This is a genomic window from Allobranchiibius sp. CTAmp26, assembly GCF_017565405.1.
Taxonomy (GTDB): Bacteria; Actinomycetota; Actinomycetes; order Actinomycetales; family Dermatophilaceae; genus Allobranchiibius.
On the sequence record NZ_JAGEKR010000017.1, the window covers coordinates 113,417 to 169,922 of the forward strand.

The 56,506-nt window shown below is 70.7% G+C and carries 54 protein-coding genes and 1 pseudogene (1 of these 55 only partly in view); 21 read left to right on the plus strand and 34 right to left on the minus strand.

What is annotated here, in order from left to right:
* Positions 1 to 1,095, minus strand: the 5' portion of a protein-coding gene (locus J4030_RS13505; RefSeq protein WP_208049750.1) for an adenylyl cyclase. The gene continues 798 nt to the left of window position 1, outside the view; the window shows 1,095 of its 1,893 coding nt (coding positions 1–1,095); its start codon is at positions 1,093 to 1,095; its stop codon lies beyond the left edge, outside the window.
* A 134-nt stretch (positions 1,096 to 1,229) separates the two neighbouring features.
* Between J4030_RS13505 and J4030_RS18050 the strand changes: the two are divergent.
* Positions 1,230 to 1,355, plus strand: a pseudogene (locus tag J4030_RS18050) (VOC family protein); the annotation flags it as partial.
* A 34-nt stretch (positions 1,356 to 1,389) separates the two neighbouring features.
* Here J4030_RS18050 and J4030_RS13510 read toward each other — a convergent pair.
* From J4030_RS13510 to J4030_RS13525, 4 genes are all read right to left on the minus strand, one after another.
* Positions 1,390 to 3,747, minus strand: a complete 2,358-nt coding sequence (locus J4030_RS13510) for a [protein-PII] uridylyltransferase (protein WP_208049751.1) — start codon at positions 3,745 to 3,747, stop codon at positions 1,390 to 1,392.
* A 133-nt stretch (positions 3,748 to 3,880) separates the two neighbouring features.
* Entirely contained in the window at positions 3,881 to 4,219 is a 339-nt protein-coding gene (locus tag J4030_RS13515) for a P-II family nitrogen regulator (RefSeq protein WP_179479744.1), read from the minus strand.
* Positions 4,216 to 5,652, minus strand: coding sequence for an ammonium transporter (locus J4030_RS13520; RefSeq protein WP_208049752.1), 1,437 nt, complete (start codon positions 5,650 to 5,652; stop codon positions 4,216 to 4,218). The genes J4030_RS13515 and J4030_RS13520 overlap by 4 nt, the downstream gene beginning before the upstream one ends.
* Positions 5,653 to 5,796: 144 nt before the next feature.
* A complete protein-coding gene (locus tag J4030_RS13525) occupies positions 5,797 to 6,159 on the minus strand; it encodes a DUF4267 domain-containing protein (RefSeq protein ID WP_208049753.1) in 363 nt (120 codons plus the stop codon).
* Positions 6,160 to 6,262: 103 nt separating this feature from the next.
* Between J4030_RS13525 and J4030_RS13530 the strand changes: the two genes are divergently transcribed.
* On the plus strand, positions 6,263 to 6,799 hold the full coding sequence (locus tag J4030_RS13530; RefSeq protein ID WP_208049754.1) for a TetR/AcrR family transcriptional regulator: 537 nt from the start codon (positions 6,263 to 6,265) through the stop codon (positions 6,797 to 6,799).
* 15 nt (positions 6,800 to 6,814) lie between these two features.
* On the opposite strand, the gene J4030_RS13535 is transcribed toward J4030_RS13530, so the two are convergent.
* From J4030_RS13535 to J4030_RS13555, 5 genes are all read right to left on the minus strand, one after another.
* On the minus strand, positions 6,815 to 7,570 hold the full coding sequence (locus tag J4030_RS13535) for an SDR family oxidoreductase (RefSeq protein WP_208049755.1): 756 nt from the start codon (positions 7,568 to 7,570) through the stop codon (positions 6,815 to 6,817).
* A gap of 54 nt (positions 7,571 to 7,624) precedes the next feature.
* The gene (locus J4030_RS13540; RefSeq protein ID WP_208049756.1) at positions 7,625 to 7,945 is read right to left on the minus strand and encodes a multidrug efflux SMR transporter; all 321 of its coding nucleotides are present in this window, start codon (positions 7,943 to 7,945) and stop codon (positions 7,625 to 7,627) included.
* Positions 7,942 to 8,292 (minus strand): multidrug efflux SMR transporter, encoded by a 351-nt coding sequence (locus J4030_RS13545; protein WP_208049757.1) that lies wholly within the window; start codon positions 8,290 to 8,292, stop codon positions 7,942 to 7,944. Before J4030_RS13545 ends, J4030_RS13540 begins: the two co-directional genes overlap by 4 nt.
* 378 nt (positions 8,293 to 8,670) lie before the next feature.
* Positions 8,671 to 10,497 carry a glycoside hydrolase family 15 protein gene (locus J4030_RS13550; protein ID WP_208049758.1) on the minus strand — a complete coding sequence of 609 codons (1,827 nt, stop codon included), beginning with the start codon at positions 10,495 to 10,497 and terminating at the stop codon, positions 8,671 to 8,673.
* Positions 10,498 to 10,553: 56 nt separating this feature from the next.
* Positions 10,554 to 11,447, minus strand: a complete 894-nt coding sequence (locus J4030_RS13555; protein WP_208049759.1) for an SDR family oxidoreductase — start codon at positions 11,445 to 11,447, stop codon at positions 10,554 to 10,556.
* A 176-nt stretch (positions 11,448 to 11,623) separates the two neighbouring features.
* Between J4030_RS13555 and J4030_RS13560 the strand changes: the two genes are divergently transcribed.
* The 8 genes from J4030_RS13560 (at position 11,624) to J4030_RS13595 (ending at position 18,171) form a co-directional block, all read left to right on the plus strand.
* Positions 11,624 to 12,391 (plus strand): hypothetical protein, encoded by a 768-nt coding sequence (locus J4030_RS13560; protein WP_208049760.1) that lies wholly within the window; start codon positions 11,624 to 11,626, stop codon positions 12,389 to 12,391.
* A 68-nt stretch (positions 12,392 to 12,459) separates the two neighbouring features.
* Positions 12,460 to 14,157 (plus strand): NlpC/P60 family protein, encoded by a 1,698-nt coding sequence (locus J4030_RS13565; protein WP_208049761.1) that lies wholly within the window; start codon positions 12,460 to 12,462, stop codon positions 14,155 to 14,157.
* A 50-nt stretch (positions 14,158 to 14,207) separates the two neighbouring features.
* Positions 14,208 to 14,597: a hypothetical protein gene (locus J4030_RS13570; RefSeq protein WP_208049762.1), complete on the plus strand. Its 390-nt coding sequence runs from the start codon at positions 14,208 to 14,210 to the stop codon at positions 14,595 to 14,597.
* Between the two features lie 56 nt (positions 14,598 to 14,653).
* Positions 14,654 to 14,986, plus strand: a complete 333-nt coding sequence (locus tag J4030_RS13575) for an SH3 domain-containing protein (RefSeq protein WP_208049763.1) — start codon at positions 14,654 to 14,656, stop codon at positions 14,984 to 14,986.
* A 104-nt stretch (positions 14,987 to 15,090) separates the two neighbouring features.
* Positions 15,091 to 16,260, plus strand: a complete 1,170-nt coding sequence (locus J4030_RS13580) for an HNH endonuclease signature motif containing protein (protein ID WP_208049764.1) — start codon at positions 15,091 to 15,093, stop codon at positions 16,258 to 16,260.
* A gap of 63 nt (positions 16,261 to 16,323) precedes the next feature.
* Complete coding sequence (locus J4030_RS13585) at positions 16,324 to 16,524, plus strand: DUF1737 domain-containing protein (RefSeq protein ID WP_208049765.1); 201 nt, start codon at positions 16,324 to 16,326, stop codon at positions 16,522 to 16,524.
* On the plus strand, positions 16,521 to 16,946 hold the full coding sequence (locus tag J4030_RS13590; RefSeq protein ID WP_208049766.1) for a rhodanese-like domain-containing protein: 426 nt from the start codon (positions 16,521 to 16,523) through the stop codon (positions 16,944 to 16,946). Before J4030_RS13585 ends, J4030_RS13590 begins: the two co-directional genes overlap by 4 nt.
* Before the next feature lie 4 nt (positions 16,947 to 16,950).
* Positions 16,951 to 18,171 (plus strand): O-succinylhomoserine sulfhydrylase, encoded by a 1,221-nt coding sequence (locus J4030_RS13595; protein ID WP_307864696.1) that lies wholly within the window; start codon positions 16,951 to 16,953, stop codon positions 18,169 to 18,171.
* 18 nt (positions 18,172 to 18,189) lie between these two features.
* Here the strand turns inward: J4030_RS13595 and J4030_RS13600 are convergent, their stop codons facing one another.
* The 3 genes from J4030_RS13600 to J4030_RS13610 form a co-directional block, all read right to left on the minus strand.
* Positions 18,190 to 20,370, minus strand: coding sequence for a hypothetical protein (locus J4030_RS13600; protein WP_208049768.1), 2,181 nt, complete (start codon positions 20,368 to 20,370; stop codon positions 18,190 to 18,192).
* Entirely contained in the window at positions 20,370 to 21,611 is a 1,242-nt protein-coding gene (gene ftsY / locus J4030_RS13605; protein WP_208049769.1) for a signal recognition particle-docking protein FtsY, read from the minus strand. Before ftsY ends, J4030_RS13600 begins: the two co-directional genes overlap by 1 nt.
* 61 nt (positions 21,612 to 21,672) lie before the next feature.
* Complete coding sequence (locus J4030_RS13610) at positions 21,673 to 21,903, minus strand: hypothetical protein (RefSeq protein ID WP_208049770.1); 231 nt, start codon at positions 21,901 to 21,903, stop codon at positions 21,673 to 21,675.
* Between the two features lie 116 nt (positions 21,904 to 22,019).
* Between J4030_RS13610 and J4030_RS13615 the strand changes: the two genes are divergently transcribed.
* Entirely contained in the window at positions 22,020 to 23,243 is a 1,224-nt protein-coding gene (locus tag J4030_RS13615) for a serine hydrolase (protein ID WP_208049771.1), read from the plus strand.
* Between the two features lie 18 nt (positions 23,244 to 23,261).
* Here J4030_RS13615 and smc read toward each other — a convergent pair whose 3' ends face one another.
* Entirely contained in the window at positions 23,262 to 26,876 is a 3,615-nt protein-coding gene (gene smc / locus J4030_RS13620) for a chromosome segregation protein SMC (RefSeq protein ID WP_208049772.1), read from the minus strand.
* Between the two features lie 186 nt (positions 26,877 to 27,062).
* Here smc and J4030_RS13625 point away from each other — a divergent pair, with 186 nt between their 5' ends.
* The 3 genes from J4030_RS13625 (at position 27,063) to J4030_RS13635 (ending at position 31,899) form a co-directional block, all read left to right on the plus strand.
* Positions 27,063 to 27,245: a hypothetical protein gene (locus tag J4030_RS13625; protein ID WP_208049773.1), complete on the plus strand. Its 183-nt coding sequence runs from the start codon at positions 27,063 to 27,065 to the stop codon at positions 27,243 to 27,245.
* Positions 27,246 to 27,265: 20 nt separating this feature from the next.
* Positions 27,266 to 30,112: an AAA family ATPase gene (locus J4030_RS13630; protein ID WP_208049774.1), complete on the plus strand. Its 2,847-nt coding sequence runs from the start codon at positions 27,266 to 27,268 to the stop codon at positions 30,110 to 30,112.
* A gap of 116 nt (positions 30,113 to 30,228) precedes the next feature.
* Positions 30,229 to 31,899 (plus strand): peptide-N4-asparagine amidase, encoded by a 1,671-nt coding sequence (locus J4030_RS13635; RefSeq protein ID WP_208049775.1) that lies wholly within the window; start codon positions 30,229 to 30,231, stop codon positions 31,897 to 31,899.
* Positions 31,900 to 31,998: 99 nt separating this feature from the next.
* On the opposite strand, the gene map is transcribed toward J4030_RS13635, so the two are convergent.
* The 10 genes from map to J4030_RS13685 form a co-directional block, all read right to left on the minus strand.
* Positions 31,999 to 32,766: a type I methionyl aminopeptidase gene (gene map / locus J4030_RS13640; RefSeq protein ID WP_208049776.1), complete on the minus strand. Its 768-nt coding sequence runs from the start codon at positions 32,764 to 32,766 to the stop codon at positions 31,999 to 32,001.
* 21 nt (positions 32,767 to 32,787) lie between these two features.
* Positions 32,788 to 34,722 (minus strand): M3 family metallopeptidase, encoded by a 1,935-nt coding sequence (locus tag J4030_RS13645; protein WP_307864697.1) that lies wholly within the window; start codon positions 34,720 to 34,722, stop codon positions 32,788 to 32,790.
* 4 nt (positions 34,723 to 34,726) lie between these two features.
* Entirely contained in the window at positions 34,727 to 35,617 is an 891-nt protein-coding gene (gene mutM, locus J4030_RS13650; protein ID WP_208049777.1) for a bifunctional DNA-formamidopyrimidine glycosylase/DNA-(apurinic or apyrimidinic site) lyase, read from the minus strand.
* A complete protein-coding gene (gene rnc, locus J4030_RS13655) occupies positions 35,610 to 36,359 on the minus strand; it encodes a ribonuclease III (protein WP_208049826.1) in 750 nt (249 codons plus the stop codon). Before rnc ends, mutM begins: the two co-directional genes overlap by 8 nt.
* Before the next feature lie 11 nt (positions 36,360 to 36,370).
* Complete coding sequence (rpmF, locus tag J4030_RS13660) at positions 36,371 to 36,565, minus strand: 50S ribosomal protein L32 (RefSeq protein ID WP_208049778.1); 195 nt, start codon at positions 36,563 to 36,565, stop codon at positions 36,371 to 36,373.
* 1 nt (position 36,566) lies between these two features.
* Complete coding sequence (locus J4030_RS13665; protein WP_208049779.1) at positions 36,567 to 37,139, minus strand: DUF177 domain-containing protein; 573 nt, start codon at positions 37,137 to 37,139, stop codon at positions 36,567 to 36,569.
* 102 nt (positions 37,140 to 37,241) lie between these two features.
* Positions 37,242 to 37,742, minus strand: a complete 501-nt coding sequence (coaD, locus tag J4030_RS13670; protein WP_208049780.1) for a pantetheine-phosphate adenylyltransferase — start codon at positions 37,740 to 37,742, stop codon at positions 37,242 to 37,244.
* 9 nt (positions 37,743 to 37,751) lie between these two features.
* On the minus strand, positions 37,752 to 38,333 hold the full coding sequence (gene rsmD, locus J4030_RS13675) for a 16S rRNA (guanine(966)-N(2))-methyltransferase RsmD (RefSeq protein WP_208049781.1): 582 nt from the start codon (positions 38,331 to 38,333) through the stop codon (positions 37,752 to 37,754).
* Complete coding sequence (locus J4030_RS13680; RefSeq protein WP_208049827.1) at positions 38,333 to 40,546, minus strand: ATP-dependent DNA helicase RecG; 2,214 nt, start codon at positions 40,544 to 40,546, stop codon at positions 38,333 to 38,335. The genes rsmD and J4030_RS13680 overlap by 1 nt, the downstream gene beginning before the upstream one ends.
* Positions 40,543 to 42,069, minus strand: a complete 1,527-nt coding sequence (locus J4030_RS13685; protein ID WP_208049782.1) for a DAK2 domain-containing protein — start codon at positions 42,067 to 42,069, stop codon at positions 40,543 to 40,545. Before J4030_RS13685 ends, J4030_RS13680 begins: the two co-directional genes overlap by 4 nt.
* 193 nt (positions 42,070 to 42,262) lie before the next feature.
* On the opposite strand from J4030_RS13685, the gene rpmB reads away from it, so the two are divergent.
* On the plus strand, positions 42,263 to 42,457 hold the full coding sequence (gene rpmB / locus J4030_RS13690) for a 50S ribosomal protein L28 (RefSeq protein WP_179479684.1): 195 nt from the start codon (positions 42,263 to 42,265) through the stop codon (positions 42,455 to 42,457).
* A gap of 81 nt (positions 42,458 to 42,538) precedes the next feature.
* Here rpmB and J4030_RS13695 read toward each other — a convergent pair whose 3' ends face one another.
* Genes J4030_RS13695 through J4030_RS13705 form a run of 3 tightly spaced genes read right to left on the minus strand, consistent with a single transcriptional unit; the run spans position 42,539 to position 45,462 of the window.
* Positions 42,539 to 43,534, minus strand: coding sequence for an NAD-dependent epimerase/dehydratase family protein (locus J4030_RS13695; RefSeq protein ID WP_208049783.1), 996 nt, complete (start codon positions 43,532 to 43,534; stop codon positions 42,539 to 42,541).
* Positions 43,531 to 44,895 carry a bifunctional pirin family protein/GNAT family N-acetyltransferase gene (locus J4030_RS13700; protein WP_208049784.1) on the minus strand — a complete coding sequence of 455 codons (1,365 nt, stop codon included), beginning with the start codon at positions 44,893 to 44,895 and terminating at the stop codon, positions 43,531 to 43,533. The genes J4030_RS13695 and J4030_RS13700 overlap by 4 nt, the downstream gene beginning before the upstream one ends.
* Before the next feature lie 48 nt (positions 44,896 to 44,943).
* Positions 44,944 to 45,462: a maleylpyruvate isomerase family mycothiol-dependent enzyme gene (locus tag J4030_RS13705; protein ID WP_208049785.1), complete on the minus strand. Its 519-nt coding sequence runs from the start codon at positions 45,460 to 45,462 to the stop codon at positions 44,944 to 44,946.
* Positions 45,463 to 45,596: 134 nt separating this feature from the next.
* Here J4030_RS13705 and J4030_RS13710 point away from each other — a divergent pair, with 134 nt between their 5' ends.
* Positions 45,597 to 46,892, plus strand: a complete 1,296-nt coding sequence (locus J4030_RS13710; protein WP_208049786.1) for an HNH endonuclease signature motif containing protein — start codon at positions 45,597 to 45,599, stop codon at positions 46,890 to 46,892.
* Positions 46,893 to 46,908: 16 nt separating this feature from the next.
* Here J4030_RS13710 and thiL read toward each other — a convergent pair whose 3' ends face one another.
* The gene (thiL, locus tag J4030_RS13715) at positions 46,909 to 47,886 is read right to left on the minus strand and encodes a thiamine-phosphate kinase (RefSeq protein WP_208049787.1); all 978 of its coding nucleotides are present in this window, start codon (positions 47,884 to 47,886) and stop codon (positions 46,909 to 46,911) included.
* 87 nt (positions 47,887 to 47,973) lie between these two features.
* Here thiL and J4030_RS13720 point away from each other — a divergent pair, with 87 nt between their 5' ends.
* Both J4030_RS13720 and J4030_RS13725 read left to right on the plus strand, forming a co-directional pair.
* Complete coding sequence (locus J4030_RS13720) at positions 47,974 to 48,204, plus strand: Lrp/AsnC family transcriptional regulator (RefSeq protein ID WP_208049788.1); 231 nt, start codon at positions 47,974 to 47,976, stop codon at positions 48,202 to 48,204.
* Positions 48,186 to 48,638, plus strand: a complete 453-nt coding sequence (locus tag J4030_RS13725) for a DUF3515 family protein (RefSeq protein ID WP_307864699.1) — start codon at positions 48,186 to 48,188, stop codon at positions 48,636 to 48,638. Before J4030_RS13720 ends, J4030_RS13725 begins: the two co-directional genes overlap by 19 nt.
* A gap of 12 nt (positions 48,639 to 48,650) precedes the next feature.
* Here the strand turns inward: J4030_RS13725 and J4030_RS13730 are convergent, their stop codons facing one another.
* Positions 48,651 to 49,784 (minus strand): D-alanine--D-alanine ligase family protein, encoded by a 1,134-nt coding sequence (locus J4030_RS13730; RefSeq protein WP_307864700.1) that lies wholly within the window; start codon positions 49,782 to 49,784, stop codon positions 48,651 to 48,653.
* Between the two features lie 67 nt (positions 49,785 to 49,851).
* Between J4030_RS13730 and J4030_RS13735 the strand changes: the two genes are divergently transcribed.
* The gene (locus J4030_RS13735; RefSeq protein ID WP_208049790.1) at positions 49,852 to 50,919 is read left to right on the plus strand and encodes a PLP-dependent aspartate aminotransferase family protein; all 1,068 of its coding nucleotides are present in this window, start codon (positions 49,852 to 49,854) and stop codon (positions 50,917 to 50,919) included.
* On the opposite strand, the gene J4030_RS13740 is transcribed toward J4030_RS13735, so the two are convergent.
* Both J4030_RS13740 and J4030_RS13745 read right to left on the minus strand, forming a co-directional pair.
* Positions 50,916 to 51,917 carry an NAD(P)H-dependent glycerol-3-phosphate dehydrogenase gene (locus tag J4030_RS13740; RefSeq protein WP_208049791.1) on the minus strand — a complete coding sequence of 334 codons (1,002 nt, stop codon included), beginning with the start codon at positions 51,915 to 51,917 and terminating at the stop codon, positions 50,916 to 50,918. The genes J4030_RS13735 and J4030_RS13740 overlap by 4 nt on opposite strands.
* Positions 51,914 to 52,654 (minus strand): 1-acyl-sn-glycerol-3-phosphate acyltransferase, encoded by a 741-nt coding sequence (locus J4030_RS13745; RefSeq protein ID WP_208049792.1) that lies wholly within the window; start codon positions 52,652 to 52,654, stop codon positions 51,914 to 51,916. Before J4030_RS13745 ends, J4030_RS13740 begins: the two co-directional genes overlap by 4 nt.
* 94 nt (positions 52,655 to 52,748) lie before the next feature.
* Between J4030_RS13745 and cofC the strand changes: the two genes are divergently transcribed.
* A complete protein-coding gene (gene cofC, locus J4030_RS13750; protein ID WP_208049793.1) occupies positions 52,749 to 53,414 on the plus strand; it encodes a 2-phospho-L-lactate guanylyltransferase in 666 nt (221 codons plus the stop codon).
* A gap of 5 nt (positions 53,415 to 53,419) precedes the next feature.
* Positions 53,420 to 53,632 carry a hypothetical protein gene (locus J4030_RS13755; RefSeq protein WP_208049794.1) on the plus strand — a complete coding sequence of 71 codons (213 nt, stop codon included), beginning with the start codon at positions 53,420 to 53,422 and terminating at the stop codon, positions 53,630 to 53,632.
* A 27-nt stretch (positions 53,633 to 53,659) separates the two neighbouring features.
* Here J4030_RS13755 and J4030_RS13760 read toward each other — a convergent pair whose 3' ends face one another.
* The 3 genes from J4030_RS13760 to leuC form a co-directional block, all read right to left on the minus strand.
* Positions 53,660 to 54,163 carry an HU family DNA-binding protein gene (locus J4030_RS13760; protein ID WP_208049795.1) on the minus strand — a complete coding sequence of 168 codons (504 nt, stop codon included), beginning with the start codon at positions 54,161 to 54,163 and terminating at the stop codon, positions 53,660 to 53,662.
* A 274-nt stretch (positions 54,164 to 54,437) separates the two neighbouring features.
* Complete coding sequence (leuD, locus tag J4030_RS13765) at positions 54,438 to 55,034, minus strand: 3-isopropylmalate dehydratase small subunit (protein WP_208049796.1); 597 nt, start codon at positions 55,032 to 55,034, stop codon at positions 54,438 to 54,440.
* Positions 55,035 to 55,047: 13 nt separating this feature from the next.
* Positions 55,048 to 56,454, minus strand: a complete 1,407-nt coding sequence (leuC, locus tag J4030_RS13770) for a 3-isopropylmalate dehydratase large subunit (protein ID WP_208049797.1) — start codon at positions 56,452 to 56,454, stop codon at positions 55,048 to 55,050.
* Positions 56,455 to 56,506 lie beyond the last annotated feature (52 nt).

Below are 56,506 nucleotides of genomic sequence, written 5' to 3' on the forward strand. Positions count from 1 at the left end.
GCCGAGACCGAGCACCACGGTATTGGCGCGCTTGACGTCGATCGACCGGGTTGTGTTGTAGACACCCGGCGTGAGCAGCAGGTTCCTGCCCTGCGCCAGTGCCGAGTTGATCTTGCCGATCGAGTCGCTGGGCTTCGCGACGTAGAAACTGCTGAGCGGCAGGGAGCGGCCGGGGGTCTGGCCGCCCTGCCAGGTGGTGCCCTTGGAGTTGCTCTGCGCCGACGGGACGAACACGCGGTACGTGCCGCGCGCGTCGACGTACAGGTACGGCTTCTCCCGGGAGACCGGTGTCGTGTCCAGGGTGGTGTACGGCGCCGCGGCCGTGCCGTCCGGGTTCTTGGTGCCGAAGCTCTGGGGCGGGGCGCCGACGTCGCCGGAGAACACCTGGTTCCAGACGCCGTTGCTCCAGCCGCCCATCGAGCTGTTGCGCACGTAGAACTGCTGCTGGCTGCCGTTGATCGGCGTGGCGGCTCCGAAGGACGTATCGGCCACGAAACCACCGCTGGCGAACGACGGCCCGGTGCAGTAGTCCATGAACGTCGTGTTTCCGGTGATGTCGATCCGGCGCATCGGGGCCGCCTGCGACACCGCCCAGAACTCGGTGTTGGCGTAGCAGCCGTTGGTGCTCCCGTTCCCGCCCGACCCGGTGACCGCGATGTGCAGGTTGGACACCGAGCGCCAGAAGTTGTCGAGGGCGGTGCCGTCGCTCTGGTTGTAGACGTCGACCGACCCGTTGATCGTGACGTCGTCGGGGTTCTGGCCCAGCCCCGCGACCTCGGTGTAGAAGCCGACCTGGAACTTCAGCGGGTCGGCGACGCTGCCGTAGGTGCCCGGCTTGAAGAGCAGCGCGTACCGCTGGGTGCCGAACTGGTTGGTGACCTGCTGGTTGGCGATCGCGTCGACCTTCGCCTGGATCTCCGCAGTCGACATGCTCGGGTCGAAGACGACGACGTTCGGGCCCAGGAGGCTCGCGCTGGCGGGCGGTCCGGCGTGGCCGAAGTGAACGGGCGCGGCAGCCGCGGCACCGACGGCACCGGCGGTCGCGACCGCCGCGGAGGCGGCGATGGCGGCGGCACGCGTCAGGGTGCGTCGCATGGAACGGGAGTGGACGGTGGTCGACGTACGGCCGGCAGCACTGGAAATCACGTTGGTCCCCTATCTAGGCCTGGAATTCGGACTGTACATCCGGGGTTCGGCCCGCGCGGCGATCTGAGCGCATCGGGATGTTCGGCCCCGCCGGTAATCACGCGAGGATCGCCATGCTGCAGACGCCGGACGGGACCGGTCGCCTCGAGCTCTTCGAATACCTGCACCCCGCAGCGATCGAATCCGAGCCCACGATGCCGAACGAGATCGCTGGCACAGGAACTGCCGCGGAGCTGACCGCGGTCAGTTGTCGCAGGCGTCGATCAGGGCCGCGATCACCTGCGCGACGCCCGGCGGCTCCACGGGGCGACCGCCGGCAGCGGTGACGTAGAAGGTGTCCAGGCTCTGCCCGGCGTAGGTCGCGACGTGCGCCGAGCGGACGGCGAGCCCACACTTGGCGAACGTCATGCCGATGTCGCGCAGCAGCCCGGGTCGGTCCGCGGAACGCACCTCGATCACGGTGGCGTCCGCCGAACCTCCCGGGATGACCGTGGCGCGGGTGCCCGGCGCGTCCGGCACCGGCGTACGGCGTCGGCGCTCGAGAGCGCGCAGCGGCCCCCGGTCCCCGGCCGCGAGCAGGCCCAGCCCGCGGGAGACGTCCTGGGGGTTCGGCAGGTCGCCGATCGGGCATTCCACCTCCCAGGTATTGACGGCGACACCGTCGGCGGTGCGCACCCGCGCGGTGCGCACCACCACACCCGTGGCCGCCAGGAGGCCTACGGTGTCTGCGAACAGGCCCAGCCGGTCGCGGTCGGCGATCTGGATGGACGCGCCTCGCGCGGTCGGGACCACATGGACGTACGCGATGCCCATGGCCACGTCGTCGACCGCGTCCGGGCCGAGCAGCGCTGTGGCATCGGCCGGTTCGGCCGGCACGATGTGGTGTTCGCCGAGCTGCGCCCGGGTGTGCCGCACCAGTTCGGCGACGAGGCCGGCCCGCCACGTCGTCCAGGCCTTGGGGCCGGCGGCGATGGCGTCGGCCTCGGTGAGCACGGCGAGCTGGTCGAGGATGTCGCGACGTCCCTCGACCGCGTCGACGAGCGCCCGGACCGTCGCCGGGTCCTGGGCGTCGCGCCGGGTGGCCAGGTCGACGAGCGTGAGGTGCTCGCGCACGAGCAACTCGATCACGTCGACGTCGTCGCCGACGAAACCCATCCGCCGCGCGATGTTGGCCGCGACGGGCGCTCCTTCGACCGCGTGGTCGTGCACGCCGGCGATCTTGCCGATGTCGTGCAGCAGAGCGACCACGAGCAGCAGGTCGGGCCGATCGACCTCCGCGCGGGACTGCGAGGCCTCCACCACCGTCTCGATGAGGTGCCGGTCCACGGTGTGCCGGTGCACCGCGTTGCGCTGCGGGCGGCTGCGGACGGCCTTCCACTCCGGCACCCACAGCGCGACGGCGCCGGCGAGGTCCAGGCTCTCCCAGACCTGACGCAGACCCGGCCCGGCTGCGAGCAGGTCGACGAAGGCGTCCCGGATCTCCGGGGTCCACGGGCGGGTGGGCTCGACCAGATCGCGGGTCAGGTTGGCGACAGTGGCCGGTGCGAGCGGCAGCCGTCGCCGCGCGGACACCGCGGCGGCGCGCAGCGTCAACAGCGAGTCGCCACGAGGTGAGAGACCGGGTCCGAGCACGACCTCGCCGTCGTGCTCGTAGAGGCCGTACCCGAGCGGGTAGAGCACGGGTCGACGAGGTCCGACGCGCAGGGTGCGGGCCCGCTGACTCTGCGCGGCCCGGCGGAAGGTGCCGTCGAGAGCGAAGTTGATCGACCGCGCGCACTCGACCACCTCGGTGAGCAGCGCGTCCTGGTCCAGGTGGCCGAGCAGCGCCGCCACACCGTCCTGATCCTCGCGGCCCAGTCGGTCCCGGCCGCGCCCGGTGACCACGTGCAGCGCGTCCCGGATGTCGAGCAGCCGTCCGTACGCGGCATCCACGTCGCCGTGTGGCCGATCCGCCAGCCAGGCCGCGGTCAGCGACCGCAGGATGGTCATGTCCCGCAGCCCGCCGCGCGCCTCCTTCAGGTCCGGTTCGACCGAGGTGGTGAGATCGCCGTGCCGCTGGTGGCGCGCCTCGAGACTCTCGCGCAGCTCGGGCAGCCGCTTGCGGGCGTTGCCGCGCCAGTCGTGCGCGATGCTCGCGCGGATCCCCGAGACGACCACCGGATCGCCCGCGACCCAGTTCAGATCGAGCATCCCGACCGCCGCCGACAGGTCCGCCGACGCGACCGTGCGGCACTCCCCCAACGTCCGCACGCTGTGGTCCAGCCGCACCCCGGCGTCCCAGACCGGGTACCAGATGCGGTCCGCGAGCGCCGTCACGTCCGACGAGCTCATCGACCGCCCGTCATGCACCAGCACCAGGTCGTAGTCGCTCAGCGGACCACCGTCCCCGCGGGCCAGGCTCCCGACGGCCGCGAGCGCGACCCCCTGGTCGTGAACGCCGCGCATCGATGCGACCGCCTCGTCCCACAGATCGCCGAGCCAGCTGCGGCCGTACGCCGCGAGGCGGGCACGCCGCTGCTCGCCGGCTCCGGGCCGGGTGAAGTCGCGGGTGCCCGCGAGGTCCAGTCGCTTGCCCGTGTGGTCCACCGGGACGGTTCCCATGGTCGTCTCCCCTTCGTCGACGTACGGCGTTGCCCGCGAGGCGCGTTCACGCCGGACACGGACGGTGGCCGACGTCCCGTCAGCGGACGGGACGTCGGCCACCTCGTGCGTGATGCTGCTGCCGGCTGCAGGTCTAGAGCGCCGTGGCGCCCTTCTCACCGGTGCGCACCCGGACCACGTCCTCGACCGGCACGGTCCACACCTTGCCGTCACCGATCCGGCCGGTCTGCGCCGCCTTCACGATCACGTCGACGACGCTGCCCGCGTCCATGTCCTCCACGATGACCTCGACCCGCACCTTCGGCACGAAGTCGACGGTGTACTCCGCGCCGCGGTAGACCTCGCTGTGCCCGCGCTGACGCCCGTACCCGCTGGACTCGCTGACCGTCATACCGGCGATGCCGTAGGCCTCCAGGGCCTCCTTGACCTCGTCCAGCTTGAACGGCTTGATGATGGCGGTGACCAGCTTCATGCCTTCACTTCCTCTTCGTCATGGTGGCGGGCGTCCTGCAGGGAGCCGTGAGCGCCCATCCGGCCGCTGAACAGGTTGCCGAGGTCGTATCCGGTCTCGGCGTGCTCGGCGGAGTCGATGCCCGCGTCCTCGTCATCCTCGTGCAACCGGAAGCCCATGGTCTTCTCCAGGGCGAACCCGATGATGTAGGTGACCACGAACGAGAAGATCATCACGGTGAACGCCGCGGCGGCCTGGACACCCAGCTGCAGGAACCCGCCGCCGTAGAAGAGACCCTCCTGCATCTTCAGTCCCGCAAGACCGGTCGGGCTGTTGACGCTGGCGAGCAGGCCGATCAGCAGGGTGCCCACCAGACCGCCGACCAGGTGCACGCCCACGACGTCGAGGCTGTCGTCGAAGCCGAGCTTGAACTTCAGACCCACGGCGAAGGCGCAGATCGAACCGGCGGCGAGTCCGACGATCAGGGCACCGATCGGGGTGACCGTGGCGCAGGCCGGGGTGATGGCGACCAGTCCGGCGACCACGCCGGAGGCGGCACCCAGGGAGGTGAAGTGGCCGTCGCGCAGCTTCTCCACGATCAGCCAGCCGAGCATCGCCGTGCAGGTCGCGGCGAGCGTGTTGACCCAGACGCCGGCGGCCTGGGTGCCGGCGGCGAGAGCGGACCCGGCGTTGAATCCGAACCAGCCGAACCACAGGATGCCCGCGCCGAGCATCACGAGCGTGAGGTTGTGCGGACGCATGGGGTCCTTGCCGAAGCCGATCCGCTTCCCCAGCACCAGGGCGAGCGCGAGGCCTGCTGCGCCGGCGTTGATGTGGATCGCGGTGCCGCCGGCGAAGTCGTACGCGCCGTGACCGTGCAGGAAACCTCCGCCGTTGGCGATCCAGCCACCGGTCTTGGCGGCGTACCCGCTGAACGCGAACACCCAGTGAGCGGCCGGGAAGTAGACCAGCGTGGCCCACAGCACGGTGAAGACCGTCCAGGTCGTGAACTTGGCGCGGTCGGCGATGGCGCCGGAGATCAGGGCCACCGCGATGATCGCGAAGACCACCTGGAACGCCACGAACGCGCTGCCCGGGATGCCGCCGGCCGCCGGTGTGCCTCCGCTCGCCGGCGTGTAGCCGTAGATGGCAGAGAGGACGCCGTGCAGGCCGAACTCCTTGAAGGGATTGCCGAGCAGGCCCTTGTCGCCGAGGTCGGGTCCGAAGGCCTCGCTGTAGCCCCAGAGAACCCACACGGTGCCAACCGTGCCCATGCTGATGAAGCTCATCATCATCATGTTGAGGACGCTCTTGGTGCGGACCATGCCGCCGTAGAAGAACGCCAGTCCTGGGGTCATGAACAGCACGAGGGCGGCCGCAGCCAGCACCCACGCGGTGTTCCCGCTGTCGGTGAACGGCGTATCGGCCGTCGCGAGTGTTGAAAGGGTCGTCATGGGCGATCACTGTCCGCGAACGGCGTTTCGCCCAGCCGCACAACGTGTTACGGCCATGTTGCAAGTCGATGCGCGGTGTTAAGGAACCGTTGCGCGAGACGCTTGTCTCAACCGTTGAGATCGCCCGACGGGAGGTGGGTTCGGCTACGCGAGAGCGAGGACGAGTCCGGCGATGACGAGTACCAGAGCCGTGACCGCGTGGACGCTCACGGCGTGACGCAGGGTCCCGCCGTTGGTGATCACGATGACGGCGTCCCCGATCGGCGTGAGGGCCGCGGCGACCAACGCCCATCCGAAGGCGTGGTGGCCGGCCGCGGTGAGGACCACGAGGGGCACCACCCCCGAGGTGATGTCGCGGACGCCCTTGATGCTGGTGAGTGCGCGGACACTGTCCTGCGGGACACCGAATCCGGCCATGGCAACGCGCGGCGCCATGAGGAAACGGGCGCCGATGAACAGGATGAAGATGCAGCCGACGACGGCGACGATCAGAGCTACGACGGTCATGGGAATTCCTCCAAGAGATTAACTATCAATGTTATATAACGAGAGTAGAGGGTTTACGCTAGGTTGTCTACCATCGTTAGATAACAGCTGTTACCGTTGTTCCATGCCCCCTCGGTCTGCCCCGGACCTCGACGTGCGTCGTGGTCAACTCACCCGCGCCGCCCGCGATATCGCGGAGTCCGAGGGCTGGGCGGCCGTCACGATGCGCCGGATCGCGACAGAGATCGGCGTCACGCAACCGGTTCTGTACTCCGCCTTCCCCGCGGGTCGTCAGGCCCTCCTCGACGCGGTGGCGGTCGGTGGGTTCGACGAGATGGCAACGAGATTGGAAGCGGTCGACTCCGAGCCCATGGCGCGTATGCAGGCCTACCTCGATTTCGCGACCACCCGGCCCCATGTCTACGAGGCCATGTTCTCGATGCCCACGGGACTGCCGTTCGGGGTCGGTGACGGCCCCGCGCCACTGCACCGGGCCTTCGCGGCGATCCAGATCGCGTTTCCCGGCCCTGACGACACCCGGGCGGAGGTGGCCTGGGCGACCCTGCACGGGTTGGCCACCCTCCTGGTCAGCGGGCGGCTCCCGGCATCACGCGCGCAGGCTCGATTGGAATGCGCCCACTGGGCGCTGACCGCCGACTGATCGCCCGCGCCGCGGTCACCAGGCGGTGAAGCCGCCGTCGACGCGTAGGTCGGTGGCAGTGATGAAGGCCGCTCCCGTACCGAGGAGGAACAGCACCGGATCGGCGATCTCGTCTACCTGCGCCATCCGCCCCATCGGCGTCTGCCGCGCGAACGTCGCGTTCACCTCGGGTGCGTTGTGGGCGGTCAGCTCGGTGTGGACGTAGCCGGGGCTGACCGAATTCACGCGGACACCCTCACGCGCCCACTCCACGCCGAGACCTTTCGACAGGTGGATGACCCCGGCCTTGGCAGCGCCGTACGCGACGTGCGGATCGACCCCGCGGTTGACGATGTGACCCGACATCGACGCGATGTTCACGATGGAGCCGCCAGCACCGCGCATCGCCTCGTGCTCGGCCTGGCACGCGAAGAAGACGCCGTCGAGGTCGACATCGACCACGCGTTTCCACTCGGCGCCGGTGACCTGGTCGGAGGGAGCGAGCCCGTCAATACCGGCACAGTTCACGGCGTACCTGACGGGCCCGATCTCGGTCGCCGTGAGGACCACCTGTCGTACGGCGGTCTGATCGCGCACGTCCGCCCGCAGGATCGCGCACTCGACGCCGTACGACGACGCGGCCGACTGCACGGCGCTGTAGTCCGCATCCGGTCGGTCCAGGCATGCGACCTTCACACCGTTGCCGAGCAGCCTCTGCGCGACCGCCAGCCCGATGCCGCGGGCACCGCCGGTCACGACGGCCACCACGCCTTGCTCCAACGCCACCGTCACGGGCACCTCCTCCTCAAGGGATGTCGTTGCTGCACCAGCAGGCCCACCGTCCCATTAACCGCCCACTTGCAGGACGAGCGAACCGATGAGCACGAGCGCCAGCCCCACGAGCTGCGTACGGTCCAGACGGTCGCCGAAGGCGACGGCCCCCACGACCGCGGTGGAGGCGATGCCCGCACCGGTCCACACCCCGTACCCCACGGCCAGCGAGAGCCCGGCATCCAGGGCCCTGGATACGAACACGACGGAGACCCCGATGCCGAGGAACGTCGAAGCGGTGGGAACCGCCCGCCGCATCCCCCCGGACAGGCGCAGCGAGGTGATGCCGCCGACCTGAGCGACCACGCCGCCTGCCAGGTAGAGCCAGGCGATCACGGAATCACGGGAGGGCGACGACGGATGAGCGCGAAGACGCCGGCGGCCAGTACGACGAGGCCGAGCACCTGCACCAGGGTGAGCGGCTCGTGGAAGACCAACGCACTCAGCAGCGCCGCAGCAGCCAGCCCACAGCCGGTCAGCGTGCCGTACGCCACCCCCAGCCCGATCCCCCCGGTGATCGCTCGAGCGAAGAAGACCAGTGAGATGCCGTAGCCCAGCAGCACGCCGAGCGCGGGAGCGGGACGGGTGAAACCGTCGGAGGCACGCAGGCACAGCGTGCCTGCCACTTCGAGCGCGATGGCCAGGGTGAGCAGCAGCCCGGACGGCCACGAGTCGAGACGCATGCCCGAACGGTAGCCGCGACGCCGTCGCCTCGGCTGGCCGCATTGGTGCCGCACTAGGGGCGGTGACGCCACCAATGTGGCCGGCCCGACGTCGCGGACGTCTGGTCCATCGCCTGATCCAGCCGCTCCATCGCGAACGGCAACCCGCCCATGAGCGATATGACCCCGATGATCACCAGAATGTCCTCAGCCAGACCCATGCCCCTACGACTCCTCGCACGTTGTCGAGTGCTGCGGCGGCCCCGCTCACGGCCGGCCGGCCACTGCTCGGCGCCGCTGTCGCGGCACCGTCCTCGTAAACATCAACGATGCCAGGGAAGCCGGTCGACCACACCGCCCCTAGGGAGGGAACCCGCACCGCACGTCGTCGCGCAGGATTCAGCCGTCGCCGTCGGCGAGAGGTGCCTGAGCCCGGTGCTGTTCCTCGCTGTGCACCGTGATGGCCGCATTCATCAGCGCCAGGTGGGACAACGCCTGGGGGAGGTTGCCGCCGAACGCCCCGGTGCGGGCGTCGATCATCTCCGAGAGCAGGCCGACGTCGTTCAGGCCGCGCACCAACTCGTCCATCAGGTTGCGCGCCTCCTCGAGCCGTCCCACGAGAGCCAGTGCGGAGACCCGCCAGAACGAGCACGCCGTGAAGGTGAGCTCTTCCTGGTCGGCACCGGAGTACCGGTAGAGGTAGGGCCCGTCGCTCAGCTGGGCCCCCAGGGCGTCGAGGGTGCGGGACATCCGCTCACCGCGGTCGAAGCCGCTGATCGCGTGCAGCAGGATCGACGCGTCGAGCACGCCGCTGCCCGGGTACCACTCGTACGCGCCGAGCTCCTCGTTCCAGCAGTGCTCGGAGACCCACTCCGCGATCGCGTTCGCCTCGTGGCGCCAGCGGTCCACGCTGCCGGGGATCTGACCGATCTCGGCCAGATGCACCGCGTGCTTCAGCGCCTGCCAGCAGCCGAGCTTGGAGGTCGTGTAGTGCTGTTCCTCCGGGAGCTCCCACATCCCGGAGTCGCGGCTGCGCCACTGGTCGCACGCCAGGTCCGCGACCGTGGTGAGCAACCGACCGGTGGCCTCGTCCAGCACGTTGCCGTGGTCCACGTAGAGCTGCACGATGTTGAAGATGTCGCCGTAGATCCCGAGCTGCAGCTGACCGTCGGCCTGGTTGCCGGACCGCACCGGGCCGACCCCACGCCATCCGGGCACGTCGTACGTGTGCAGCTCGTCCGGTCGCTGGGTACCGTCCAGGCGCTGCAGCACCTGCGGTTGAGATCCCTGCTCCCGCAGGATCCGCAGCATCCAGCTGATGGCGCCGTGGGTCTCCTCGCGCACGCCGAAACGGAAGAGCGCGGTCAGCGAGAACGCCGTGTCGCGCACCCAGGAGTAGCGGTAGTCCCAGTTCTTGTCCTTCGTGAGGGACTCCGGCAACGACGTCGTCGCAGCGGCCGCGAGGGCGCCGGTCGGGGCGAAGATCAGCTGCTTGAGCAGCAACGCGCTGCGCTGCACCTCCTGCGGCCACGGGCCGTCCCACCCGAAGGCGTCGCTCCAGGCACGCCAGTTGGCGACGGTGCGGTCGATCCCCTCGTCGATCGCCTCCGGCGTCGGCAGGTAGAGGGGTTCGCTCGCCGTGCTCGTCAGACCCAGCAGATGACGCGAGCCGGGGCTCGTGCGGTAGTCCACCGCGATCGAGCGGGTGGTCACCTCGACCGACTCCTCGTGCAGCGTGCGCACCGCCATCGTGAGTCCGTCGAGTCGCAGCACCTTGCCGTGCACCGAGTCGTAGACCCAGGGCGACGCGGTGTTCAGACAGGTGCCGGGCTCGACACGGGCACGCAGGAGCACGTCGCCCTCGAGACCGTCGATCCGGCGACCCAGCTCGCACCAGGGCAGTCGACCGGCCAGCCCGGTGTTGAGCGAATCGGTCACCCGGACCCGGCCGCTCTCGGTGGTGTAGGTCGTCTCGAGCACGTTGGTGCCCGGCACGTAGCGCCGTTCGACGCTCGCCTCGTCCACCGGGGCCAGCGCGATGCGACCACCGTTCGCCGCGTCGAGCAGGGCGGCGAACGGGGGCACCGAGTCGAGGTTGGGCAGCGGCAACCAGTCGACGCATCCGTCGCGGGCGATGAGGGCGATGGTGCGGCCGTCGCCGATCGAGGCGTAGTCGCGCAGGTCGGCGTACCCCGCATCGTCGCGGCCGTCGAGCGGGCCGGACACGGGATCGCCCCCGTGCCACGCCGGTTGCGCAGAACTGTTGGCCCATTCGCAACCCGTCACGGCGTAGGCATACCACCGTTGACATGGAGGGTTTCGCCCGACACGAAGCTGGACTCGGCGGAGGCCAGATAAACGAACGCCGGCGCGAGGTCGGCCGGCTGTCCGGGGCGGCCGAGCGGGGTGGACTGCCCGAACTCCGGCAACTCCTCCGGCGGCTGACCCCCCGCGGTCTGCAACGGCGTCCACACCGGACCCGGCGCGACCACGTTCACGCGGATGCCCTTGGAAGCGACCTGTTGGGCCAGACCCTTGCAGAACGTGTTGATGGCGGCCTTGGTGGTGGCGTACTCCAGCAGGTTCGGAGACGGCTGGTAGGCCTGGATGGACGAGGTGCCGATGATCACCGAACCCGGCGTCAGGTGCGGCAGCGCCGCCTTCGCGATCCAGAAGAGCGCGTAGACGTTCGTCTTGAAGGTGTCGTCGAACTGCTCCGTGGTGAGATCGGCGATGTCCTCGACGTGCTGCTGGCGGCCGCCGTTGGAGACCACGATGTCGATGCCGCCCAGCTCCCGGACCGTCGTCTCCACGAGCGAGGTGCAGTAGCTCTCATCGGTCAGGTCGCCCGGGGCGAGCACCGCCTTCCGGCCGGCCTGCTCGACCAGGCCCTTGATGCGCTGGGCATCCTCCTCCTCCTCGGGCAGATAGGAGATGACCACATCCGCGCCCTCGCGGGCGAACGCGATCACGGTGGCCGCGCCGATCCCGGAGTCGCCACCGGTGACCAGGGCCTTGCGGTCCTGCAACCGCTTGCTACCTCGGTAGGTCTCCTCGCCCAGGTCGGCCGGGTCGTCCAGCTTCGCGTCGAGCCCAGGGCCTTCCTGGGATTGCGCTGCCGTCTCGATGTCGGCGTACATGGTCGTGGGATCCGTCAGGGTGTATTGGTCAGCCATACATCCGAGTATGGAGAACGGCGGTACGCCGCACTCACCTCCCGGGGGCTGGTCGAGCCGACCCGGTACCGCATTGCGAGATGGTCGGGCGCGGAACCTCGCGGTCTCAAGGTCACCGGCGTACATTCTCCGACGATCTGCACGGGGACACATCACTGGATTCTCGGGGGTTTTTAGTGACGGAACACGCCACGCGCGCCACGACACCGCGGCCGGAATCGATCTGCAACCAAGCGGACTTCGTTTTCGAACTGGACCACCTCCGCCGGCGGGCGGCGGCAGGGGCATCTCGGCAGCGCATCGGCCTGGACAGCCTGGTCCGCGCGACCGGAATTCCCCGGTCATCGCTGCACGGCTATCTGGCCGGCACCTCGCTGCCGCCGGCGGATCGCCTGGACACTCTCGTGCTGGCCCTCGGAGCGACCCCGTCCGAGGCCCGCGAGTGGGCGCTCGCGCTGGACCGCCTCTTCGACGGCGCCCTCACCCGCCGCATCCGGGTCGACGCCGAGCTGCAGCTACCGACCGAGAACGCGCGGGTCCGCAGCCGGCGGGCGCGGGGGCTGCACACCGGGCCCGTCCCATTGCCCGACCGGCCCGGCGGCGATGGCGCGAACGGGCCCATCGTCGTCCACGCCTGCGTCTGCACGACGTGGGCGGGAAGTCACACGTATACCGAGCCGAACGCCGGATCGCGCCGGACCGGGTTCCTGCACGCGGGCAACAACTGGTTCCTCGGCCAGGCCGGCGGCGGCCCGAATCCCGGCACCACGCACGCGCCGCTCTCGCACATGTGGCTCTACACCCAGGCCGACATCGCCTACGACTCCGACGGCGGGTGGGGATGGGTGCCGGCCAACGCCGTCGCGAACGCCCAGTGCAACACCCCGCTCCCCGGCCTCCTGCAATGGAAACGTCCGGAAATGTCCGACGCGTCCATCGGGTAGCCGACCGCTGCTGATGTGCTGCCCGCGCTCCTCCCCACCAGCAACCGGGACTGCGAAGGCGGCACACCATGACAGGTACGCGGCTCCACCCCCGGGTCCTCCGACCCAGGATCATCACCGTCCTCCTCGGACTGCTCTTCGCGTCGGTCGCGACGCTGTCCCTCGGATGGACCACCCCCGCGCACGCGGCCGACGGCTGCACCGCCGGGCACAACGCATCGGGTCAGAGCGTTTATTACTGCGGGGTCTGGGTGCCCTCGGGCGGGATCCCCGTCTACTCGAGCACCTCCCAGGGCTCCTCGGTCATCGACCACCTGCACAGCGGTGGGACGGCGAACTGGTTCTACTGCTCGACCTCCGGGGGCACCGCCTCGGCGTCGGGCTACACGTCCACGAGCTGGGCCCGCTCGGTCGGCGATGACAACGGCGCCATCGGCTATGTACCCGCGGTCTACTTCAGCGGCAGCGAGAACTACTGGGCCGGGCTGCCGTCCTGCTCGGGCGGTGGCGGCTCGTCGGGAAGCTCCTGCCACTCCGGCACGAACAAATCGGGGACGACGGTGTCGTACTGCGGCATCTGGACACCGTCCGGCGGTGCGCCGGTCTACGCGTCGACCTCGTCCGGTTCGGGGGTCGTGGACCACCTGACGACCGCGGGCACCGGCAACTGGTTCTACTGCGAGCAGAAGGGCTCTTCCATCACGGTCGGCGGGTACACCTCCTCCGACTGGGCCAAGACCATCGGCGACGATCACGGCGCCACGGGCTACGTGCCGGCCGTCTACTTCACCGGTTCGCAGAACTACTGGGCGGGGATGCCGGCGTGCTCGACGCCGGCGCCGCCGCCCTCGGACGACAGCTGCACGCTCGGTCACAACCCCTCGGGCGGGACCGTGTACTACTGCCCGGTCTGGCTGCCGTCCGGCGGGGTTCCGCTCTACGGCTCGACGTCCACCTCCTCCGGTGTGGTGGACCACCTGCACACCGGCGGTTCGGCCAACTGGTTCTACTGCCGGGTGAACGGCGGCACGGCCACCGTCGGCGGCTACAGCTCCTCCAGTTGGGCCAAGACGATCGGCGACGACCACGGCGCCACCGGATACGTGCCGGCCGTCTACTTCACCGGTTCGCAGAACTACTGGGTGAACCTGCCCTCGTGCGGCAGCGGCTCGACCAACCCGACGCCGCCCTCCCCACCGAGCAACGGCGGCGGCAACACCAACGGCAGTGCCTGCGGCACGGCGTACACCGGGCTCCCCGCTCTGACGCTGAAGATGATGCAGCAGGCCTGCCGGGTCACCGTCACGAGCGACTCGATGTACAAATACAGCATCTACGCCTGGAACGGCGGCCACGGCTCGACGCCCGGCCCGACCTACGGGTCGTGCGACCCGGGCAACGGCGCTCCGAACGACTGCAACGTCGACGGGTTCGACTGCTCCGGCCTCGTGCGATGGGCCTACTACCAGGCCACCGGGGTGGACGCGCTCGACGGCTACACGTGGGGCCAGTGGTCCAAGGCGCTCGCCCTCCCGCACAAGGCCGTCATCAACGCTGCCAGCCACGGCGGCTCGGGCCAGGTCGACAACTACCTGTCGCAGCTCAAGCCCGGCGACATCCTCTGGTACGGCCAGAACGCCGGCGAGCACGTCGCGATCTACATGGGCAACGGCAAGCAGATGAACGCTTACCAGTCCGGCGACCACGACGGAATCACCAGCGTCACCACCGGCGACACCTTCTGGGGCGCCGTCCGGATGTGGTGATTCCACCCCTTCACCACCCCGCACACCCCTCACAGATCGGAGAACGGCTCATGTACAAACGCATCGCAGCAGTCTCGGCACTGGGCCTTGGCGCGCTGGGTCTCACCGGCGTCGCCCCCGCCCACGCCGCGGGCAGCACCGTGCACGGCTGCGCGTACGGCTACGTGTGCATCTATCCCCAGAACGCCGGCTGGAACGGCGACCACCCGTCCCTGCGGTACTACCACTACGGCACCGACAACCTCAGCAACCAGGTCGGCTACCACTACGTGCTGAACAACCAGTACAACGCCGGCCTGGCGTTCTGCACCGGATACAACGGCAAGGGCTGCAACACCGGCCTGGGCAACTGGGGCGATTCGCACGCCAAGGGCGCGTCCTGGAACAACGTCAACCTCACCCCGATCAACTCCATCGAGCTCGGACCGTACGGGCCGTGAGGTGGCCCCGTCACCTCACCCGCCGTCGCACCACACCTCACCTCAAGGAGCATCAGATGAAGAAGGCACTCACCCTCGTCCTCGCGTCCGGCGCGCTGGCCGCACTGCCGCTGTCGGTCCCGATCGCCCAGGCGCACGCCGCAACGGCGAGTTACAGCTGCTCGATCGACAGCTACGGCGCCGTGCAGACCGCGAACTGGCTGAAGGTGCACACCAGCCCGAGCACGAGCTCGGGCACCGTCGGACAGGTGAAGCGCGGCACCCGCTTCCACTACTGCAGCTCCTCGGGTCGCTCCGGAGGCGGTCACTACTGGGTCTACGGCTACGGGTACAACGGCTCGACGAAGATCACCGGGTGGGTGGCCAGCGAGTACCTCGCACACCCGTGAGCCACCCCGCCTAGGCCTCGCAAACCAGGGAAGGGGCCGTGCCACCGGCACGGTCCCTTCTCTTGGCTCTCATCACTGTCGGTGGTGGGTGGTTGTATGGGTACATGAGTTCGACACGGGGCCTCGCAGCTGTCGCTGACAGCGCGGACAGCGCTGTTTCTGCTCGTGATTCGCGTACGGATCCGTTGGCCGAGGTCGGGGTGATCTGTGGCCGGTTGAACGCCGCGCACGCCGACCTGATCGACCTGGTCACCACTCTCGTACGCGACGGTTCGTGGGCGATCAGCGGGATCCGGTCCCCCGAACACTGGCTGACCTGCTTCGCCGGGGTCTCCCCCGCCACCGCACGGGACCTGGTCCGCATTGCCACCCGCAGCACCGAACTCCCCGCCCTTCAACGGGAGGTGCACACCGGGCGGCTCTCGTTGGGTCAGCCCGACACCCCCGACCCCGCCGACTCGCCACCGCAGCCGCCGGACGCGTTCTGTGTCGCCGCGCAACCCGCGGAACTGGCGATGTGGTTCGACCACGACCGGTTCCACCTGACCTACACCGCACCCGCCGACATCGGCGCCCTAGTCCAACAAGCCCTCACCGAAGCCACAGACGCCCTCTTCCTCGCCACCTCCAGTACCTCAACACCCGACGAGCCATCAGCGCGGCGGGTGCGGATGGCCGACGCGATGGAACAACTCGCCGTTCGCTCCCTGGACGCAGGGACCGACACCCTCGCAGGGCGGGCCGAGAAGTTCCGGATCTACCTGCACCTGGACACCACCGGACACGGCTGGCTCACCAAACGCGGCGCGCTGCCCCGTCATCTACTCAGGAAGTGGACCTGCGATGGGGTGCTGCAACCCGTCTGGGAAACCGACGGATCACCGGTGAATGTGGGACGTGCCCAGCGCATCGTGCCCCGCCGCACCCGCCGCCTGATCGAAGACCGCGACCGGGGTTGCGCCTACCCCGGCTGCCTCACCATCCACCACCTCGAGTGCCACCACGTGACTCATTGGGCCGACGGCGGACCCACCGACATGACCAACCTGATCAGCCTGTGCCCCCACCACCACGACCGCCACCACACCGGCGACTACACCATCCACCCGGACACCAGCAGCCCCGGACGCTTCCGCTTCGCCACCCGCCACGGCCACCCCATCGAACCCCTCGCCGCACCTCCCCCACCCGACACTGCGCCACCACCGCGCTACACCGGACCCACCAACGAGATCCTGCACCTGGACCAAATCCGCTTCCACCGCAGGCAGTGAGACCCGTGTCCGCTGGGCGACCACGGGCGGCAGACCGCGCAACAGGTGGGTGATGATGGATCCATGAGCGAGACAACCCGCCTGCGTTACAGGTTCATCACCGGCACCGACGACCGCGCCTTCTGCGAGCGGGTCAGCACCGCTCTCGACGAGGGATACGTGCTCCACGGGTCCCCGTCGCTCACCTACGACGGCACGCGGGTCGTCACCGGGCAGGCCGTCGTCCTCCCGACGCCTGCGAGCGGGTCGGCTCAGCAGGCATGAGCGAGGGGTACGCCGGCGACCTCACGCCCCAGCAGGCGTGGGAGCTGCTCGCGGCACACGAGGACGCGGTGCTGGTGGACGTGCGCACGGGCGCCGAGTGGGCGTATGTCGGTGTCCCCGACATCGCCGACCTCGGGCGCGAGACCGAGTTCGTCGAATGGGTCAGCTTCCCCGACGGCGCCTCGAACCCGCACTTCGTGGACGACGTGCGCGAGGCCGGCCTCGCTGCCGGCGACGGCCGACCGGTGGTCTTCCTCTGCCGCAGCGGGCAGCGCTCGATCGGCGCCGCCAAGGCCGCGACCGCGGCCGGTCTCGGGCCGGCGTACAACGTGCTCGACGGCTTCGAGGGCGGCCTGGACGATGCCGGGCACCGCGGTGGCGGAGGGTGGCGCGCGGCCGGACTGCCCTGGAAGCAGTCCTGATCCGGTGAGCGACCCACGACCGAAGTCGGCACTTCCCGATGGGCTGCGGCCCGCGACGTACGCGGTCCGCGGCGGCCAGGAACGCACCGGCTTCGACGAGACCTCCGAGGCGCTCTTCCTCACCCAGGGCTACGTCTACGACCGGGCGGCCGATGCCGAGGCGGCGTTCGCCGGTGACCTGGACCGGTTCATCTACAGCCGCTACGGAAACCCCACGGTGTCCACCTTCGAGGAGCGGCTGCGCCTGATCGAGGGTGCGCCCGCCTGCTACGCGACGGCGACCGGCATGTCGGCCGTGTTCACGTCGCTGGCCGCGCTGGTGAAGCAGGGTTCGCGAATCGTCTCCGCGCGGGCCCTCTTCGGCTCCACGGTCGTCATCTTCGAGGAGATCCTCGCCAAGTGGGGCGTCCGCACCGACTACGTCGACGGCCACGACCTCGCGCAGTGGGAGCAGGCCCTGGCCACTCCTGCGGACGTGGTCTTCTTCGAGACGCCCACCAACCCGATGCTTGACATCATCGACATCGCCGCGGTCTGCGAGCTCGCGCACGCAGCCGGTGCGACCGTCATCGTCGACAACGTCTTCGCCACCCCCGTGCTACAGCGGCCGATCCCGATGGGCGTGGATGTGGTGGTCTACTCGGCGACCAAGCACATCGACGGGCAGGGCCGGGTGCTGGGCGGGGCGATCCTCGGCAGCACCGACTACATCGACGGCCCGGTCCAGACGATGATCCGCAACACCGGTCCCAGCATGTCGCCGTTCAACGCCTGGGTGCTGCTCAAGGGTCTGGAGACGCTCGACCTGCGCGTGCGGGCGGCGAGCGCGGCCGCGGCCGACCTGGCGCAGTGGCTACAGGATCAACCGCAGGTGGCATCGGTGCGCTACCCGTTCCTGCCCTCACACCCACAGTACGACCTGGCCCGGCGTCAGCAGGACGGCGGCGGCACCATCGTCACCTTCGATCTTGCGACCGGGAACGACCCGGCTGCCGCGAAGGCGGCGGCGTTCGCGCTGCTGGACGAGCTGGCGATCATCGACATCTCCAACAACCTGGGCGATGCGAAGTCGATGGTCACCCACCCGGCGACCACCACTCACCGCAAGCTCGGACCCGACGGGCGAGCCGCGGTGGGCATCGGCGAGGCGACGATCCGACTCTCGGTGGGGCTGGAGCACATGGACGACCTGCGTGACGATCTCGCGCAGGCCCTGCGCGCCTGACTCGTCCTGCGCGGACCGTCAGGCGTCCACCTGGATGAGGTCGATCCGCACCCCGAGCAGCGGATCGGGCAGGACGCTCGCCGGGTCGGCTGCGATGTCCAGCACCACCAGCCCGCTCGGTCCGATGTCCGAGGGCGCCAACCGCACCACGGCCTCGTCGGCGGGCGTGTCCGGACGCAGGGTGAACCGTCCGCGCGGCCGGCCACCGACGCAGAGGAGCAGCGTGCGGGTGCTCCCGCCGTACTCGGCGGGATGCTCCGGGGACCACCACTGCTCCGACGTGGCATCGATGCGCGCGGTGAACGTGAGCGTCCTCGAACCGCCGGACGGCGACAGGCGCACGCCGAGCGTCGCGTTGCTCTTGCCCGCCCGGGCGACCATCCCGGCACTCCGGCGCCAGCCCGTGAGCAGCGCCAAGCGCGGGTCCGAGTCGGTCTCGATGCGTTCGCCGTCGGCCAGGCTCTCCGGCGGTTCGTCGAACGAGGTCAGCAACCGGTAGTCCGGACGACGGGCTACCGTCCGCATGCTCGCGGCGACGTCGTCGATGGACGCACGCAGCAACGCCGGTCGCGGATGGGACCACCAGCGCGCGACCGTGGTGAAGAGCGCGTCGGCATCCCCTTCGACGCAGTTCATCGCGATGGTGAGCTGCCGGTGCAGCCGCTCCCCGATGCCCTGCTCCCAGTGCGGCACGAGCCCGGTGCTCACGTCGGATCCGCTGCGGTAGAACCACATCCACAACCGAGCGCGTTCGACCTGGTCGTCGGTGATCAGGTCGTCACCGCGGACCAGCGCCGCCGCCGCGTCCGCCAGCACCTGCCAGTACTGCGCCCGGTCGTCGGCCCGCATCGTGAACCCGCAGTGGCTCCACTCCGTCCAGCCGGCCTGCACGGCGGGGATGCCGTACGCCGGGAACTCGCTGCTGACGCTCCCGCGCACGGTCACCACCAGGTCGGCCAGGCTCCACAGCTCGTTCTTGGTGAGAGTCGACGACGGCGCGAAGCGCAGATGAGCGTGATGCCCGAGCCGCTCGGCCACGCCTTCGAAGAAGCCCGTGGTGTCGTACAGGTGCTGCTTGGGGTGGTCGAGCAACAGCCAGGTGACCTCCGGGTGGGCGGCGGCGAAGTCGGCGGTCTGCTCGAACCAGTCCGCAAGGCTGTCGAAGATCTCCTTGTTGCCGCCCAACGCGTCGCTGACCGCGTGGTTGAAGACCACCACGACCGGCCGTCCGGCGGGCAGTCCCAGCCGGTCCGCCGCCCACTGCCGCACCGCGAGCCGCTCTCCGGCGGTCAGGTAGGCGACTTCGTCGTCCTCGCCGTCCGAACGCCACCACGACGGTGCTCCGAGGTTGCGCCGCGCCCGCCACGCCACCAGCTCGGCGGCCGGGCGCAGCGATTCGCGCCGCGACCACAGCTCGTCCTCGAAGAACGCGCCGAGGCTGCGGGTCAACTCCTGCCGGTAGCCGTCCTCGCGGTCCGCCGGGTCGATCCCCCAGTACGCCTTGAGCCCGCCGGTGCTCTGCACGTGCACGGTCGGCACGCCGGACCGCCCGGCGGCGATCGATGCCGGCGCCCATTGCGCGTAGTCGACGTGACTGGTGACGAAGGCGATCGGCGCGGTGTGCGCGATCAGGGCCTCCCAGATCCGGGTGCCCGCGGTGCTGTAGTCGGTGAGACGGGCGTGCGCCTCGTCGGCGCGCATCGTGTCGGTCATCCTCGGCACGCCCCGGATGCGGGCGCCGGTGGCGTCGAGGATCTGGGCGAGGTGCGCACGGTCGAGAGCGGGCGCGTCGGCCAAGGGCACCTGCGCGCCGTCCACGTCGAGCCGGTCACGACCGTGGATGACCTGTGGCAGCACCCGGCGCAGATCGACGACGTCGACGGCGCCGTACGCCAGGGCCAGGTCACGCAACGTGGCCGCGTCGTACCCGGTCCACACCCGCGCTTCCCACTGCGGTTCCGATCCGACGACGGCCACGATCCGGGCGCCCGTCGCGACCGACAGGGAGCCGGCGACGCTGAGCGACCGCAGGCTGACCCGGATGTCCTGGGTCAGCAGTTCGACCAGGATGTGCGGTGCGTCGACACCCTCCGCGCGCCCGCTCGTGCGAGTGCACCAGAACGATCGGGCAGCCCCCAGCACCGGGTCGAAACTGGGCCCGAACTGACCTGCGACGCTGCGCAGGTCCACCTGCGGCATCAGTCGAGGATGGCGTCCACGAATGCCACCGGGTCGAACGGCGCCAGGTCGTCCGGGCCCTCGCCGAGACCCACCAGCTTCACCGGCACACCCAGTTGCCGCTGGATCAGCACGACGATCCCGCCCTTCGCCGTGCCGTCCAGCTTGGTGAGGACGACGCCGGTGATGTCGACCGCCTGTGAGAAGACCTCGGCCTGACGCAGCCCGTTCTGCCCGGTCGTCGCGTCGAGCACCAACAAGCACTCGTCGATCGCGCTCTGCTTCTCGATGACGCGCTTGACCTTGGTGAGCTCGTCCATCAGACCGACCTTGTTGTGCAGCCGCCCGGCGGTGTCGATAATCACCACGTCCGCCTCGACGTCGGCGGCGTCCTTGACCGCGTCGAAGGCCACGGCCGCGGGGTCGGCGCCCTCCCGGTCCGAGCGCACGGTGGGTACGCCGACGCGCTCGCCCCAGGTCTGCAACTGGTCGGCGGCCGCCGCACGGAAGGTGTCGGCCGCGCCGAGAACGACGTCCTTGTCCTCCGCGACGAGCACCCGAGCGAGCTTGCCCACCGACGTGGTCTTGCCCGTGCCGTTGACGCCCACGACCATCACACAGGCCGGCCGGTCACCCACCCGGGTGGCCGCGATCCGGCGATCCATCGACGGGTCGACCAGCTTCAGCAGTTCCTCGTGGAGCCACGCCTCGAGCTGCTCCGCAGTCGCGTTGCCCTCGACCTGCACTCGCCGCTTGAGCGCGTCGACGAGCTCGGTGGTGGCCTCGACACCCAGGTCGGCGCCCAGCAGGGTGTCCTCGACCTCCTCCCAGACCGCGTCGTCGAGCTGACCGCCGGCCAGCAGGCCGAGCAGGCCCTTGCCCATCGCGTTGTTGGAGGCCGCGAGGCGCGAGCGCAGCCGCCCCATCCGGTTGCGCGCCGACTCCGGGCGCTCGATGGCGATCTCGGCGGGTGCGACCGGTTCGGGCTCGACCGGCGGCGGTACGACGACCGGCTCGGGCTCGGGCTCACGCCGCGGAGTCGCCGGAGGTGCGGGTGGTTCAGCGGTCTTGCTGGTGTCGATCCGGGCGGTGCTGCCCGCCTGGTAGGTATTGGCGCCGCGGACCTTCTCCTCGCGCGGTGGCGCGGGCGGCGCCACGGTGCGGCGGCGCGTTGTACTGCCCCGCACGAAGGCGACCAGCAGGCCGAGCCCGCCCAGCACGACGACGGTGATGACGGTGAGGATCTCCCAGAGACTGTCCACCGCCCCATCCTCGCAAACGCGAAGGGGTGCTCAGCACCACCCGCCGCCGGGCGGGTCGGTCTCAGGAGGCGCTGCGCGCCGGCGGTGCGTCGTTACCCGAGTGCTCCTCGGGGGTCGGGTCGTCGGTCTTGGCGCGCTTGTCACGACCGCGCTCGGTGACCGAGGTGAACATCTGCTCGCCCCGTTCGGTCAGCACCTGACGACCTTCGCGGCGAGCGGGTACGGCGACAAGGCCGACGACGACGCCGGCCAGGACGAGGCAGAGGAACAAGGCACCCACGAGCCACAACATGGGCTCATTCTGCGGCTCCCAGCTGTGAGATCCCTATCATCGACACGCGAATTCACCGGGAGTTCAAACGGGTGCCCGGGCCGGGATGCTCGGTCGGCGGATGCCACCATGTGCCCATGGGTGTCCAAGATCACGACAGGTCCGCCGCCGCCGGATTCGACGCGAGTCGGCTGCAACGCCTCGACGAGCATCTACAGGGGTACGTCGACCGTGGCCATCTGCCCTGCTACCACGTACAGGTCGTGCGGCACGGCGAGGTGGCCTACTCCTCGTACGGCGGGATGCGCGACATCGCGAGCGGCTCCCCCACGACGGCGGACACGCTCTACCGGATCTACTCCATGACCAAGCCGGTCACCTCCGTGGCCGCGATGATGCTGGTCGAGCGGGGGCTGCTGCGGTTGGACGATCCGGTCGCGACCTACCTCCCGGCGTACGCCGAGCAGCGGGTCTACGTCGGCGGTCAGGCTGCCGCGGCGGTCACGCGGCCCGCCGCCGGTCCGATGCGGGTGCGGCACCTGTTCACCCACACCGCCGGTTTGACCTACGGCTTCCTGCGCGTGCACCCGACCGACGAGGCCATGCGCACAGCGGGATTCGACATCGGTGTGCCCCCGGGCATGGATCTGGCCGAGGCGACGGATGCGATGGCGGCGCTGCCGCTGCGGTTCGACCCGGGCACGAGCTGGAACTACTCGGTCGCCACCGACGTGCTGGGACGGGTGGTGGAGGTCGTGTCCGGCATGTCGCTGGACGAGTTCTTCCGCACCGAGATCTTCGAGCCCCTCGCGATGGACGAGACCGCGTTCCACGCTGTGGACACCGAGCGGCTCGCGACGCTCTACCACGGCGTCGGCGGCAGCGCACCGACCCCGCTGGACGCGCTCGGTGCGGCGGCGCTGAAGCCGCCGACGTACCTCTCCGGCGGTGGCGGGCTGGTCTCGAGCATGGCCGACTACACCCGGTTCGCCCAGATGCTGCTCGGGCGCGGTGTGCTCGACGGCGTCCGGTTGCTCGGCAACAGGACCGTGGACTTCATGGCCATGAACCACCTGCCGGGCGGCGCCGACCTCGGCTCCTTCGGGGTCCCCCTCTATGCCGAGACGCCTTTCAACGGAGTCGGTTTCGGCCTCGGGTTCAGTGTGATGCTGGACCCGACGGCGGCCGGATACCCGACCTCGCCGGGCGAGTACGGCTGGGGCGGGATGGCGTCGACCGTCTTCTGGGTCGACCCCGCCGAGGACCTCACGACCGTGTTCATGACCCAGCAGATGCCTTCGAACGGCTACCCGTTGCGCACGGAGCTGCGCCAGCTGGTGTACGCCGCGCTGGTCGACTGAGCGCGCTGCGCCCTCGCGTCAGCGCGCGGGCGCCAACTCCTCGTCGGTCTCTCGCGCAGGAGCCGGGCCGCCCATCGCCTCCGGCGCGACGTCGCGCAGCCGTTGCGAGACCACCGTGGTGATGCCGTCGCCGCGCATCGACACGCCGTAGAGCGCGTCGGCGACCTCCATGGTGCGCTTCTGGTGGGTGATGACGATCAGCTGGCTGGAGTCGCGCAGGTCCTGGAAGAGCGTGATCAGGCGGCCCAGGTTGGCGTCGTCCAGCGCGGCCTCGACCTCGTCCATGATGTAGAACGGGCTCGGCCGCGCCTTGAAGATGGCGACCAGCAGCGCGACCGCGACCAGCGACCGCTCGCCACCGGACAGCAGCGACAGCCGCTTGATCTTCTTGCCAGGCGGTCTGGCCTCGACCTCGATGCCGGTGGTGAGCATGTCGCCCGGCTCGGTCAGCGTGAGTCGCCCCTCGCCGCCGGGGAAGAGCCGATCGAAGACGCCCTCGAATTCGCGCGCCGTGTCGGCGAACGCCTCGGCGAAGACTCGCTCCACACGCTCGTCGACCTCGCGGACGATGTCGAGCAGATCCTTCTTGGACCGGGACAGATCGTCCAGCTGGGTGGTGAGGAAGGTGTGCCGCTCCTCCAACGCCGCGAACTCCTCCAACGCCAGCGGGTTGACCCGACCGAGCTGGGAGAGCTTGCGCTCGGCGGACCGCAGTCGCTTCTCCTGCTCATCGCGCACGAACGCGACGGGCTCGGGCGCGTCGTCGGGTGCGTCCTCGGGGCCCGGCACGTGCGGGATCAGCAGGTGGGGGCCGAACTCCTCCACCAGTGCCTCGGGCGCGATGCCGTGCTCCTCGACCGCGCGGGTCTGCATGGCCTCGACCTTGAGCCGCTGCTCGGCGCGGGCCAGTTCGTCGCGGTGCACGGAGTCGGTCAGCTCGCGCACCTCCTGCGCAGCGGCCGTGACGACGTCGCGCGCCCCACGGACGGCCTCCTCGAGCGTCGTACGCCGCTGCTGGGCGTCGTCGCGCCGGACCTGGGCCACCGCGAGTGCCTCGACGGTGCGCTGCGCCAGGCGTTCGGCGTCGTCGCGCACCTGGGCGGCGACCAACGCCTCGTGCCGGCGGCGCTCGCGACGCTCCTGCGCCTTGCGGCGGGCCTCGACCTCCGAGCGTGCGGTGGCCTCCAGGGCGTCGGCCCGGCCCTCCAGAGCGCGGGCCTGTTCCTGCCGGCTGCGCAGCGTGAGGCGGTGCTCGGTCTCCGCCGATCGCGCGGCGGCGGCCTCGGCGGCGAGCCGGGGCTGGTCGTCGGTGTCCGGCTCCTCGGCGCCCGGGTCGGCATGCGCGGCCTCGAGCCGCTCCTCCAGCTCCTGCAGCTCGGTCTCGTTGCTGCCCAACGACTCTCGCGCCGCGGTGAGCGATCGTTCGCCGCGCTCGCGCTCGCTGCGTGCCGAGCGGAGCGTCTGCCCGAGCTGCCCCAGCTGCTCGGCGACGGCCGCCATCCGGGCATCGGACTCTCCCAGCCGCTCCAGCGCCGCGTCGACCTGCTCGCTCAGCTGCGCGACCTGGGCGCGCGCCTCCTGCGCGGCGAACCGCGCCCGCTCGCCGCGAGATGCGGCCTGCGACATCCGCTCCTTCGTGTCGTCGACCGCGGCCTGGATCTCCAGGGTGCTGGGCGCGGCCGCCGAGCCACCGCGTACGAAGTCGGCGGCGAAGACGTCGCCGTCGCGGGTGACGGCGGTGACCTTGGAGTCACGGGCCACCACGGCGGCAGCTGCCGCAGGGTCCTCGACCAGCAGCACCCCTGCCAGGAGCTGTTCGACGACCGGGCGCAGTTCGTCCGGTGCCGAGACGACGTCGGCTGCCCACACGGTGTCGGATCCGCCCTGGACGGCGCGGCCCTGCCGGTCGGTCTGGTGCGCCACCAGGATCCCGGCACGACCGGCGTCCGCCTCGCGCAACTCCCGCAGTGCGGAGGCCGCCTGCTCGTGGTCGGCCACGACCACCGCGTCCGCGGCCCAGCCGAGCGCGGCCGCAACGGCGGCCTCCCGGCCTGCCTCGACCTGCACCATCGAGGCGACGGAGCCGCGTACGCCGTGCTGCTCACCCCACGAGAGCAGGTGCGCGGCGCCGTCGCCCCGCCGCAGCCCGAGTTCGAGGGCCTCCAGGCGCGAATGCAGCCCGGAGCGCTCCTGCTCGGCAGTTCGCTCGTCCTGCGTCGCCTTGTCGAGCGCGGCCTGCGCCTGTGCGAGCTCGGCCTCGGCGCGCTCGTGCTGGGCGTCCAGGCCCTGCTCGCCCTCTTCGTCCTCGGCGAGTCCGGACTCCAGCGCGGCGAACTCCCGCTCGGCCCGCGCCGCCCGCAGTTCGATCTCCTCGGCACCGGCCTCCAGCCGGCCGATCTCCGCCTGCGCCGCCTCGATCCGGCTGCGCCGAGCGGCCACCTGGCCCTCGAGTTTGGCCAGACCCTCGCGGCGGTCCGCGGCGGCGCGCAGCAGCCGGGCCACGCGTTGCTGCTCGTCCTGGTGTGATCTCTCGGCGGCCTCCCGGCGGGCGACGGCGGCCTCGAGTGCCTCGTTCGCCGCATTCGCCTGTGCGAGCAGGTCCTCGTGTCGGGCCCGCTCCTTGGCGGCCTGGGCGCGCAGCTGCTCCGGGTCGCGCCCGGTGCTGCCCTGCTCGTGCTCCTCGGCCTCGGCCAGCAGCCGGACCCGTTGCGCCGCAAGCGTCTCCGTCGCCCGGATCCGCTCGGCCAGCGACGACAGACCGAACCACTGCTCCTGCGCCGTGCTGAGAGCCGGCGCTGCGGCGCGGGCCTGTTCCTCGACCTCGGCGAGTCGGGCCTCGCCGCTGTCGAGCGCGGCCTGGGCGCGTCGCTGGCGGGCGAGCATGGCCTCCTCGTCGGCGATGTCCTGCTCCAGCGCGCTGGTCAGCTGCACCAGGTCGTCGGCCAGCAGCCGCAGCCGGGCGTCGCGGACGTCGGCCTGGATCGTGGCTGCCCGGCGTGCGGTCTCCGCCTGCCGGCCGAGCGGTCCCAACTGGCGCCGGATCTCGGTGGTGAGGTCGCCGACCCGGTGCAGGTTGGCCTCCATGGTCTCCAGCTTGCGCAGCGCGCGTTCCTTGCGCTTGCGGTGCTTCAGGACCCCGGCGGCCTCCTCGATGAAGCCGCGGCGCTCCTCGGGAGTGGCCCGCAGGACGGCATCGAGCTGCCCCTGGCCGACGATGACGTGCATCTCTCGGCCGATGCCCGAGTCGGAGAGCAGCTCCTGCACGTCGAGCAACCGGCAGTTGGTGCCGTTGATCGCGTACTCCGACCCGCCGCTGCGGAACATCGTGCGGCTGATCGTCACCTCGGTGTAGTCGATCGGGAGCGCGCCGTCGGTGTTGTCGATGGTGAGCGTGACCTCCGCGCGACCGAGGGCGGGACGCCCCGGCGTACCGGCGAAGATGACGTCCTCCATCTTGCCGCCGCGCAGGCTCTTGGCACCCTGCTCGCCCATCACCCACGCGAGCGCGTCCACGACGTTGGACTTGCCGGATCCGTTGGGCCCGACGATGCAGGTGATGCCGGGCTCCAGGCGCATCGAGGTCGCCGAGGCGAAGGACTTGAAGCCCTTCAGGGTGAGGCTCTTGACGAACACGGGGCGAGGGACTCCTGCGTATTGCGGGACATGGCGGGGACATGGCGGGCGAAACCGTGCCGCCGACTCTACCGACGGTCCTAAGACATCCGGCGCAGGAGATAAGGCAATCGCCCGATGTGGCGCGCTACCTCAGATGAGCAGTCTCGAGGTTGTCAGTCCTCCGGCAACCGTCAGGAATCCGCCATGAACCCCATCACCGCCGACTTCGCCCGCACCGTCGACCTGGAGCACCGCGAGCGCATCACTCGGGAGTACGCCGCCGCACGGCGTACTTCCGAGGCCTGGAAGCGCGCGTTCCACGCGCTGCTCGGCCTGTTGGACTCCGACACCGAGCCGGTCGTGCGAGGGTCCGCCCGGCACGCGTGAGCGCACAGCACAATGACGGCATGGCCACCGTCGGACCCTTCGTGGGCCGGGACCGTGAGTTGCACGAACTGCTCGCGGCGCCCGGCATCACGCTGCTCGGCGGCGACGCGGGCGTCGGCAAGACCCGGCTCCTGCGCGAGCTGGCGGCCGCGACCTCCGACCGGGTCCTGGTGGGTCACTGCCTCGACCTCGGCGAGAGCAGCGCGCCGTACCTGCCGTGGTCGGAGATGTGGGGCCGCCTCGCCCAGTCCGAACCCGAGACGGTCGACGAGCTGGTCGGCCGCAGACCCCTGCTCGGGTCGCTGTTGTCGGGGTACGACGTCGCGACCTCGGCCCCTGTGCGGGGCGACGCCGGACCCGCCGCGCTGTACGACGCGGTGCACGCCGGTCTGGAGAGCCTCGCGGCGCACGCGCCCATCACCGTGATCGTGGAGGACCTGCACTGGGCGGACCGGTCGACCCGCGACCTGCTGACCGTCCTGTTCACCCGCCAGTTCGAGGGGCCGGTGCGGTTGGTCGCGTCGTACCGCGCCGACGACCTGCACCGGCGCCATCCGCTGCGCCGGATCCTGGGCGAGTGGACCCGACTGCCCGGCGTCGAGCGGTTGGTGCTCGAACCGCTGCGGGACGACGACATCCACCACCTCGCCACCAGCCTGCGCCCGTCGATCACGACCGATCAGGTCGACATGGTGCTGGCCCAGTCGGGCGGCAACCCGTTCTTCGTCGAGGAGTTGCTCGCGGTCGACCGCACGAACGGCACAGGCGTGCCGGAGGATCTCGCCGACCTGCTGCTGGTGCGCGTCGACGCGCTGTCCGACGACGCGCGCACGGTCGTCCGGGCGGTGTCGGCCGCCGGCCGGTCCGTCGGTCACGCGCGACTGGCCGCTGTCGTGCCGCTCTCTGCGGCCGGGCTGGAGGTCGCCCTGACGTCCCTGGTCGACCACAACCTCCTGGAGGCGCGAGGCACCGACAGCTACACGTTCCGGCACGCCCTGCTCGCCGAGGCGGTGTACGACGACCTGCTGCCGGGTGAGCGGGTCCGGTGGCACTCGGCGTACGTCGACGCGCTGGCCTCCGCGGATGAACTGGGGGCGGCCGCGGACCTTGCCCACCACGCCCGCGCCGCGGGGCAGCACGAGGTCGCCGCGCAAGCGGCGGTCCGGGCGGGCGACGAGGCGATGCGTGCCGTCGGCCCAGCGGACGCGGCGCGACTGTACGAGGACGCGTTGGCGATCCTCGCCCAGCACCCGGACGTCACTCCCCCGATCTCGCTCGCGCAGGTCGCCGCGCGCACCTCGGCAGCCCTGCTCGCTGCGGGCGACCCCTACCGGGCGGCACAGACCGCCCGTGAGGCGCTCACGGTGACCGGCCTCGCGGCACACGACTACGCCGACCTCGTCATCGGGCTCGTCACCGCCGCCATCGGCACCGGTGACCCGCTGGACCCGACCGTCGAGCTGCGGCACGCCCTGCGACTGCTGGAGCCGGAGGGGCCCACGGCGCGCGCCGCACAACTTCATGCGCTGCTCGGGAGGTGGCTCTTCTTCACCGACGATTTCGACGACGCCCTGGCCGAGCTCGCGACGGGCCGTCGCCTGGCCCGCGACCTGGACCTGCCGGCCGTCCTGCTCGACGTCGACACGACCAGCGCGCGGATCTTCGACATCCGGGGAGAGAGCGCCGCCGCGCTCGGGCAGCTTCAGGACGTCGCCGAGTCCGCTCGGCGTGCCGCGGAGTACGACCCGGAGGTTCGCGCGCTGCACCAGGTCGCGCGGGTCTACACCCGGCAGGGGCGCCACCGGAAGGCACTGCAGGCGTTCGAGGTCGCGCTGCAGCGGTCGATCGAGACCCGTCACGAGACCGCCATCTTCGGGATGGACGCGAGGGTGGCGTCGGCGTACTGGGCGGTGCAGACCGGGGACTGGGCCCGCGCGGAGCGGTGGCTGGCCGCACCCCAGCTGCAGAAGGCGCCGTACGCCGCCGGGCAGCTCCGCGCCGTGGCCGCCACCTTGGCGGCGGCTCGCGGAGACCACGACGCAGCCCTGCAGTCCGCACTCGCGCTGCAGCCGTTGTGGTCCAAGGACGTCTTCCTGGCTGTGCACGGCGGCGCGGCGCTCATCGATGTGTTGGGTGCACGGGGCGAGCTGGACCGGATGCTGCAGGCGCTCGACGACCTGGTGGAGATCTTCCGCGCCACCTGGAACGCTCCGCTCATCGATGCCCGGATCCGCCTGTCCGGCATCGCGATCGGACACCTGGCGACGAAGGCCGACCCGGCGTACACGGACGACGTGAGCCGGCTCGCTGAAGCAGCTGCCGAGGTCGCCGCGCGAGCCGAGGCTCTGGACGACCTCGGCCCGGAGTCCGTGGCGTGGGTGACCCGGGTGCACGTGGGCGTCCAGCGGTTCGCGTGGGGCGGCAACGGCGCCGCGCCGGCCGAGCTGATCGCGCTGCTGCGCACCGACGTGCGGCAGTTCGATGACCTGGAGATCCCGCTCGAGGCGGCGAGGGCGCGGCTGCACCTGGCCCGGGCGCTGGGCGCGTCGGGTGGTCCCGGTGCCGCGAAGGAGGCGCGCGAAGTGGCGCTCGCCGCGGAGCAGGCGATGCGCGACCTCGGCGTTCGTTCGGTCGCCGAGCCGACCGCGTCGCACCCGACCCTGACCGCCCGCGAGCGCGAGGTGCTCGAACTGGTGGCGCGAGGGCGCACGAACGGCCAGATCGCGCGAGAGCTGTTCATCAGCGTCAAGACCGCGAGCGTGCACGTCTCCAACATCGTCGCCAAGCTCGGCGTCTCGAACCGCACCGAGGCGGCCATGGCAGCCAGCGCCCAGGGACTGCTCAGCGACACCAGTGCGCCCGGTTGACCTGCGCCGTCCGCCGAGTGGTCACAAGTGGACGGTGCCGGAGTCGAAGCATCGGCCGAAAGTGACCACTCGACACGCGTCCTAGGCTCGACGAACCACCGTCCGAGGGAGCCGCTATGCGTCGCCGTCTGTTCGTACTGCTCACCGTTGTGCTCAGCCTGCTCGCGTCGTGCCTGATCGGTGCGCAGGTCGCATCGGCGGCGGGATACATCGAGACCGGCGCCGACAATCCGGTCAGCGCCGCGCCGCCGACCAGCCGACCGGCCACCGAGCACTGCACGGCGACGCTCGCCTCGCATTTCCGGTCCAACGCCGCGGACGGATCCGCTCAGAACTACTCCGGCACGCTGGCTCCGCCGGCCGCATGCGCCGGCAAGGCCTGGTCGAAGGTCGTCCTGGATTCCACGACGTCGGTCAGCGGACGGCAGTACGACCGCAGCGGCACCCTCACGATCGGCGGCGTGACCGTCTGGTTCGGGACCACCCAGGAGCCGGGCGGCCCGACCCCCACGACGTTCTCGTTCGCCAAGGACATCACCGACTTCTCTGCACTGCTGCGTACGCCGCAGCCGTACACCGGTGGGTACGTCAACTACACCAACTCGACCTACACCGGTGTCTACGACCAGACGGTCCGCATCACCTACTACCTGGCCGATTCGCGGCACCCCGCCCCGAAGGTGCCCGACAAGGTCGTGGGCGTACCGGTGCAGGACCTGAATCCCTCGAGCCACACGACGACCACCACGATCGCCGGACTGCCGCGCAACATCACCGGCGCGCGCCTCGACGTCACGCTCAAGGGCAACGGTTGCGACGAGCAGTGGTTCACCGCGGTCCCGGACGCCGTCGCCGCGGACTACCCCGACGCGGGCCTCTGCGCGGCCGGCTCCTTCCGGGAGGCGACGGTGGCGGTCGACGACACCCGCGCCGGTGCGGTGGGGACCTACCCGCACATCTACTCCGGCGGGATCGTGCCCACCCTGTGGCGTCCGGTCCTCGCGATCGACACGTTGGATCTGCGGGCCGAGTCACTGGACCTCACGCCCTTCGCGGGTCGGCTGGTCGACGGGAAGTCGCACACCCTGACGTTCGCCATCTCCCCGATCGGCGACACGTGGAACGTCACGGCCGCGCTCTTCCTCTACACCGACCATCACCGCGCGCGTACCTCGGGCAGCCTCACCTCGGCGAACGTCGCGGCCGCCGCGACCACGGGCACCACGGTCGACCCCGCCCGGCAGGGCGCGGTGCACTACTCCCAGACCGCCCGCCGCGCCGACTCGGTCACCGGTTACATCGACACCTCGGCGGGCCGCGTGGTCACCACCGTGTCGACCGGGCGCACCTGGAGCAACGCGGGCACCGTCAGTGACTCCGGAGCGGTGCAGTCCATCCGTCAGCAGGACCTGATGACAACACGCTCGGTGTCCCGCGTGGGCGCCCGGACCGTGCGCAGCCTGTTCCTGCGGGAGTCCTACCCGATCACCGTGGACTTCTCGGCCGCCGACTACACAGACGATCAGAACTTCTCGCTCACCGGGTCGGTGACGATGGCTCAGGACGTCGCCCGGTTCGTTACCGACGGCCGGCACGCCGCGGGACTGGCCTACGACTGGCGCGTCTCGTCGTACGGCGTCCTAGCGAGGTCGCAGGGGGTCACGAGCCAGTCCGACGGTCATTCCGTGACGTCGTACGTCGGCACGGGTGCGACCGGGCGCCCGTACTGGCACGTCATCACCACGAACCACGGGCGGGTGACCTCCGACCGGCACCTGGGCAGCTGAGTCGGTAGCACCGCCCGCTGTTGAGATCCGGGTTCAGGCGGGTCTGGGCGCGGCCTCACTGTCGCGAAGCCGGATCTCAGCGGGAGGTGGGCTCGGGGATCAGTCGCGGGCGGTCAGGACGAGCGGGTCGCCCGAGGTGACCGCGACGGTGTGCTCGCTGTGCGCTCCGCGGGAACCGTCGGCGCTGCGCAGCGTCCACCCGTCGGGGTCGGTGAAGATCTCGTCGGTCGTGTGCATGAACCACGGCTCGATCGCGATGACCAGTCCCGGCTGCAGTTTGAGGCCGCGCCCCGCACGGCCGTCGTTCGGCACGTGGGGCTCGCCGTGCATCGTGCGGCCGACTCCGTGCCCGCCGAACTGGGTGTTGACGCTGAAGCCGTCGGCATGCGCCACCTGGGCGATCGCCGCGCTCACGTCTCCGAGCTTGTTGCCACCGCGGGCGGCAGCGATGCCGGCGGCCAGCGCGCGCTCGGTGCAGTCGATGAGCGCGAGGTCCCGCTCTCGCGGGGTGCCGACGACGACCGAGAGGGCAGCATCCGAGACCCAACCACCCAGGGATGCGGCGAAGTCCACCGACAGCAGATCGCCGTCACGCAACGCGTAGTCGTGCGGAAGTCCGTGCAGGACAGCGTCGTTCACGCTCGTGCACAGCACCTTGCCGAACGGCATCGCGCCGAAACTGGGGTGGTAGTCGATGTAGCACGATTCCGCGCCCGCGTCCCGGATCATCTGGTGCGCCAGGGCGTCGAGGTCGAGCAAGTTGACCCCGACGTCGGCCGCGTCCTTCAACGCGGTCAAAGTGGCGGCCACCAGCTTCCCGGCAGGGCGCATCTGGTCGATCTCGGCGGACGACTTCAGTTCGATCACGTCGTCCACCGTATGCCGCGCCTACTCAGCGAGCCAGGCGGCGTACGCGTCGAACGTGTAGGGGCGACCGAGGAAGTCCGCCACCAGATCGGCGGCGTCCTTGCTGCCACCCGCCGCGAGCACCCGGTCGCGATAGCGCGCCGCGACGTGCGGCTCGAAGAGATCCTCGGCGTGGAACGCGCTGAACATGTCCTTGGCGATGACCAGTGACCACATGTAGGTGTAGTAGCCGGAGCTGTACCCGTCCAGGTGCCCGAACGAGCACTGGAAGTGGGTGTCCTCGATGTAGGGGAAGACCGAATACCGCTGCTGTGCCTCACGAACAGCGGTCGTCAACTCCTCAGGACGCTGCTGGTGGATGCCGACCGACAAGGCCGCGTAGAACATCTGGGTCCGCGCCAGGTAGCCCTTGCCGAAGTCGTCGGCCGTGCGCATCCGGCGTACGAGGGCCTCGGGGATCACGGTGCCGTCGGCGTCGACCGCGAACTCGGCGAGGACGGCGGGGTCCCACGCCCACTCCTCCAACATCTGGCTCGGCGCCTCGACGAAGTCCCACTCGGTGGCGACCCCGGTGAACTCCACCCACTCCTGCCCACCGCCGATGACGTGGTGGATCAGGTGACCGAACTCGTGGAAGAACGTCGTCACCTCGGAGTGCTCCATCAGCCCGCGGCTGAAATTGCACACGAGCACGCCCTCGGGCAGCTGCCGTCCGCGGATGCCCTCCACCAGGGTGAATTGCGCCGCGTGCTTGTACTTGCCCTCGCGCGGGTGCAGATCGAGGTAGATGCGCCCGATCCGGGTGCCGTCGCGCAGCACGTCGTACGCCGCGACGTCCGGCGCCCACACCGGCGCGTCGGGCACCGGCTCCCAGGTCAGCCCGAACAGCCGGCCGGTCACCGCGAGCAAGCCCTGCAGCACCGCGTCGAAGCGGAAGAAGGTGCGCACGAGCTGCGCGTCGACGTCGTAGCGTTCCTTGCGCACCAGCTCGCTGTAGTAGGGCAGGTCGTAGCCGTAGATGTCCTGCGCGTCGGGGTCGTCCTGACGCAGCCGGTCCAGCACGATCTGCTTGTCACGCTGCGCCGCGTCGGTGGACGCCGCCAGGATCCGGTCGATGAACTCGTTGATGGCCGACCCGGTGCGGATCATCTTGGTCTCGGCGTTGAAGTCAGCCCAGTTCGCGTAGCCGAGCAGCCCGGCATGCTCGGCCCGCAACGTCAGGATGCGTTGCAGGACCTCGTCGTTCGCGGGCCAGGCGATGTTGAGCCGCTCCAGGCTGATCGCGCGCCGGGTCGCCGGCACCGAGCAGAACGTGCCCACCGGGACCGAGTCCGGATAATCGGTCGTGACGGTGATCAGCCCGTCGTCGTCCGGCTCGTGGGAGGCGAGCCAGTCCGCAGGCATCCCGGTCAGGTCCTCGGGGCGCACCCGGATGGACCGCACGCCCTCGCGGATGTTGCGACCGAACTCCTGGCTCGCCCGCAGCTCGAGCTGGGCCAACTCGCGCAGCCGGGCGCGAGTCGTCTCGTCACGGTCTACTCCGGACCGACGGAAATCGCGCAGCTGCCGCTCCAGCAGACGTGCGGCCGTCGGGTCCAGTCCCCCGCTCGACAGCGCGTCGAAGATCGCGAAGAGCTCCCCGTCCAGCCCGAGGTCGGTGGCGAACTCGTCGATCTGCTGCATGGTCCCGTCCGCGGCCTCGCGGACGTCCTTCTCGGGGTTGGTCTCGGAGTAGACCGCAGCGCTCGCGGCGGCGTTGCTCACCTCGATCTGGATGTCGTTCCAGGCCTGCAGCACCGCCAGCGGGTCCGTCGGCGGCTCGGCCTTGAGCGACCGCACCATCTCCCTGGCGCGCTCCAGGCTGCCGCGCGAGCGGTCACCGAGCCAGCTCATGGTGTCGTCGGGGGCGGGCAGCTCGAGGGCGGCCGCCGTGCTGTCGGTGGTCTGCGTCGTCACCGCGTCAATCTAAACCCCGGTAGCGGGGCCGGGGCTGGCAGTGCGGGCAACTGAAGGAGGACCGGTTCATGAACGATTCCCGCACGATGAGCGTGCCGCATCGCCGGCACGGGCGGCCGACCCGCCCGTACGCCTCCAGCGACCGCTCGAAGTAGCCGCTCGCGCCGTTGACGTTCACGTACAACGCATCGAAGCTCGTGCCGCCGTGGCCGAGCGCCGCGGTCATCACGGCCGAGGCCTCGTCGAGCACACCGCGCAACGCCGCCAGCGGGAGCCGGTCGGTCGCGCGTTCACCGTGCAGCTCCGCCCGCCAGAGGGCCTCATCCGCGTAGATGTTGCCGATGCCCGAGACCAGCGACTGGTCCAGCAGCGCGCGTTTGATCTGGGTACGCCGCCGCCGCATCGCTCGCACGACCGCCTCCTGGTCGAACGCCGCCTCCAGCGGATCCGGTGCGATGTGCGTGATCACCGACGGCACGAGCCTGGGCGCGTCCTCAAGGGTCGCGCCGACCTCGTCGGGCACCAGATCGACCAGCTGCAGTCCCCCGAAGGTGCGCTGGTCGACGAACCGCAGCTGCAGACCGTCGTCCAGGTCGAAGATCGCGTGGGCGTGCTTCTCACGCGGCGCGTCCGGCGGTTCGACCAGCATCTGGCCGCTCATCCCGAGGTGCACGACCAGCGCCTGATCGCCGTCCAGGCGCAGCCAGAGGTACTTGCCGCGCCGTGAGGCCTCGTGGACTGCGACGCCCGTCAGCCGGGACGCCAGATCGACCGGTCCCGCGAGGTGCCGACGCGCGACCCGCGCACCGTGCACCTGCACGGACAGGAAGCGGCGTCCGACCACGTGATCGGCCAGCCCCCGGCGGACCACCTCGACCTCGGGCAGTTCAGGCACTGGTGCCCGCGCGCTCCTTCAGCCGACGCCAGGCCTGCTCGGCGGCCAGCTGCTCCGCGGACTTCTTGTTGCGACCGATGCCGGTGCCGACCGGCTCCTCGGCGACCAGCACGGTGGCGGTGAAGACCTTGTCGTGGTCAGGGCCCTGCTCCTGCACCGCGTAGTGCGGTGAGCCGAGCCCTGCGGCGGACGCGACCTCCTGCAGCGAGGTCTTCCAGTCCAATCCGGCTCCGAGCTCGGCGCTGGCGTCGATGCGGCCGTCCATCAGGTCGTGGATCAACCGAGCCGCCGCGGACACTCCGCCGCACAGGTAGACGGTGCCGATCACCGATTCCATGGTGTCGGCCAGGATCGAGTCCTTATCCCGTCCGCCGCTGGTCAGCTCCCCCTTGCCGAGCAGCACGAACGACCCGAGGTCGATCTCACGGGCGACCGCCGCCAGGGCGCGCGAATTGACCACCGCCGCACGGAATTTCGCCAACTGGCCCTCGGGCAGGTCGGGGTGCGCGTGGTAGAGGTGATCGGTCACCACCAGGCCGAGGATCGCGTCCCCGAGGAACTCCTGGCGTTCGTTGTGCGGCACCCCGCCGTTCTCGTAGGAGTACGAGCGGTGCACCAGCCCACGCTGGAGCAGTTCCTCGTCGACGTCGGCTCCGGTCTTGTCGTGCAGGATCCGGGCCAACTCCGTGACGGGCCGCTGCGCTGCGTCGTACCGCGCGGACCGTCGGGAGCTGCTCACAATGTGGGTGAAGCTCAGGCCTGGTGCTCGGCGCGGACGGCGTCGGGGTACTGACGACCGTTGTAGCTCCCGCAGGACGGGCACGCCAGGTGCGGCTGCTTCAGCTCGTTGCAGACCGGGCAGTTGGAGACCGCGACGGGCGTGGCCTTCCAGTTCGCGCGCCGTGAACGGGTGTTGGAGCGGGACATCTTCCGCTTCGGGACAGCCACGTCAGTTCCTCTTCTCGTCGGTGTCGGCGGGTGCTCCGGCCAGTCCGGCCAGTGCTGCCCACCGTGGGTCTTGCACTTCATGGTGATGCGTCGGGTCGTCCGCGAGGCGCGCTCCGCATTCGGAGCACAACCCCGGGCAGTCGACCCGGCATACGGGTTGGAACGGCAGTGCAGGCACCACCGCGTCACGCAGCACGGGATCCAGATCGAGCAGGTCGCCGTCCAGTTCGTGCCGGTCGTCGTCGTCATCGCCCACCTCGTCTGCGTGGACGACCCGGTCGGTGTAGGCGAAGAGTTCCTGGAAGCTCACGTCCACGGGGACGTGCACCTCTTCCAGGCACCGTACGCATGCGCCGACCGCCTGCGCCGTCACCGACCCGGACACCAGCACCCCCTCCATGACGGATTCCAGGCGCAGGTCCAGACGGACCGGCGCACCGGTGGGTACGCGGATGACCTCGGTGCCGAGATCCTCCGGTGCCTCGACCGTGCGCGAGAACGATGCCATCGCGCCGGGTCGCCGCCCGAGCTCCCGGGTGTCGAGGACCAGGGGTGAGCGTGGATCAAGGTGCATGGTGTCGTTGTCTCACGAATGATCGAGAAGGGTCGGTCCCGTCACAGGCGACAAGACCAATCGAGAACGATACCGGCTGGGTGCCGCCTAGCCCAAAACGCTTCACCGGGACCGGTCCCGAAGCCGGTCCAACAGCGGCGCGAGCACCGGCGGCGGCACCATCGCCGACACGTCCGCACCGTGCGCCGCGATGAGGCGGATCAGCGAGCTGGAGTAGTGCGCCATCGCCGGGTCGCCGGGCAGGAACGCCGTCTCGATCCCCGTCATCTGGCGGTTCATCTGCGCCATCGGCAGCTCGTACCCGTAGTCGGCCTGGTCCCGCAGACCCTTCACGAGCACCCCGGCCTCCAGCTCCGCGCATACGTCGACGACGAGCCGGTCGCCGTACGCCGCGGCGCGCACCCCCGGCAGGTGCTTCGTCGATGCCTCGATCAGCGCGACCCGCTCCGCGGGCTCGAAGGTGCCCTGCTTCGCCGGGTTGAAGAGCACCGCGACGACGACCTCGTCGTACAGCGCGGCCGCCCGGGTCACGATGTCCAGGTGGCCGGCGGTGAACGGGTCGTAGGAACCGGGGCACACGCAACGACGCGGATCGGCGGCCATGACGGCAGGCTAGAGCACCGGGGACGCACCGTCGCCCGGCGCGTACTCGGAGTACCAGACGGTGGTCTCGCCGTACGCCCGCGACTCCAGCGAGCGCAACCCGTCCGGCCAACGAGGCTCCGGCGACCGGCTCGCCCGCTCCAGCACCACCACGGCCTCGACCTGCAGCCAGCCGCCGGTGACCAGCGTGCGCAGGACTTCGGCGACCTCGTCGTCGGACACGGCGTACGGCGGGTCGATCAGCACCAGGTGCATGGCGTGCGGCGCGTGGCCGCCCAGCGTCTGGACGACCGTGGTCTGGCGCACCTGCGCGTCCAGTCCGAGCTCGGCGACGTTGCGGCGGATCACCTCGGCGGCGCGGCGGTCGGACTCCACCAGCAGCGCGGACCGCGCGCCCCGGGAGACGGCCTCCAGACCGAGAGCGCCGGAACCGGCATAGAGGTCGAGCACCTGCGCGTCGGCGACGGCACCGAGGTGCGCCAGCCGGCCGAAGAGCGCCTCCCGGACGCGGTCGCTGGTCGGCCGGGTGCCGTCACCGGGCGGTGTCGTGATCCGGCGGCCGCGCGCCGATCCGGCGACGATGCGCGGCATCAGCCGCGCTCCAGGAAGGCGGCCTGCACGTCATCGAGCCGGGTGGTGACGAGCTGAGCGAGGCCCGGATGCTCGGCGAGGGTGGGGTCGCTCGCGACCAGGTCGGCGGCGTCGGCGCGGGCCAGGTCGATCAGCTCCACGTCCTTGGGATGGGCGAGGCGCAGCAGCCGCAGGCCGGAGCGGTGCCCGCTCTGCCGCGCGCCGAGGATGTCGCCCTCGGAGCGCAGGCTGAGGTCCAGCTCGGCGAGGGCGAACCCGTCGGTGGTCGCGGCGACGGCGGTCAGCCGTTCGACCGTCTCCTCGTTGTCGGTCGAGGTGACCAGCAGGCACAGGCCGCCGGCGCTGCCCCGACCGACCCGGCCGCGCAGCTGGTGCAGCTGGGAGATGCCGAACCGGTCGGCGTCCATGACGACCATCGCGGTCGCGTTCGGGACGTCGACCCCCACCTCGATCACCGTGGTGCTCACCAGCACGTCGATCTCACCGCGCCCGAAGGCCTGCATCACGGCCTCCTTCTCGTCGGCGGGCAACCGGCCGTGCAGCAGCTCGATCCGCAGCCCCGCGAGGGCGGGCTCGGCACGCAGGTCCTCCAGCATCCCGTGTACGCCGATCGCCTCCGGCCGTTGCGGGGCCGACCCTTCCTCGACAGGCTCCGACGGGTCGGCGTCGAGCAGCTCTCCAAGGTCGCTGTCGTCTCCCTGCCCCGGCGACGGCTCGTCGCCGCCGATCCGGGCGCACACGACGTACGCCTGGTGACCCTGCGCGACCTCCTCGCCGACCCGCTGCCAGGTGCGTTGCAACCAGGCGGGATTCGCGGCCGGCACCAGATGCGACACGATCGGTGCACGCCCCCGCGGCAGCTCCCGCAGCACCGAGGTGTCCATGTCTCCGAAGACGGTCATCGCCACCGTGCGCGGGATGGGCGTTGCGGTCATGACGAGCACGTGGGGGCTGCGAGTGGCCTTGGCGCGCAACGCGTCCCGCTGTTCGACGCCGAACCGGTGCTGCTCGTCCACGACGACCAGGCCCAGCTCACCGAACATCACGGTGTCCTGGATGAGGGCGTGGGTGCCGATCACGATGCCGGCCTCCTGATTCAGGACCTCCTGCAGCGTCGACGCGCGCTGGGCGCGGCTCATCGACCCGGTCAGCAGGGCCACCCGCGTGCCGTGCTCGGCGCCGCCGAGCATCCCGCCCTGCGCGAGGTCGCCGAGCATCGCGGTGATGGAGCGGTGGTGCTGCTGGGCCAGCACCTCGGTCGGCGCGAGCAGCGCGGCCTGCGCACCCGCGTCGACCGTCGCCAGCATCGCCCGCAGAGCCACGATGGTCTTGCCGGAGCCGACCTCCCCCTGCAGCAGCCGATGCATGGGCGTCGTACGCGCCATGTCGGCCGCGATCTGCTCCCCCACCTCGCGCTGCCCGGCGGTCAGGTCGAAGGGCAACCGCTCGTCGAACGCGCTCAGCAGCCCTCCGGAGCGCGGCGGCCTCGCCGTGGCCTGCAGGGCGTCGTACTCCGCCCGCCGCTGCGCGAGCACGGTCTGCACGACGAGCGCCTCGTCGTAGCGCAGCCGCCGACGCCCGCGTCCGGCCTCGCCGAGGGTGCGCGGCAGGTGGATCGCGCGGTACGCCGCCACCTGATCGGCGAGGTCGTGGCGGGCCAGGATCTGCGGGGGCACCGGGTCCGGGGAGCCGTCGAGCTGGTCCAGCACCAACCGGTAGGACCGGGTCAGCTGCATGTCCGTAACGCCCTTGATCGCGCGGTAGAGCGGCACCAGTCCCCCGGCGTAGATCTGCTCCTCACCGCCCGCGTCCAGCAGGGAGTAGTCCGGGTGGGTGAGCTGCACACTCGCGCCGTAGCTGCCGAGCTGCCCGCGGAAGACGCCGCGCACCCCTGGTTGCAGTCGCTGCTCGTGGCCGTACTTGCTGAAGAAGACCAGCTCCGCCTGCGCGCCGTCGGCGTCCTCGATGCGCACCTGCAGCATCTCGCCGCGGCGCTGGCGCATCCGCCGGGTGGTGGAGGCCACGACCGTGGCGATCAGCACGGCCTGCTCCCCCATCGCGAACTCCGACAGGTGCCCGGAGGTGGTCGCGTCGATGTAGCGGCGTGGCAGGAAGTCCAGGAAATCCCCCACGGTGCGCAGGTCCCGCTCCTTGGCCAGCTTCTTCGCGGCGTCACCGAGGACGTCGACGAGCTTGGTGCGGCGGTCGATCACTCGCACCCCACGTCGAGTACGACGCCCGGGCGGCGTCCCGCGAACGAGGTGACCTCCAACTCGGGGCGCGCGGCCGTCAGGTGCTCGGTCAGTGCGTCGAGCAGGCCGTCGGGGGCATCGGCGCCGGCGATCAGGGTGACCAGTTCGACCTCGTCGGTGACCGCGCGGTCGAGCAGTGCACGGCACCGCGTCGGCACGTCGCCGTCGGGCGCGTCGCCGTCGGGCGCGTCCAGGGTGTGGGTGGTGACCGCGTCGGCTGCGTTGTCGCAGTCGCGCCGCAGGGCCTCCGGATCGTCCTGCCCCGCGCGGACCGCGAGCGCCGCGAGCACCTGCGCCGGGTGCTCGCCATGACAGACCGACGAGCCCGGCGACCCTGAGATCGCCCGTTCTGCAAGGGATCGCAACGCGGGTGTGTCAGCCAGCAGCAACCGGTCCCCGATGCCGGCGAGCGCATCGTGCAGGGCGCTCTCGTCCGGCGCGATCAGCACCTGGGCGCCCGGGTCGGCGTCGTGCACCAGGTCGGCCAGACCGGGTGATGCCAGCACGGCCACCACGGGAGAGGCGACCTGCCGCGGGGCGTGCACGTTCTCGAGCTGGTCGGCGAACCGGGTCACCTGGAATCGACTGGGTCGCCCGGCGGACGCCGCCGCGTTCAGGCCGGCGCCGAGGTCGTCGAGGTGGGCGTGCACGCTCCACACGTCCGGCCCGCCCGCGACCACGACGCTGTCGCCCAGGCCCTCCAGGACGCCCGCAAGCAGGTCGACCCGCTCATCGTCGGTGTCGTGCACCACGAACACGAGCTCGTACGCCGGCCCGTCACCGTCGTGCCCACCGTCTCCGGTGGGGCACGGGCGCTCGGGGGCAGCGAGCCAGGCCGGTGTCTCGCCGCCGAGGACGGTGCCCGGCGCCCGGCGAACGACATGGCGCAGCGCTCGCAGCACGAGCCAGTAGCCGACGGCGCCGGCGTCGACGACACCGGCCTCGCGCAGCACCGGCAGCTGCTCGCGGGTGCGACCGACCGCGTCCTCCGCGGCGGTCACCACCGCATCGACCAACTCGACCAGCGGTAGATCCCGGGCGGCGTCCGCCGCATGCGCCGCGGCGTCCGCGACCGACAGCATGGTGCCCTCGACCGGTGCGCGCACTCCGCCACGGGCTCGCCGCGCGGCCTCCCGCAGGACGTCGGCCACATCGGGTGCATGCAGGGGTGCACCGTCGAGCGCGATCACGACGTCCGCCAGGCCGCGCACGAGCTGGCTGAGGATGACGCCGGAGTTGCCCCGTGCCGACAGCACCGTGGACCGGGCGAGCACCCGCACCGAGGTCAGCAGGTCCGGGGGTGCCTCGGAGGCCAGGCCGTCGACCGCCAGCTCCATCGTGACGCTCATATTGGTGCCGGTGTCCCGGTCGGGCACGGGGAAGACGTTCAGCGCGTTGATGGCATCGGCGTGCTCGGACAGGACGACGCGGGCGGTGATGACCCACCGGCGCAACGCCTGCACATCGAGCGCTTCGAGCGGCATACGGTCGCTGTGTCCTTCGGGTGGTCGGTGCGTGGCGCAGACTGCCCGGCAGGCTAGCAATTTGGGATGTGTCGCGCGGCTCGGCTACGATCCTGTGGTTTGCGGACCGCTTGCGACGGTGCATCCGATGCCCTGTGCGCGACCCGCGATCGACCTTCGTACTTCAATTCTCGAGACACCAGTAGGAGACACCGTGGCTGCCACGTGCGACGTCTGCGGCAAGGGACCCGGCTTCGGCCACAGCATTTCCCACTCGCACCGACGGACCAAGCGTCGTTGGAACCCCAACATCCAGCGCGTGCGGACCATGGTCGGCGAGGCCGGCAAGACCCCGAAGCGCATCAACGTGTGCACCTCCTGCCTGAAGGCCGGCAAGGTCACCCGCTGAACCCTGCGCAACTGCAGCTGAACCGGTCCTTCGGGGCCGGTTTTTCTGTGCCCGCTGCCTGCTGATCACCCTGAGGGCGGCTCAGGCCCGGGCCAGCAGCCGCGCCTCGGCGTCGGGGCTCATGCCCGGCGCGGGACGGTCCGGCCGGACCGGCGTCTCACCCACGTCCCGCATCCAGGACCAGGTGTCCTGCACGGTCTGTGCGACCGGGCGGCAGGCCAGCCCGGCGGCGTACGCCGCGGACGCGTCGGCGGCGTGCAGGCCCGCGTACTCCCCGGACGGCGGCAGCCAGATCGGCAGTTCGGTCCAGGGCTGGACGCCGGCGGCGGCGACGTCCTCGGGGGTGACCCACACCAGGTCGGCGCGCGACCCGGTGGCCTCGCGACACAGGTCGAGCAGCTCGCCGATGGTGGTGTGCCCCGGCCGGCTCACCGTGTTGTACGCACCGGTCACGCCGCGCGCGCTCGCGTCGAGCAACCATGCCGCGAGGTCGCGCGCGTCGATGTACTGCAGCGGGCGATCCCGCGGACCCGGACACGGCACCGGGCCTCCTGCGGCCATCCGGCGCAACCACCAGGGCAGCCGCCCGACATCCTCCCGCGGCCCCAGGATCAGCCCGGCCCGCGCGAGCAGCGCCGGACCGTCGAAGTCGCGCAGCACGGCGAGCTCGGCGCCGCGCTTCGCGGCGGAGTAGTCCTGCGAATCGTCGCTGTCCGCGTCGGCGTCGACGACCGGCGCGCTCTCGTCCGCGCCGATCGGAAGCGGCCACTCGTGGACCGAGCGGGACGAGACGTAGGCGTAGTGCCCCACCCGTCCGGACAGCAGCCGTGCGCTGTCCCGAACGACGCGAGGCGCCCCCGACCAGGTGTCGACGACCAGGTCCCACCTGTCGTCACCGAGGGCGGTGGCGAGCGCGGCCGGGTCGGTGCGATCGGCATGCCGGGCCGTCACCCCGGGCGGTGGCGAACCACTGGCGCCCCTGGTCAAAGTGGTGACGTCGTGGCCGCGCGCGCGGGCGGCGTCGACGATCGCGTGGCCGACGAAGTGGGTGCCACCGAGGACGAGCGTGCGGGTCATGCTTCGGCGCTTCCCGTGGAGCGGCTCTGCAGCCAGTCCAGGATCTCGGGCGTGACCGGATCGGCGATGTCGGCGTACTCGCCAGGGTGTCCGTCCAGGTAGGCGGCGACGAGCGGGCAGACAGGCACCACCCGCCTGCCGCTCTCGCGGATGCGTGCCAGCAGTTGCGCGACCAGCAGCGTGCCGAGGCCGCGTCCGCCGTACTCCTGCGCGACCTCCGTGTGGAAGACGACACGCTGGTCGCCGCGGTCGGCGTACGCGCTGAATCCGGCGGCTGTGCCGTCGGCGAAGACCTCGTAACGGTGTTCCTCGGGGTGGTCCACGACGGTGACCGTGGCGCCGGATTTGTCGGTGAGCATCGGGCCTGCCGTGGATGCGGGGTTACGGCGCGGTCGCAGCACCGCATGGGGCAGCTGAGGCGCCGTCAGATGCTGCGTCTCGCCGACGTACCCCTGCACCTGGCCGAAGCGCGCCGAGCGGGCCTCCCACTGCTCCCGGTAGCGGGCGATCTCCTCGTGGGTGCGGCCCAGGAAGTTCCACCACATGAGGACCTCCTCGCCGAACGGCGTGCCGCCCAGCAGGATGAGACGCGCGGGTCGGTCACCGGTATTGGTCACCGGGATCGTGTCGGCGCCGGTGCCCACATAGCCGAGTTCAGCTCGCAGCACAGAAGTTTCGCAAACCGTGACCGTGCCGGTGTCGACGAGCAGGCCGTGCTCGAAGTCGGCCCGAACGGGGATGTCGAGGTGCGCACCCGCCTCGATGGTCAGCTCGGCACCGAGCAACGGGCTGAAAGTGTGCACGGGCGATCTGCTCCCGAAGAGATCGCCCAGGAACACCCGCGCCCGGCCGCCCTGCAGGTGCACCTGGGGCGGCACGTAGTGATCGAAAGCGCCATCGACATTCCGGTCCGCGTCGGGCAGCGCGACCCACAGCTGCACGCCCTGCAACGTGGTGGTGTCGGGGGTCGAGACCTCGGTATGCGCGATGCCGGCACCGGCGGTCATCAGATTCAGTTCGCCGGGGCGCACCATCGCGTGCGTTCCGAGCGTGTCTCGGTGCTCGACCTCGCCGCTGAAGAGCCAGCTCACCGTCTGCAATCCGGTGTGCGGATGTGGCGGCACATCCATCCCGCCGGTCAGCGAGACGTCGTCCGGGCCGTAGTGATCGGCGAAGCACCACGCACCGATCAGCGAGCGCTGCCGCTGAGGCAGGGTACGGCGCACGGTCATCGCCCGCGGGCCGCCGAGCGGGACCTCCCGTGCCTTCAGCACTTCGACCGCGAGCCGACCGTCGACAGCAGCGGTCGCCGGATCGCTCTGGCAGTCGACTGCCTGCGGCCGACGTTCGGTGGTGCTCATCGTCCGCAGATTACGCCGGCCGGCCCCCGGCTCGACGCGCGATCGCGACTAAGAGACGGTGCGGCCGGCGAACGCTGCGAGCGTGCCGTACGCGTCGGCGTCCTGCGGCGCTGGCTTCTCCGGCCCGAACACCTCACCGCGGGAGTCGTCCGTCAGGTTGCCGTGCACGAACTCCAGCCCGGACTCGGCGAGCGACGAGTCCAGGTCCGCGGTGGACCGGCCGAGGGCCGTCGCGAGATCCCAGGTGTGCACGGCGTACTCCCCGCTCGCCATGCCGACCGGCGCCGGGCTGCCCTCTCGCCATGCGGCACGCAACTCCTCAGCGGCGGCGTCGAACGCCGCGACCCGGTCCGTGCCGACTTCCGGAGATGCCGACCAGTCGACCTCCTCGCCGCGTGCCATCGTCGCGAAGCGCGCGGTGTTGCCGGTCACGTGGTCGACGAGCTCACCGATCGACCAGGCCTCGCACGGTGTCTGCGTCTGCCAGTCGTCGACAGAGCCCACCAACTCTCCGAACTGGGTGAGGGCAGTGTCGATCAACGGCTCGGTCACTGGTTGCTCACTCATGTCCCGGCACGCTACTCGCGGGGCCGGACAGCTGCCCGGGAAATCGCGGAGGGGCTGTCGGTGGTGGGTGGTTGTATGGGTACATGAGTTCGACACGGGGTCTCGTCACTGTCGCTGACAGCGCGGACAGCTTTGTGCCTGCTCACGATTCGCGTACGGATCCGTTGGCCGAGGTCGGGATGATCTGTGGCCGGTTGAACGCCGCGCACGCCGACCTGATCGACCTGGTCACCCGCCTCGTCGAGCACGAGACGTGGGCGATCAGTGGGATCCGCTCCCCCGAACACTGGTTGACCTGCTTCGCCGGCGTCTCCCCCGCCACGGCCCGCGACCTGGTCCGGATCGCCACCCGCAGCACCGAACTCCCCGCACTCCAACGGGAGGTGCACACCGGGCGACTGTCCCTGGGTCAGGCCGCGGTCGTCGCTGCGCACACCCCGACCGGGTACGACGAAACCGTCGTGCAGCTCGCGGTGCACGCGACCGTCCCGCAGTTGCGCCGGGCCCTGGTCAAATACGACTTCACCCAGCAGCCCGACACCCCCGACACTCCACCGCAGCCGCCGGACGCGTTGTCCATCGCCGCGCAACCCGCGGAACTGGCGATGTGGTTCGACCACGACCGATTCCACCTGACCTACACCGCACCCGCCGACATCGGCGCCCTGGTCCAACAAGCCCTCACCGAAGCCACAGACGCCCTCTTCCTCGCCACCGCCACCGGTGCCTCGACACCCGATGAACCATCATCCCGGCGGGTGCGGATGGCCGACGCCATGGAACAACTCGCCACCCGGTCCCTGCAGATCGGCACCACCGACATCGCCGGACGGGCCGAGAAGTTCCGGATCTACCTGCACCTGGACACCACCGGCCAGGGCTGGCTCACCAAACGCGGCGCCCTGCCACCGCACCTGCTGCGCAAATGGACCTGCGACGGAATGGTCCAGCCCGTCTGGGAAAGAGAAGGGTCACCGGTCAACGTCGGACGCGCCCACCGCATCGTGCCCCGCCGCACCCGACGCCTCGTCGAAGACCGCGACCGGGGTTGCGCCTACCCCGGCTGCCACGCGATCCACCACCTGGAATGCCACCACATCACCCACTGGGCCGACGGCGGTCACACCGACATGATGAACCTGATCAGCCTGTGCCCCCACCACCACGACCGCCACCACACCGGCGACTACACCATCCACCCCGATGCGGGCGCCCCCGGACACTTCCGCTTCACCACCCGCCACGGGCACCCCATCGAACCCCTCGCCACCACCCCACCCCACGATCCAGGACCCGACACCGCCGGACCGCAGCGCTACACCGGACCCACCAACGAGATCCTGCACCTGGACCAAGTCCGCTTCCACCGACGAGGAAGCGGCCCGAGGACGGCAGAGCATCGGACCGGCGACGTCGGCGAACCGCCTTGATGAGGCGAATCCCCGCTCATCCGTGGAAGTGGTCCCACCCGCCGGGTTCCTGGGCGGCGCCGTCCAGCGCGACCCCGGAGCCGGTCGCGACCGTACCGATCGCGCGCCAGCCGTCCGGCAGCACGACGTCGGACGGGAATGTCGCCAGCAGCGTGTGTTCCTCGCCCCCGCGCAGCACGCAGTCCCAGGCAGCGTCCCCCACCGTCGGCGCGAGAGCATCGACGTGCACCTGAAGGGCATCCGAGCGCAGGTCAAGCCGCACCCCGCTGGCATCGGCGATCCGGTCCGCATCCCGCAGCAGCCCGTCGCTGATGTCGAGCATGCTGGTGGCGCCCGCGTCCCGTGCGGCGGGGCCCTGCGCGTACGACGGCGTCGGCCGCAGGTGGTAGTCGACCAGCGGTCCGCGTGCGGCCGGATCCCCCTGCAGCAGAAGCAGACCGGCGCCGGAGCGCCCGAGGGCATCACTCACGGCGACCACGTCGCCGACCTGGGCACCACTGCGCAGCACCGGAGCACCGGACACCTCGCCCACCGCCGTGATCGAGACCATCCGCACCCCGGCCGGAGCCGAGGACAGATCTCCGCCCAGGACGGCGATGCCCTCCCGCGCGCACGCGTCCGCGATTGCGTACGACAGGTCGCGAGCCCACCGCACAGGGGTCTGCGGATCGGCCACCAGGGTGACCACGACGCCGGTGGTGACCCCGCCCATCGAGGCGATGTCGGCCGCGTTCTGAGCGACGCACTTGGTGCCGACGTCGGCGGCGCTCGACCACTCGTCCAGCCAGTCACGCCCGAGCACCATCGCGTCGGTGGTGACCAGCACCCGGCCCGACGGCACCGCGAGATACGCCGTGTCGTCGCCAGGCCCCACCAGCACCCCCGCCGGCGCACCTCCCGGCGGGAGCACCTGCGCCAGGATCTGCGCCTCGTTCAGGTCGGCGAGCACCGTGCCGTCGTTGTCGTCCGCCTGTCGTCCCCGTCGCCCCGTCATGGTGACCGCACGGTAGCGTCTGCCCCGGGCCGACGCCGCCGTCGGCTCCCGCCCACGCCGGGCGTCAACGATCCGACGGAGGCACACATGGTGCAGGCCTACATCCTCATCCAGGCCGACATGGGCAAGGCCAAGACGGTTGCCGCCACCTGCGCGCAGCTGTCCGGCGTCCTGGCCGCGCAGGACGTCACCGGTCCGTACGACGTGATCGTGCGTGCCGAGGCCCCCAGCGTCGACGAGCTGGGCAAGCTGATCGTCTCCAAGATCCAGGACGTCGACGGCATCACCCGCACGGTCACGTGCACCGTCGTCGGCTGACCGGCGGGCTGCTCGCGCTCGCAGCCGCAACCGGTCTCACGGCCTGCAACGGGTCGGACACCGTCGGTGCCAGCACCGCCGCCCAGGCCGCTTCGCCGGCCTGCACCCGCGCGGCGGCGAACTGGCCGAAGACGGTGGCACAGCAGAAAACCCGCCAGACGTCCGCAAAATCGAACACCGTCCGCGCCTGGGGAGACCCGGCGATCATCGCCCGTTGCGGAGTGAGCAGTCCCGGGCCGACGACCGACGAGTGCTTCGACGTCGACGGGATCGATTGGGTCGGACATCAGCTGTCCGACGGATTCCGCTTCGTGACCTACGGGCGGTCACCGGCGATCGAGGTGCTGATCCCCAAGAAGTACGAGGGGTGGGGCGTCGCGGCGTTCACCGCCGCGGCCCGCACCATCCCGCAGAGCACCCATCGGTGCAGCTGAGCAGAGCTCTTCTCAGCGCAGCCCGACGCGCCGGGCGAGCGCGAGTTCCAGCAACTCGGTGATCAGGCTCGGGTAGTCCAAGCCGGCCTGGGCCCACACCACCGGGAACATCGACTGCGGCGTGAATCCCGGCATCGTGTTGATCTCGTTGAGCACCAGGCTGCCGTCGGGGCGGTACCACCAGTCGACCCGTGCCAGCCCTTCGCAGCCGGCGGCCTCGAACGCCCGCACCGAGAGCTCACGGATCTCGTCGCGTACGACGTCGGGCAGGTCCGCGGGGCACGTGAGCCGCGCCGAGCCGTCCAGATACTTGGCCTCGAAGTCGTAGAACTCGTGCCGCCCGTCGGCGACCTCGATCTCGCCGACCTGGGACGCGCGCGGCGCGTCGGCGCCACGACCCTCGAGCACCCCGCACTCCACCTCGCGGCCGTCCACAGCGGCCTCGACGAGCACCTTGGGATCGTGCTGGCGAGCGCTCTCGATCGCGGCCCTCAGGCCTGCCGGGTCATCGACCCGCACCACGCCCATGCTCGAACCGGCACGGGCCGGTTTGACGAAGACGGGCCAGCCGAGAGCGTTGGCGCTGTCCAGACAGGCGGCACTGTCCCGGCGCCACGCCTTGTCGGTGATCACGGTGTACGGGCCGATCGGCAGCCCGTTGCCAGCGAAGACCACCTTCATCAGAGCCTTGTCCATCATCACGGCGGACGCGGACACACCGCACCCGACGTACCGCACGTCACTGAGCTCCAGCAGCCCCTGCAGCGTGCCGTCCTCGCCGAACGGCCCGTGCAGCAACGGGAAGACCACGTCGACCTCGCCCAGTTCGCGCGGCGGTGCGCCCGGTTCGAGCACCACCAGCGAACGGTCGGTGGGGTCGGTGGGGAGGGCGACCGCCTGGTCGCCGGACACCTCGGGCGTGCGACCAGCCGTCAGCTGCAGGGGTTCGGGGTCGTCGGCGACGAGCACCCAGCGCCCGTCCTTGCGGATCCCGATCGGCAGCACGTCGTACCGGCTGCGATCGATGCTGCGCAGCACGCTGGCCGCAGTGGCGCACGAGACCTCGTGCTCGGACGAGCGGCCGCCGAAGATCAGGGCGACGACAGGTTTGCGCGGCTCCGGGTGTTCCGGTGTCGAAAGACTCACCCACGAACGGTATCCGCCCCGCACCCTGCGTGCGATGCACGCCGCACCGGCGTGCCACGCTGGCCGCATGGCTTCCGAATCCGGTGATCTCGCCGCCGCGACCCGTCTCATCGGCCTGGGCCGACCGCCGCGCACCCCGGGCGCGGTCGTCAACCAGGGCGTGGAGCTGACCTCGACGTACGTCGCAGGCGGCGACGTCGCGTACGCGCGCTCGGGCAACCCCACGTGGACGGCGTTCGAGGAGGTGCTCGGATCGCTCGAGGGCGGCCGGGCACTGGCGTTCGCGAGCGGGATGGCGGCGGTCGCCGCGAGTCTGTCGCTGGTCCCGCACGGCAGCGTGGTGGTAGCGCCGACGCACGCCTACAACGGCACCGGATCGCTGCTCGACGAAGCCGCCCAGCAGGGCCGGTTCGAGGTGCGCCGGGTCGACGTCGCCGACACCGCCGCCGTCCTCGCGGCGATGAACGGCGCGCAGCTCGTCTGGCTGGAATCGCCCACCAACCCGATGCTGGAGATCGCCGACCTCCCGACGCTGCTGGCAGCCGCTCGCGAGCACGGAGCGATCAGTGTCGTCGACAACACCTTCGCCACACCCCTGCTGCAGCAACCGATCGCGCTCGGCGCGGACGTGGTGATGCACTCGGCGACCAAGTTCATCGCCGGCCATTCCGACGTGCTGCTCGGCGCGACCGTCACCGCGGATCCCGACCTGCAGGCACGCCTCTTCGGTCACCGCGTCCTGCACGGCGCCATCCCCGGCCCGTTCGAGACATGGCTCGCCCTCCGCGGGCTGCGCACCCTGCAGGTCCGCCTGGACCGCTCGTGCGCGAGCGCCGCCGACCTCGCGCGCCGGCTCGGCGATCATCCTGCAGTGTCCAGGGTCCGGTACCCCGGCTTCGGCGCGATCGTGAGCGTCGAGGTCACCGGCGGAGCGGCCGCCGCGCGCCGGGTCGAGGACGCCGTCCGCGTCTGGCTTCCCGCGACGAGCCTCGGCGGGGTGGAGTCACTCATCGAGCGCCGCCGCCGGATCGTCACCGAACCTGTCACGGTGCCGGAAGAGCTGCTGCGCCTGTCGGTGGGCCTGGAGGACGTCGAGGACCTGTGGCGCGACCTCGACGCAGCGCTCCGAAGCTAGGCCTTCTCGTCCTTGCGGGAGCGTGACATTAGCGACTCCACGACCTCGCTGGGCTTGCGGCCCTCGTGGACGACGGCCGCGACGTTCTCCACGATGGGCACGTCGACGTCCACCGAGCGCGCCAGCTCCAGGATCGAACGACAGGACTTGACGCCCTCGGCCGTCTGACGGGTGTGCGCCACGACCTCCTCCAGGCTCTTGCCGGACCCCAGCTCGAAGCCGAACGTCCGGTTGCGCGACTTCGGCGACGTGCAGGTGGCGACCAGGTCGCCCACGCCCGCGAGACCGAGGAAGGTCGCAGGATCGGCGGTGAGCGCCGTGCCGAGGCGGGCGGTCTCGGCCAGGCCGCGGGTGAGCAGGCTGGCCATGGTGTTCTCACCCATCCCCATCCCGCTCGCCATCCCGACGGCGAGTGCCACGACGTTCTTGGTCGCTCCGGCCAGTTCCGTGCCCACCACGTCCTTGCCGAGGTAGGGGCGGAAGTAGCGGCTGGCGCACGCCTCGGCGACCCGGGCGCGCATCCGGGCGCTGGTGGAGGCGACCAGGGCTGCGGCGGGCTGCTTGGCGGCGATCTCGAGCGCCAGGTTGGGTCCCGAGACCACCACGACGCGGTCGGAGTCGACCCCGCCCGCCTCGCAGATGACCTCGCTCATCCGCATGGTCGTGCCGAGTTCGATGCCCTTCATCAGCGACACGACCGCGGCGTCGCCCGGGATGCCCGGCCGCCAGTCGGCGAGGTTGTCGCGCAGGCTCTGTGCGGGGACGGCGATGGCGACGATGTCGGCCCCGTCCATCGCCTCGTGCGCGTCGTCGGTGACCCGGATCCGCTCCGGCAGTCGCAGATCGGGCAGATAGGCCGCGTTGACCCGGGTGTCACGGATCTCCTGAGCCACCTCGGCGCGACGGGCCCACATGGTGACGTCATTGCCCGCGTCGGCGAGGACGGCCGCGAACGCCGTCCCCCAACTGCCACTGCCCAGCACCGCGACCCGGCTCATCGTCGGCCACCTCTCCGCATGTCGTCGCGAGGATCGTAGCGATCGGCGGGCACCGGCAACCCGCGAGCGAGCGAGACCTGGGCGGCGATCGCATCCATGAGTCGGTCGGTGGCCGTCGCGAGCACCTCTCGGTCGACGACGCGGTCGGCCAGGTCGGTCAGATCCACGGGAGGTCCGGCGTAGACCTGCACCCGCTTCGGAGGCACCAGGTGGGGCATCTTGTCGTGATACGCGCGCATGAGCTGCTGGGTGCCCCAGATGCCGACGGGCACGAGCGGCAGACCGGTCTCCAGGGCCAGTCGCGCCGCGCCGGTCTTGCCCGTCATCGGCCACATCTGCGGGTCCTTGGTGATGGTTCCCTCGGGCAGCACGCACACGCAGGCCCCCGCCCGCAACGCGACGAGCGCGGCGGCGTACGCGTCGACCGCCCGGGTGGTCTCGCGGTAGACCGGGATCTGGCCGGTGTTCGCCATGATGCGGCCGAGCGCCGGCGTCGTGAAGAGGGCGTTCTTGGCGAGGAAGCGCGGCGCACGGCCCTGATCCACCAGGAAGTGGCCGAGGATGATCGGGTCGACGTACGACACGTGGTTGGGCGCCACGACGAACCCGCCGCTCGCCGGGACGTTCTCCAGCCCGCGCCAGTCGGTCCGCGTCACGCCCCGCAGCACGGGCCGCAGGGTGCGCACGATCCCCCGGTACAGCAGGCTGATGTCGTCGCTCGGGCGTGGATGCCGCACATTTCTCCTAGTCGTCGCTGCGGTCATTATCCGCGTCGGTCATATCGCACCCCTGGCCGACGCGCGGTGGCTCCTGGTCTGACACGATTCGCCGATGACTGCAGCAGGGAGCTCCGCCTGGCGACTGGTGGTCCCGGTCAAGGAACGCTCCCGGGCCAAGAGCAGGCTGCGCGTTCCCGACGGGGTCGCGCGCGACGAGCTCGCTGCGGCGTTCGCCCTGGACACCCTCACCGCCGTCTACGACGTCGTACCGGCCGACCGGGTCTTCGTGGTGACCGACGACGAGCAGCTCGCCGCCTTCGTCGCCACCCGTCACGGAGGGGTCGTGCCGGATCCGGGCCGCGGACTCAACCCCGCCATCGCCGCGGGACTTGCCGCAGCAACTCCGGACGGGCTGGCCCCCGAGCAGGTGTGCGCCCCTGGAGCTGTCCTGCTGGGCGACCTGCCGGCACTGTCCCCCGACGAGCTGTCCGCCGGACTGCGGGCGTGCGCGGTCTCCGAGTCCAGCGTCATCCCCGATCAGGACGGGACCGGCACCGTTTTGCTCACTCATCACGACCTGCGCCGGATCGTCCCGCGCTTCGGTGCCGGTTCGGCTGCCCGGCACGCCCGGGTCGCGCGGGTGCTGACACCGGATCTTCCGCGGTTGCGGACCGACGTGGACACCGATACTGCGCTCGCACAGGCTGTTTCGCTGGGCGTGGGGCCGCGGACGGCCGCTGTGCTCGGCGTCTGCGCCGCGTCGGCCTCGGTAGGCTGAGCCCCGTGCAGGCCAGCATCCACACCTTCGACTTCGACACGGCGCGCGGCTCGGTGATCACCGACAACGGCCGCGTGCTGCCGTTCGACGAGCGGGTATTCGCCGCCTCCCGGCTGCGCCACCTGCGACCCGGTCAGCGCGTCAGCATCGAGGTCGGCGCCGGCGAGATCACCCGGTTGTGGATCGTGGGGATCGGCCCCGGCCAACGCATCGGCTGACCAGGGCCGCCCGCAGAGCGCTGCGGCTCAGCGCTTCGCGGTCCGCTTCGCCGTCGTCGTGGTCGTCTTCTTGACGGCGCTCGTCTTCTTGGCGGGCGTGGTCTTCTTGGCTGTGGTGGTCTTCGCGGCCGTCTTGGTGGCGCTCGCCTTCGCCGTGCTCTTCTTCGCGGTGGACTTCTTGGCGGCCGTCTTGGTGGCGGTGCCTGCGGTCCCCGCAGCGGCGCGACCGCCGGCGTTCCCGGTCTTGGGGATCGACTTCGGGTCGGCGACACCGGTCTTGAACGCCGCGCCCGGCTTGAACTTCGGCACCGACGTGCGCTTGATGCGCACGGTCTCACCGGTACGCGGATTGCGCCCGGTGCGCGCGGCGCGACTGATCTTCTCGAAGGTGCCGAAGCCGGTGATGCCGACCTTCCGACCGGCGGCGACCTCACGGATGATGATGTCGAAGACACCCTCGACGGCATCGCTGGCGGCCCTCTTGCTGCCCAGCCGGGTCTCCAGGCTCGATACGAGCTCTGCTTTGTTCACGTCTGCCCCTCCAGGGAATCCGCCCGGCTGCTCACCGATCCGGGCACGGCGGCCGGACGTCGTCGTACGACCACCCCTGACGGTAGGACGGTGCAGGCCACCGGGCAAGCGTTTCCGGGTTCAATCCGCCCGATTCGCAACGGGATTGGCGCGATCACCGCGGAGTAGGTCGTTACCGGAGCCCACCGCAGGATGGGGCGCCTATGTGCGGAAACCCATGCAGCACAGAGCTATTCGCCTATCCGTCACGCAACAGCGGTTGACGACAGCACAATCAACCGACCGGCTGGACGCGCGGCTTCCACGACGGGCGTTGTTGCTCGAATTCGTCCACCGCGTCAGCGTGTCGCAAGGTGAGGCTGATGTCGTCCAGTCCCTCGAGCAGGCGCCAGCGGATGTAGTCGTCGACCTCGAAGGCGAAGACGTGCTCGCGCACCGTCACCGTGCGCTCCTGCAGGTCGACGGCGATCTGCAGCCCGGGCTCGTTGTCGAGCAGCTTCCAGATCAGTTCGATGTCCTGCTGCTGCAGCTGCGCGGTGAGCAGCCCCGACTTGCCGGAGTTGCCGCGGAAGATGTCCGCGAACCGCGAGGAGAGCACCACCCGGAAGCCGTAGTCCATGAGCGCCCACACCGCGTGCTCACGCGAGGACCCGGTGCCGAAGTCCGGCCCGGCCACGAGCACCGAACCCTGCGCGTACACCGGGTTGTTGAGCACGAACGCATCGTCGCCCCGCCATGCGGAGAAGAGGCCGTCCTCGAAGCCGGTGCGCGTGACCCGCTTGAGGTAGACCGCGGGGATGATCTGGTCGGTGTCGACGTTGCTGCGGCGCAACGGAACGCCGACGCCGGTGTGTCGCACGAATGCATCCATGTCGGATCCCTTCTCAGACGGAGGTGGTGGTCAGGTCGGCCGGGCTGGACAACGTGCCGCGTACGGCGGTCGCGGCGGCCACCAGCGGACTCACCAGGTGAGTGCGTCCGCCCTTGCCCTGACGACCTTCGAAGTTGCGGTTCGAGGTGGACGCCGCGCGCTCACCCACCGCCAGCTGGTCGGGGTTCATGCCCAGGCACATCGAGCAGCCGGCGAGCCGCCACTCGGCGCCGGCATCGACGAACACCTGGTCCAGCCCCTCGGACTCGGCCTGCAGCCGCACCCTGGCCGACCCGGGTACGACGAGCATCCGGACGCCGTCGGCGACCCGGTGGCCCTTGATCACATCGGCCGCCGCGCGCAGGTCCTCGATCCGGCCGTTGGTGCACGAGCCGAGGAAGACCGTCTGCACCTCGATGTCGCGCAGCGCGGTGCCCGGCGTGAGACCCATGTACTCGATCGCGCGCTCGGCGGCCACGCGGTCGCCCTCGTCGGGGATCTGCTCCGGGTCCGGCACGGCGGCCGAGAGCGGCAGACCCTGCCCGGGGTTGGTGCCCCAGGTGACGAACGGCGCCAGCTCGTCGGCATTCAGGTCGACGACGGCGTCGAACGTCGCGTCGTCGTCGGTGACCAGTCCGCGCCAGGCGGCAACGGCGTCGTCCCAGTCGGTGCCCTGCGGCGCGTAGTCACGGCCCTGCAGGTAGTCGAAGGTGGTCTGGTCGGGTGCGATCATCCCAGCGCGGGCGCCGGCTTCGATGGACATGTTGCAGATGGTCATCCGCGCCTCCATCGACAGCGCCCGGATCGCGGACCCGCGGTACTCCAGGACGTAGCCCTGTCCGCCGCCGGTGCCGATCTTGGCGATGACGGCCAGGATGATGTCCTTGGCGGTCACCCCGGGTCGCAGCGTGCCCTCGACGTTGATCGCCATCGTGCGGAACGGCTTCAGCGGCAGCGTCTGGGTGGCGAGCACGTGCTCCACCTCGCTGGTGCCGATGCCGAAAGCGAGCGCGCCGAACGCCCCGTGCGTCGAGGTGTGGCTGTCACCACAGACGATCGTCATCCCCGGCTGGGTCAGCCCCAACTGCGGACCGATGATGTGCACGATCCCCTGCTCGGCGTCACCCATCGGGAAGAGCCGCACCCCGAACTCCTCACAGTTGCGCCGCAACGTCTGCACCTGGGTGAGGCTGACGGGGTCCACGATGGGCCCGGGCGTCGTGGGGACGTTGTGGTCCTCGGTCGCGATGGTGAGGTCGGTACGCCGTACGCCGCGGCCCTCGAGCCGCAGCCCGTCGAACGCCTGCGGGCTGGTCACCTCGTGCAGCAGGTGCAGATCGATGTAGAGCAGGTCCGGTTCGCCCTCCGCGCTGCGCACGACGTGCTGATGCCATACCTTCTCGGCCAGGGTGTTTCCCACGGCGTCCTCCCTCGTTCGTACTGCTGCGATGTGAGCAGCGTCTCGCCACCTC

Excerpts from the sequence above, each read along its gene's own strand:
- J4030_RS13565 (WP_208049761.1), top strand. The coding sequence starts at position 12,460 with ATGACAGGTACGCGGCTCCACCCCCGGGTCCTCCGACCCAGGATCATC.
- J4030_RS13545 (WP_208049757.1), bottom strand. The coding sequence starts at position 8,292 with ATGCGTCTCGACTCGTGGCCGTCCGGGCTGCTGCTCACCCTGGCCATC.
- J4030_RS13635 (WP_208049775.1), top strand. The coding sequence starts at position 30,229 with ATGCGTCGCCGTCTGTTCGTACTGCTCACCGTTGTGCTCAGCCTGCTC.
- J4030_RS13600 (WP_208049768.1), bottom strand. The coding sequence starts at position 20,370 with ATGCCGCAGGTGGACCTGCGCAGCGTCGCAGGTCAGTTCGGGCCCAGT.
- J4030_RS13570 (WP_208049762.1), top strand. The coding sequence starts at position 14,208 with ATGTACAAACGCATCGCAGCAGTCTCGGCACTGGGCCTTGGCGCGCTG.
- leuD (WP_208049796.1), bottom strand. The coding sequence starts at position 55,034 with ATGGATGCATTCGTGCGACACACCGGCGTCGGCGTTCCGTTGCGCCGC.
- J4030_RS13700 (WP_208049784.1), bottom strand. The coding sequence starts at position 44,895 with ATGAGCACCACCGAACGTCGGCCGCAGGCAGTCGACTGCCAGAGCGAT.
- J4030_RS13665 (WP_208049779.1), bottom strand. The coding sequence starts at position 37,139 with ATGCACCTTGATCCACGCTCACCCCTGGTCCTCGACACCCGGGAGCTC.
- J4030_RS13695 (WP_208049783.1), bottom strand. The coding sequence starts at position 43,534 with ATGACCCGCACGCTCGTCCTCGGTGGCACCCACTTCGTCGGCCACGCG.
- coaD (WP_208049780.1), bottom strand. The coding sequence starts at position 37,742 with ATGGCCGCCGATCCGCGTCGTTGCGTGTGCCCCGGTTCCTACGACCCG.
- J4030_RS13530 (WP_208049754.1), top strand. The coding sequence starts at position 6,263 with ATGCCCCCTCGGTCTGCCCCGGACCTCGACGTGCGTCGTGGTCAACTC.
- rsmD (WP_208049781.1), bottom strand. The coding sequence starts at position 38,333 with ATGCCGCGCATCGTCGCCGGATCGGCGCGCGGCCGCCGGATCACGACA.
- J4030_RS13625 (WP_208049773.1), top strand. The coding sequence starts at position 27,063 with ATGAACCCCATCACCGCCGACTTCGCCCGCACCGTCGACCTGGAGCAC.
- J4030_RS13515 (WP_179479744.1), bottom strand. The coding sequence starts at position 4,219 with ATGAAGCTGGTCACCGCCATCATCAAGCCGTTCAAGCTGGACGAGGTC.
- J4030_RS13720 (WP_208049788.1), top strand. The coding sequence starts at position 47,974 with ATGGTGCAGGCCTACATCCTCATCCAGGCCGACATGGGCAAGGCCAAG.
- J4030_RS13615 (WP_208049771.1), top strand. The coding sequence starts at position 22,020 with ATGGGTGTCCAAGATCACGACAGGTCCGCCGCCGCCGGATTCGACGCG.
- J4030_RS13580 (WP_208049764.1), top strand. The coding sequence starts at position 15,091 with ATGAGTTCGACACGGGGCCTCGCAGCTGTCGCTGACAGCGCGGACAGC.
- J4030_RS13555 (WP_208049759.1), bottom strand. The coding sequence starts at position 11,447 with ATGGCTGACCAATACACCCTGACGGATCCCACGACCATGTACGCCGAC.
- J4030_RS13610 (WP_208049770.1), bottom strand. The coding sequence starts at position 21,903 with ATGTTGTGGCTCGTGGGTGCCTTGTTCCTCTGCCTCGTCCTGGCCGGC.
- J4030_RS13525 (WP_208049753.1), bottom strand. The coding sequence starts at position 6,159 with ATGACCGTCGTAGCTCTGATCGTCGCCGTCGTCGGCTGCATCTTCATC.
- J4030_RS13585 (WP_208049765.1), top strand. The coding sequence starts at position 16,324 with ATGAGCGAGACAACCCGCCTGCGTTACAGGTTCATCACCGGCACCGAC.
- J4030_RS13630 (WP_208049774.1), top strand. The coding sequence starts at position 27,266 with ATGGCCACCGTCGGACCCTTCGTGGGCCGGGACCGTGAGTTGCACGAA.
- J4030_RS13520 (WP_208049752.1), bottom strand. The coding sequence starts at position 5,652 with ATGACGACCCTTTCAACACTCGCGACGGCCGATACGCCGTTCACCGAC.
- J4030_RS13685 (WP_208049782.1), bottom strand. The coding sequence starts at position 42,069 with ATGCCGCTCGAAGCGCTCGATGTGCAGGCGTTGCGCCGGTGGGTCATC.
- J4030_RS13735 (WP_208049790.1), top strand. The coding sequence starts at position 49,852 with ATGGCTTCCGAATCCGGTGATCTCGCCGCCGCGACCCGTCTCATCGGC.
- J4030_RS13590 (WP_208049766.1), top strand. The coding sequence starts at position 16,521 with ATGAGCGAGGGGTACGCCGGCGACCTCACGCCCCAGCAGGCGTGGGAG.
- thiL (WP_208049787.1), bottom strand. The coding sequence starts at position 47,886 with ATGACGGGGCGACGGGGACGACAGGCGGACGACAACGACGGCACGGTG.
- J4030_RS13740 (WP_208049791.1), bottom strand. The coding sequence starts at position 51,917 with ATGAGCCGGGTCGCGGTGCTGGGCAGTGGCAGTTGGGGGACGGCGTTC.
- cofC (WP_208049793.1), top strand. The coding sequence starts at position 52,749 with ATGACTGCAGCAGGGAGCTCCGCCTGGCGACTGGTGGTCCCGGTCAAG.
- J4030_RS13575 (WP_208049763.1), top strand. The coding sequence starts at position 14,654 with ATGAAGAAGGCACTCACCCTCGTCCTCGCGTCCGGCGCGCTGGCCGCA.
- J4030_RS13510 (WP_208049751.1), bottom strand. The coding sequence starts at position 3,747 with ATGGGAACCGTCCCGGTGGACCACACGGGCAAGCGACTGGACCTCGCG.
- J4030_RS13705 (WP_208049785.1), bottom strand. The coding sequence starts at position 45,462 with ATGAGTGAGCAACCAGTGACCGAGCCGTTGATCGACACTGCCCTCACC.